This is a genomic window from Streptomyces sp. NPDC001406 (assembly GCF_042895285.1).
GTDB lineage: Bacteria > Actinomycetota > Actinomycetes > Streptomycetales > Streptomycetaceae > Streptomyces.
Window position 1 is genome coordinate 246,818 of record NZ_JBIAWG010000003.1, and the last position, 57,190, is coordinate 304,007.

Consider the following 57,190-nt stretch of genomic DNA (forward strand, 5'->3'; position numbering starts at 1 on the left):
CAGCGTGATCTCCTCGACCGTGCCCCACTCGCCGTCCACCACGACGGTGTCGCCGAGCCGCACCATGTCGCCGAAGGCGATCTGCAGCCCCGCGAACATATTGGCGAGCGTGGACTGTGCGGCGACACCGGCGACGATGCCCAGGATGCCGGCGGAGGCCAGCAGCGAGGCACCGGCCGCGCGCATCGCGGGGAACGTCAGCAGCATCGAGGCCACGGCGACCACCCCGACGACCGCCGAGACCACACGCATGATCAGCGACACCTGGGTGCGGACCCGGCGGAGCCGGGCCGGGTCGCGGTGCGCGCGGGCGTAGCGGCTGTAGGAGGTTTCGACGATCGCCGCCGTGATGCGCACCACCAGCCAGGCGGCCGACCCGATCAGCACCAGCGTCAGCGCCCGGCCGATGCCGACGCGGTGCTCCTCCAACAGTTCCGCCTGGTCGTAGGAGCCTCTGAGCAGGGCCGCGCACAGCACGAGTTGGTAGGGGACGCGGGCGCGGCGCAGCAGGCCCCACAGGGGCGTCTCGCTGTGCCGTTCGTCGGCCTTGAGCAGCAGCAGATCCGTGGCCCACCCGATCAGCACGGTCAGGACGACGGCGCCGCCGACCACGATCAGAGGGCGCAGTACGTTCTCCATGCCTCCGAACGTAACCGGCATCGGGCGGTCACGAACATGTGTGTTCGGGAGCTGGACGGGCAGGGCCGTGGTCCGGAGTTGTCGTAGTCGGCTGGCACGATGGCCTCATGAACATCATGCTCTTTCACTCGACCTATGGCCTTGGGCCCGCGGTGCGCGCGGCGGCGGACCGTCTGCGGGCCGCGGGGCACGAGGTGTGGACGCCGGACCTCTTCGAGGGGCGCACGTTTCGGACGGTCGAGGAGGGCATGGCCTTCAAGGAGGAGGTCGGCAAGGACGAGTTGCTGAAGCGGGCGGTCCTGGCGGCGGCGCCCTACTCGGAGCGGGGGCTGGTGTACGCCGGGTTCTCGCTGGGCGCCTCCGTCGCCCAGACCCTGGCCCTCGGCGACGACAAGGCGCGCGGACTGCTGCTCCTGCACGGCACGTCGGACATCGCGCCGAATGCCTCGGTGGACGAGCTGCCGGTCCAGTTGCACGTGGCCGAGCCGGACCCGTTCGAGACGGACGACTGGCTGAGCGCCTGGTATCTGCAGATGGGCAGGGCGGGTGCCGATGTGGAGGTCTACAGATACGCCGGGGCGGGCCATCTCTACACCGACCCGGACCTCCCCGACTACGACGAGGAGGCCGCCGAGGCCACCTGGCGGGTGGCGCTCGGCTTCCTCGCATCGCTCTAGCGGGCCGTTACACCGGGTCGTAGGTCCGCTCGACCTTCTGCGTGCCGGTGCGCGTCCGGTACGAACGCACCCAGGACGAGGTGGCGTTGGCGTTGGTGCGGTCGGACAGGACGTAGTAGTCCATCTGCGCGCGGTCGGCGGTGATGTCCAGGACGCCGTAGCCGTGGCGGTCGGTGTCGACCCAGTGGACGTGCCGGTTGGCGGCGCGGATGATCGGCGAGGCGATCGTGGAGACGGTGCCCTCGGGGACCTTGACGATGTCGTCGAGGTTGTCGGAGGTGACCGAGGTGACCACGAACTCCGTGGCGGCCGAGGCCGACAGCGGGTAGGTGCCCGCGTCCACCGGCACGTCGTTGGCCCACGCCATGTGGATGTCACCGGTCAGGAAGACGGTGTTGCGGATGGCGTTGGAGCGCAGGTGGGCCAGCAGTTCGCGGCGGTCGTCCGTGTAGCCGTCCCACTGGTCGGTGTTGGCGGCGATGCCCTCCTGCGGCAGCCCGAGCAGCTTGGCGAGCGGCTTGAGCAGGTCGGCGGAGAGGGAGCCGAAGGAGAACGGCGAGATCATCACCGAGTTGCCGACCAGCCGCCAGGTGGTGTCGGAGGCCTTCAGACCGGCCTTCAGCCAGTCGAGTTGTGCGCGGCCCGTGATGGTGCGGTCGGGGTCGTCGACCGAGCCGCTGGCGGTGGTCGCCTGCAGCGAGCGGAAGGAGCGCAGGTCGAGCAGGGACAGGTCGGCGAGCTTGCCGAAGCGCAGCCGTCGGTAGGTGGTGCCCGCGATGGCGGGGCGGACCGGCATCCACTCGAAGTAGGCCTGCTTGGCGGCCTTCTGACGGGCGGTCCAGGTGCCCTCGACGCCCTCGGTGTGGTTGACCGCGCCGCCCGACCAGGCGTTGTCGGCGAACTCGTGGTCGTCCCAGATCGCGACGACCGGTGCCTTGAGGTGCAGGGCCTGCAGATCCGGGTCGGTCTTGTACTTGCCGTGCCGGGTGCGGTAGTCGGCGAGCGTGAGGATCTCGTTCGCCGGCGCGTGCGGGCGGACGACGGTGCCGCGGGCGGCGTACTCGCCGGACTTGTACTCGTAGATGTAGTCGCCCAGGTGCATCCAGGCGTCGAGGTCGTTGCGGGCGGCCAGGTGGCGGTACGCGGAGAAGTAGCCCGCCTCCCAGTTGGCGCAGGAGACCACGCCGAAGCGCAGGCCCGGCACGGCCGCGTCCGCCGCCGGCGCGGTGCGGGTGCGCGCCACCGGGGAGTCGGTGCCGCCCGCGGAGAAACGGAACCAGTAGTCGGTGGCCGGGGCCAGGCCGCGTATGTCCGCCTTGACGGTGTGGTCGGAGGCGGCGGTCGCGGTGGTGGACCCCCTGGCGACGATGTTCGTGAGCGACTTGTCCGTGGCGACGACCCAGCTCACCTCGGTGTCCGGGCCGAGCCCGGAGCCGGGTACCGCGTCGGCGGTGGGGGTCACACGGGTCCACAGCAGGATGCCGTCGGGCAGCGGGTCACCGGAGGCGACGCCGTGCAGGAAGGCGGGGGCGTCCGTGGCGGCGCGCGCCGGCAGGGCGGCGGCGAGCGGTCCGGCCAGGACAGCGGTCGCCGCCGCGGCCTTGACGACCGTACGGCGGCGGGGCGAGAGGGAGTTGAGGCGCTTGGCTGCCTCGGATGGCTTGTATGGACTAGTCACGACCGATCAGGTTACTGATCGGTACGCGCAAGAGCGGGCGAACTTTCAAAGTTCGCCCGCTCTTCATGCGGCGATCAGTTTCTGACGGATCGTCAGGAAGATCGTCAGCCCTTCAGGGCCGCGTCCACCACCTTGTTGAAATCGGCCACCGACATGGGCGGGTTGCCCTGGCTGTCGGCGGTGAGCTTCTTGCCGTCCATGATGAAGCTCGGGGTGCCCGTCACGCCGTCCTTGTTGTCGTCGAAGGTCTTCGACATGGCCATCGCCCAGGCGTCGTAGGTGCCCTTCTCGACCGCGTCCTGGAACTTCGCGTTGCCCTTCAGCGCCGGCACGGTGTCGGCGATCTTGATGAGGTAGCTGTCGTCCTTGAACTTGTCGGTCGTCTCGTCCGGGTGCCACTTCGCGGAGTACATCGCGGTCTTGTACTCGAGGAACGCCTCGGGGCTGACGTTGAGCGCGGCACCCAGTGCGCTGAGCGCGTTCTTGGAGCCCACGCCGTTGTCGTGCCCGTCGAGGAACGTGCCGCTGATGAACTGGAGCTTGTACTTGCCGTCGTCGATGTCCTTCTTCACGGTCGAACTGACGGCCTGCTCGAACGAGGCACACACCGGGCAGCGCGGGTCCTCGTAGACCTTGAGGGTCTTCTTGGCGGTGTCCTTGCCGAGGAGGACCGTGGTGCCGTTCGTGCCCGTGGTGTTGGCCGGGGCGACGACCTTGGCGTCCTTCATGCCCTCCCAGTAGCTGGGCTTGTTGGCCTGGACGACGGCGTAGCCTATGCCGCCCGCCGCGGCCAGTACGGCCACCACCGAGCAGGCCACGATGACCTGCCGCTTGACCTTGGCGCGCTTGGCCTGCTTCTCGCGCTCCAGACGCAGCCGCTCCCGGGCCGCGTTCTTCGCCGCCTGGCTGTTCCGCTTGCTCATGTTGGTGATCTCCATATGGGACGCGCATGTGTCGTGCGCGGGATACGTGTGGGGGACTGCTTGTGCTCAGCTGCCGTCGCTCAGGCGAGGGTCAGTGACGCTCAGGCGAGGGCCAGTGAGCGGGAGCAGGAGCACGGCGGTCCACGCCGTCCCAGGGAGTGCACGAGGAGCAGATCGCGGGCGGTGGCCCTGCGCGGCGCGGGGCGCGGCAGCCGGCGTACCGCAGCCGGCCGTACCGTCACCGCGGCCACCGCCAGCAGCAGCGGCCGGAAGGTGGTCGCGGCCACCGCGCGCAGGAGCTGGGTCAGCGCCCGCTCGCCCCGGCGCAGCCAGGCGGCGGCCAGGAGGCCGACGCCGATGTGCGCGGCGAGCAGCAGCCAGGCCGCGGCCGGGTCGGCGTGCGCGAGCAGCGCGGAGGCGTGGCCGGGGCCGCCGGTCACCTGGGCCAGCGGCGTGCCCACGGCGCCGCCGCCGCACAGCACGTCCAGGCCGACCGCGCGCAGCGGGCCGGCGACCGGGCCGCCCGCCCTGCCGTAGCACTCGTGCTGGCCGGTGGTGAACACCGTGTCGGCGGCCAGTTCCAGCGGGACCAGCAGAGCCGCGATGCGGCCGAAGCCGCGCTCGCGGCCCGCCAGCGTGTACGCGGTGAGGAACACTCCGGCGGCGACCGCCGCCACGGTCGTCAGCGGCAGGGGGGCCCGGGACAGCAGGACGTGCGACGCGGTGCTGAGCGTCACGACGAAGGCCGTGAACAGTGCCGCGCGCACGGCTCTGAGCTGAGTCCCGGATATGTCCATAGCGCTGGAGAGTCTGTCACGTACTCAGGTAAGAGACCCCTAAAGGGGGCCTGTGGATCCGGGAAGGTTACAGGCCCGGAATCCTGCCGTTGCGGAACAGGTCCACGAAGATCTGGTGATCGGCACGCGCGCGTGCGCCGTAGCTGTGCGCGAAGTCCGACAGCAGGCCCGCGAAGCCCTCCTCGTCGGCCGCGATCGCCGCGTCGATGGCCCGCTCCGTGGAGAACGGCACCAGGGACTCGCCGGAGGTGTCGTCCGCCGCCGCGTGCATGGTGGCGGTGGCCCGGCCCAGGTCGGCGACCACGGCCGCGATCTCCTCCGGGTCGTCGATGTCGCCCCAGTCCAGGTCCACGGCGTACGGCGAGACCTCGGCGACCAGCTGGCCCGCGCCGTCCAGCTCGGTCCAGCCCAGCCACGGGTCCGCGTGCGCCTGCAGGGCGCGCTGCGAGATCACCGTGCGGTGGCCCTCGTGCTGGAAGTACTCCGCGATCGCCGGGTCCGTGATGTGCCGGGAGACGGCCGGGGTCTGGGCCTGCTTGATGTAGATCACGACGTCGTTCTCCAGGGCGTCGCTGTGGCCCTCCAGGAGGATGTTGTACGACGGCAGGCCGGCCGAGCCGATGCCGATGCCGCGGCGGCCCACCACGTCCTTGACCCGGTAGGAGTCCGGGCGGTCCAGGGACGTCTCCGGCAGCGTCTCCAGATAGCCGTCGAAGGCGGCGAGCACCTTGTAGCGGGTGGCCGCGTCCAGCTCGATGGAGCCGCCGCCCGGCGCGAAGCGGCGCTCGAAGTCTCGGATCTCGGTCATCGAGTCCAGCAGCCCGAAGCGGGTCAGCGAGCGGGCGTCACGCAGCGCGTCGAGGAGGGGACCCTGCGCGGTGTCCAGCGTGAACGGCGGCACCTCGTCGCGCTTGGCGCCGGTCGCCAGCGCGTGTACGCGCTCGCGGTACGCGCCCGCGTACACCTGCACCAGCTCGGTGATCTGCTCGTCGCTGAGCGCCTTCGCGTAGCCGATCAGCGCGATGGAGGCGGCGAAACGCTTCAGGTCCCAGGTGAAGGGGCCGACGTACGCCTCGTCGAAGTCGTTGACGTTGAAGACCAGGCGGCCGTTCGAGTCCATGTACGTGCCGAAGTTCTCCGCGTGCAGGTCGCCGTGGATCCACACGCGCGAGGTGCGCTCGTCCAGGTACGGGCCGCCGCGCTTCTCTGCGTCGAGGTCGTGGTAGAAGAGGGCCGCCGTGCCCCGGTAGAACGCGAAGGCCGAGGCCGCCATCTTCCGGAACTTCACGCGGAACGCGGCCGGGTCGGCGGCCAGGAGCTGGCCGAAGGCGGTGTCGAAGACGGCGAGGATCTCCTCGCCGCGCTGCTCGTCGTTGAGCTGGGGTACCGACATCGCTGGGTGCCTCCTGGTACAGGTGATGCGTGACGTATGGGGCGGACGGGACATCCGTCCGGGCGGGCTTTCCGAACTGTCCCAACGGACGAAGGTACGCGGGAGTGCCCGCCCACCCGCCACCCGACCGCCGCCCCTCATCGAGGCGGTTCGCGCCACAGTATCCATCTCATGTCAGTGCCGGGGCATAGACTTCGACGCTGTCCCCCAGACTGTCCGCAGCCGGTCGGAAGATCGTCGACGCCTGTTTTCCTCGGAGGCCGAAACCGTGTCAAAGCCGCCCTTCACGCACCTGCACGTCCACACCCAGTACTCGCTGCTGGACGGTGCCGCGCGGCTCAAGGACATGTTCAACGCCTGCAACGAGATGGGCATGACGCACATCGCCATGTCCGACCACGGCAACCTCCACGGGGCGTACGACTTCTTCCACAGCGCGAAGAAGGCCGGAGTCACCCCGATCATCGGGATCGAGGCCTATGTCGCGCCCGAGTCCCGGCGCAACAAGCGCAAGATCCAGTGGGGCCAGCCGCACCAGAAGCGCGACGACGTCTCCGGTTCCGGTGGTTACACCCACAAGACGATGTGGGCCGTGAACAGCACGGGTCTGCACAACCTCTTCCGGCTCTCCTCGGACGCGTACGCCGAGGGCTGGCTCCAGAAGTGGCCCCGGATGGACAAGGAGACCATCGCTCAGTGGTCCGAGGGGATCGTGGCCTCCACCGGCTGCCCCTCCGGCGAGCTCCAGACGCGGCTGCGCCTCGGGCAGTACGACGAGGCACTGAAGGCCGCCGCCGACTACCAGGACATCTTCGGCAAGGACCGCTACTTCCTGGAGCTGATGGACCACGGCATCGAGATCGAGCACCGGGTCCGCGACGGCCTCCTCGAGATCGGCAAGAAGCTCGGCATCCCGCCGCTGGTGACGAACGACTCGCACTACACGTACGCGCACGAGGCGACCGCCCACGACGCCCTGCTGTGCATCCAGACCGGCAAGAACCTCTCCGACCCGGACCGCTTCAAGTTCGACGGCACCGGCTACTACCTGAAGTCCACGGACGAGATGTACGCCATCGACTCCTCGGACGCCTGGCAGGAGGGCTGCGCCAACACCCTCCTGGTCGCCGAGATGGTCGACACCACCGGCATGTTCGAGGCCAGGAACCTCATGCCGAAGTTTGACATCCCGGACGGCTATACCGAGGTCACCTGGTTCAAGGAGGAGGTCCGCCGGGGCATGGACCGCCGTTTCCCCGGCGGCGTCCCGGACGACCGGCAGAAGCAGGTCGAGTACGAGATGGACGTCATCATCCAGATGGGGTTCCCGGGTTACTTCCTCGTGGTCGCCGACTTCATCATGTGGGCCAAGAACAACGGCATCGCGGTGGGCCCCGGCCGAGGCTCCGCGGCCGGCTCGATCGTCGCCTACGCCATGGGCATCACCGACCTCGACCCGATCCCGCACGGCCTGATCTTCGAGCGGTTCCTCAACCCCGAGCGCGTCTCCATGCCCGATGTCGACATCGACTTCGACGAGCGCAGGCGCGTCGAGGTGATCAGGTACGTGACCGAGAAGTACGGCGCCGACAAGGTCGCCATGATCGGCACCTACGGCAAGATCAAGGCCAAGAACGCGATCAAGGACTCCGCGCGCGTGCTGGGCTACCCGTACGCCATGGGCGACCGGCTCACCAAGGCGATGCCCGCCGACGTCCTCGGCAAGGGCATCGACCTGAACGGCATCACCGACCCCTCGCACCCGCGCTACAGCGAGGCGGGCGAGATCCGCGGGATGTACGAGAACGAGCCGGACGTGAAGAAGGTCATCGACACCGCCAAGGGCGTCGAGGGCCTGGTCCGGCAGATGGGTGTGCACGCGGCCGGCGTGATCATGTCCAGCGAGACCATCACCGAGCACGTCCCCGTGTGGGTGCGGCACACCGACGGCGTGACCATCACGCAGTGGGACTACCCGAGCTGTGAGTCGCTCGGCCTGCTGAAGATGGACTTCCTGGGCCTGCGCAACCTCACGATCATGGACGACGCCGTCAAGATGGTGAAGTCCAACAAGGGGGTCGACATCGACCTCCTGGGCCTCCCGCTCGACGACCCGACGACCTTCGAACTGCTCCAGCGCGGCGACACCCTCGGCGTCTTCCAGTTCGACGGCGGCCCCATGCGCTCCCTGCTGCGCCTGATGAAGCCCGACAACTTCGAAGACATCTCCGCCGTGTCGGCGCTGTACCGCCCGGGCCCGATGGGCATGGACTCGCACACCAACTACGCGCTGCGCAAGAACAAGCTCCAGGAGATCACCCCGATCCACAAGGAGCTGGAGGAGCCCCTCGAAGAGGTCCTGGCCGTCACCTACGGCCTGATCGTCTACCAGGAGCAGGTGCAGAAGGCCGCCCAGATCATCGCCGGCTACTCCCTCGGCGAGGCCGACATCCTCCGCCGCGTGATGGGCAAGAAGAAGCCCGACGAACTGGCCAAGAACTTCACCATCTTCCAGGCCGGCGCCCAGAAGAACGGCTACAGCGACGAGGCCATCCAGGCCCTGTGGGACGTGCTGGTCCCGTTCGCCGGCTACGCCTTCAACAAGGCCCACTCGGCCGCGTACGGCCTGGTCTCCTACTGGACCGCCTACCTCAAGGCGAACTACCCCGCCGAGTACATGGCCGCGCTCCTCACCTCCGTCAAGGACGACAAGGACAAGTCGGCGATCTACCTCAACGAGTGCCGCCGCATGGGCATCAAGGTGCTCCCGCCGAACGTCAACGAGTCGGTGCACAACTTCGCCGCCCAGGGCGACGACGTGATCCTCTTCGGCCTCGAAGCGGTGCGCAACGTCGGCACCAACGTGGTCGAGTCGATCATCAAGAGCCGCAAGGCGAAGGGCAAGTACGCCTCCTTCCCCGACTACCTCGACAAGGTCGAGGCGGTCGCGTGCAACAAGCGCACCACGGAATCCCTGATCAAGGCCGGCGCCTTCGACACCATGGGGCACACCCGCAAGGGCCTCACCGCGCAGTACGAGCCGATGATCGACAACGTGGTCGCGGTCAAGCGCAAGGAGGCCGAGGGCCAGTTCGACCTCTTCGGAGGGATGGGCGAGGAGGAAAGCAGCGAGCCCGGCTTCGGACTCGACGTGCAGTTCACCGACGAGGAGTGGGACAAGACCTATCTGCTCGCCCAGGAGCGGGAGATGCTCGGTCTGTACGTCTCCGACCACCCGCTCTTCGGCCTGGAACACGTGCTGTCCGACAAGGCCGACGCGGGCATCGCCCAGCTCACCGGAGGTGAGCACGCGGACGGCGCGGTCGTCACCATCGGCGGCATCATCTCGGGCCTGCAGCGCAAGATGACCAAGCAGGGCAACGCCTGGGCGATCGCCACGGTGGAGGACCTCGCCGGTTCCATCGAGTGCATGTTCTTCCCGGCGACGTACCAGCTCATCTCGACCCAACTCGTCGAGGACGCGGTCGTGTTCGTCAAGGGCCGGCTCGACAAGCGGGAGGACGTGCCGCGGCTCGTCGCGATGGAGTTGATGGTCCCGGACCTGTCCAACGCGGGCACCAACGCCCCCGTGATCCTGACCATCCCGGCCACCAGGGTCACCCCGCCCATGGTCAGCCGCCTCGGTGAGATCCTCAGCCACCACAAGGGCGACAGCGAGGTCCGCATCAGGCTCCAGGGCCCGCGCAAGACGACGGTCCTGCGCCTCGACCGGCACCGTGTGAAGCCCGATCCGGCCCTGTTCGGAGACCTGAAGGTGCTGCTCGGCCCGTCCTGCCTGGCGGGCTGAGCGTCCGGCCCGGGACGGACATGACCGAGGGGCGTACCCGGCAGCGGGTACGCCCCTCGTCAGTACCTGGGCTCAACAGCCCTTGATTCAGTTGTGGCCGAAGCTCTTCTTCTGCTTACGGGCAACATCAGCGGGGCTGCCCTGGATGTTCGCCGCCGGAGACTCGTGCGCCTCCGTCGACGTCCGCTGCGCCTGCTCGCGGGCCTGCTCTGCCTGCGACGCGCGGGTCTGCGGGCCACCCTGCTTGCGGTTCTTGTTCTTGGCCATGGTGATCTGCCTCCTGTGGGGGATCTAGGGGCCAGGGCCGGAATCAGATTCACATAGCCTGACAAGAGGCGCATGTCGGATAATTACCGTCTGTGACAGGGCTGGTCGGCGAACGAGGCCCCGAAACGCCACGCCGAAGATCGAGTTCGGGCCGTTAACCCCCGCGCAGTCGGGCAGACTCGAATCAGGGCCGAAGCAAACCTCCGGGGAAGAGGGTGAGTCGTGTGGACCGATGCATCGTCCTGGTGGACGCCGGGTATCTGCTGGGGGCCGCGGCCAGCCTCCTCGCCGGAGAACCCTCCCGCTCCCGCATCACCGTCGACCACACCGCGCTCATCCAGGCGCTGCGCGAGCGCGCCGAGGCCGACACCGAGCGGCCGCTGCTGCGCATCTACTGGTTCGACGGCGCCCCCGACCGCGTCCCCCAACCGGAGCACCGCCGGCTGCGCGTGATGCCCCGGGTCACCGTCCGGCTCGGCGCCCTGACCCGCAGCGACGGACGCTGGGCGCAGAAGGGCGTGGACGCCGCCATGCACGCCGAGCTGACCGAACTGGCCCGCAACCGCGCCTGCTCCGACGTCGTCCTCGTCACCGGCGACGGCGACCTGCTGCCCGGCATGATGGCCGCCAAGGAGCACGGCGTCGCCGTCCACCTGTGGGCCGTACAGGCCGCCGACGGCGACTACAACCAGTCCGAGGACCTGGTCGCCGAGGCCGACGAACGGCGTGTCCTGGACCGTACGTGGATCACCAAGGCCGTACGCGCCAAGGAGCTCACCGGCATCTGCGCGCCGCCGCCCGCGCCCCGCCCCGAGATCGCCGCGATCCTCTCCGCGCCGCTGCCCGAGTCCTCCCTCGCCCCGGCGGCCGAGCGGCCACCGGAGGAGGGCGAACACGCGCCCGCCGCCGCGGTCTCGGAGAACGGCAGCCAGGAGCGGGTGCCGGCCAAGGGCGTGCCCACCCCCAAGGACCTCGCCGCGCTGCGCGCCCCCGGCGCCCAGCCCGCCCAGCACCCGGCGACCGCGACCCTGCGCTGGTCCTCCGACAAGGGCTGGGTGGACCGGCCGGGCGTGGCCGCGGAGCCGGCCGAGGCCGCCTCCATGCCGATGCTGGCCCAGCTGACCACCGCCGAGCAGCGGTGGGCCGACCGGGAGGAGGACATCACCACGGTCGGCGGCGACCCGTACGAGGTGGGACAGGTCTTCGCCCGGCGGTGGATCTCCCGGCTGAGCGACCAGAGCCATCTGCAGAAGCTGTCCGGCATGTATCCGCGCATCCCGCACCGCATCGACGGCGAGCTGCTGCGCTACGCCGCCCGCTTCGGGCTGCTGGCCCACAAGGACGACCAGATCGACGAGCACGACCGTTACGCCATCCGGGCAGGCTTCTGGCGGGAGATCGACGTCCCCACGGCCGCGGAGCATGCGCCCGCTGGAGAATGAATCGAGGTAGGAGGCCCCAAAGGCGAGTAAAGGTCCCGGACCCCGTACTCTCGTGCTTTGTGAACACGCGCTCGGCACAGGCTCCACGGCATTCCGGTGACGTCGTGTGCGCGGTGCGCGGGCTGACCAAGACCTACGCGGCCGTACGCGGACGGCGCGGGGCACCGGACGCGCCCGAGGTGCGGGCCACCGACGGGGTGGAGCTGGACGTCCGGCGCGGTGAGATCTTCGGACTGCTCGGGCCGAACGGGGCCGGCAAGTCCACCCTCGTACGCCAGCTGACCGGGCTGATGCGGCCCGACGCCGGCAGCGTCGAGATCCTCGGCCACGACATCGTGCGCCACCCGGAGCGGGCCTCGCGCATCCTCGCCTACCTCGGCCAGGAATCCACCGCCCTCGACGAGCTGACGGTCTCCCTCGCCGTGGAGACCACCGCACGGCTGCGCGGACTGGACCTCGGGCCGGCGCGGGCCGAGCGGGACGCCGTACTCCACGAGCTGGGGCTCACCCCGATCGCCGGGCGGGCGCTGAAGAAGCTGTCCGGCGGGCAGCGGCGGCTCGCCTGCTTCGCCACCGCGCTGGTCGGGGAGCGGCCGCTGCTCGTGCTCGACGAGCCGACCACCGGCATGGACCCGGTGGCCCGGCGCGCGGTGTGGACGGCCGTCGACCGGCGGCGTGCCGAGCGCGGTACGACCGTGCTGCTGGTCACCCACAACGTCATCGAGGCCGAGACCGTCCTCGACCGGGTCGCCGTCCTCGACAGGGGCCGGGTCATCGCCTGCGACACGCCGGCCGGGCTCAAGGAGCGGGTCGACGGAGAGGTACGCGTCGAGCTGGTGTGGCGGGAGCGGGCGCCGCTGGAGGTGCCCGAGGTCGCCCGGCTGCGGGAGCGGGCCGTGGAGGCCGGCCGCCGCTGGACGCTGCGGCTGGCTCCCGAGGAGGCCCGCGCCGCCGTCGCCACGGTGACCGGCGGGGCCGCGTTCGCCGCCCTGGACGACTTCACGCTCGCCACGCCCAGCCTGGAGGACGTGTATCTGGCGCTCGGTGGCGCCGCACGGCAGGGGCTGGTGAAGGCGTGAGCGGTGGAGAGCCGTATGCGTATGGGACGGCGTGAGATCCGTGGCGGAGAGGAGCGGTTCCAGGTGAGTGTCGTACCCGCCGAGGTTCTGCAGGGCAGTGCCGTGGCCGTGCAGGACACGGCGAAGGGCGCGGCCGAACTCGCGCCGGCCGCCCGGTTGTGGCCGTCACTGGCGGCCGTGTACCGGGCGCAGCTGTCCCGCGCGCGGGTGGCGCGGATTCCGCTGCTGTTCGTGGCGACCTTCCAGTCGGTCGGCATCATGATCATGATGCGCGGGGTGGTGGACACCCGCGTGGAGGCCCAGTCCGTGGTGGCGGGCGCGTCGGTCGTGGTCGTGGCGTACGTCGCGCTGAACCTGCTCGCCCAGTACTTCGGGCAGCTGCGGGCCGGCGGCGGGCTCGACCACTACGCGACGCTGCCGGTGCCACCCGCGGCGGTGGTGCTCGGAGCGGCGGGGGCGTACGCGTCCTTCACCGTGCCGGGAACGCTGGTGACGGCCGGGTTCGGCTGTGTGCTCTTCGGGCTGCCGCTGACCAACCTCTGGATCCTGGTGGCCGTGATCCCGCTCGCGGGCGCCGCGCTCGCCGGGCTCGGCGCTGCCTTCGGACTGCTCTCGTCACGGCCCGAACTGGCCACGCTGCTCGGTCAGTTGGGCATGTCGGCGGCGCTGCTGCTCGGGGTGCTGCCGCCCGACCGGATGCCGGAGCTCGTGCGGCTGGCCCGGGACCTGCTGCCCTCGACGTACGGCGTGGAGGCCTACGCGCGGACCTTCGGGGCGCATCCCGACTGGGCGTTCGTCGTCGCTGACCTGGGCGTGTGCGCCGCCGTCGGGATCGTCTCGCTGGCCGTCGCCACCTGGGCGTACCGGCGGGCTGCCGTCCGATGACGCGCCGCACGGGCCGACCTGGCACGATGTCAGGGTGACCGCACCGCTGACGCCGCCTCCGCCGCCGCACGACCAGTCCCCGCACCAGGCCTGGCAGGCGCCGCCGCCCGCCGGGGCGGTGGGAGGCGTGTACGAACAGGACGGTCCCGGAATGAAGACCGAAGTGCGCGACGCGGCCGTGATCACGCTGGCGGTGGCGCTCGGCGGGGTGGCGCTCGGTCTGCTGTGGCTGTGGCTGGCTCCGCATGTGCCGCTGGTCGGGGACCAGGTGGGCCGGGGCTGGGTCGTCTACATCAAGGACACCGAGGGGGAGCAGGCGATCGCGGTGGACGGAACGTTCACGCTGCTCGCCCTCGCCTTCGGAGCGGTCAGCGCGATCGTCGTCTTCCTGCTCCGGCGGCGCGGCGGTGTGCCGCTGGTGGTGGCGCTGACCGTCGGGGGCCTGCTCGGGGCGCTGCTCGCCTGGCGGCTCGGGGTGTGGCTGGGGCCCGCCCAGAACGTCCTCGCCCACGCCAAGGAGGTCGGCAAGGGCGTGACCTTCTCGGCACCGCTGAAGCTGGGTGCGAAGGGCGCGCTGCTGGCCTGGCCGGTGGCCGCGCTGGTGGTACACCTCGGCCTCACGGCCCTGTTCGGCCCGCGGGACCCGGACCCGTACGAGGAGGGCCCGTACTCCCAGGGACCGTACGCGGCGCCGCCCGCGTAGAGGGCTTGGGCGTTTCGCTCCGGGGACGCGCGTTTCGGCCCGGGCGGCGGCCGTGCTGGTGGTGTGGGTCGGGCTCGCGGCGTCTGTGGGTTCCGGATCCGTGCCCGTAGGGGTTGTACGTGGCGTCGCCCGCCCAGGGTGTTCAGGTGCCCTGTTCCGGGGGCGCGCGTTTCGGGCCGGGCGGTCTTGTTCTTGAGTGGCGGGCCGTGCTGGGTCGTGCGGGCCGGTGCCGTTGAAGCTGGGGGTGAAGGGCGCGTTGCCGGGGTGGCGGTGGCCGTGCTGGTGGTGTGGGTCGGGCTCGCGGCGTCTGTGGGTTCCGGATCCGTGCCCGTAGGGGTTGTACGTGGCGTCGCCCGCCCAGGGTGTTCAGGTGCCCTGTTCCGGGGGCGCGCGTTTCGGGCCGCGTCGTCTCGTTCCCCAGCGCCGGACGGGCTCGGTCGTGTCGGCCGGCGCTGAGGGGGCGGCTCCTAGGCCGGGCGCCTCCCGTGGTTCGAGCGGCCCTTCTTGATGCGCCACTTGCGTTTCTGGGTTTTCTTCGACATGTCCCTCGTACTTAACCGAGGAAGGGGCGCCCGTCGAGAGGTCAAACGCGCCCGATGGGGGCCAGTGTCGCCCCGGTGAGGCCGGCGAGGTCCGCGGGGGACAGTTCGACCTCCAGGCCGCGGCGGCCCGCCGAGACGCAGATCGTGGTGTGCGCCGAGGCCGACTCGTCCAGGACCGTGGGGAGCTTCTTGCGCTGGCCCAGCGGGGAGATGCCGCCGCGGACATAGCCCGTCGTGCGCTCGGCGAGGACCGGGTCCGCCATCGCCGCCCGCTTGCCCCCGACGGCCGTCGCCAGGGCCTTGAGGTCCAGGGAGCCCGCCACGGGGACCACGGCCACCGTCAGTCTGCCGTCCACGTCCGCCACCAGTGTCTTGAAGACCCGGTCGGGGGAGACGCCCATCGCCTCGGCCGCCTCCTCGCCGTAGGAGGGGTGGCCGGGGTCGTGATCGTAGGAGTGGACCGTGTAGTCCACACCCGCGGCCGTCAGCGCCACCGTCGCGGGGGTGCCCCCGGGCTGCTGCTTCTTCGACTTCTTCGCCATCGAGGTTCCGGCCTCAGTTCAGACTCGTCCGGCCGCGCGTCAGGTCCGACGCCGGCAACGACGGCAGGTTACGGATGATCGCCGTCTCCGAGCGAAGGAGTTTCAGCTCGTCCCGCAGGCGGGAGGCGGTGTCCGGGGCCTGGAGCAGGCGCTGCTTCGTCGGGGTGTCCAGCATCATCGCCGCCGCCACGAGATAGGAGACCACCGCCGGTTCGTCCGGGAGTTCCGCGCTCGTGGCCACGGAGCGTTCCCGCGCACCCGCCAGGCGCTTCTGGTACTGCCGGAACGCCTGCAGCACCCCCTCCGCCAGCGCGCCCGCCTCGTCGCCCGGCTCCTCCGGCAGCTCCTCCAGCTCGGCCGTCAGGAACGCGCCCGAGGAGTCCACCGACAGCAGCCGCACCCGGGTCGTGCCGGTCGCCAGCACCTCGAAGGTGCCGCCCGCCCGCTCCCGGATGGTCGCCGCGTCGGCCACGCAGCCCACCGCGTTGAAGGCCTTGGCCGGGTCGGCGCCGAAGCCCGCCGCCGGGCCGAGCTCGGGCATGGCCGTCGGGTCCGGCATGCCCGGTGCGCTCGGCGCCACCTCGTGGCCGTCGCGGATCGCCACGACGGCGAATCGGCGCGGCTCGTCCTCGGGGGTCTTCAGCAGTTCGCGCATCATGGCGCGATAGCGCTCCTCGAAGACGTTCAAAGGGAGCACGAGCCCCGGGAACAGCACCGAGTTCAGCGGGAAGAGGGGGAGACGGACGGTGGTCACGGCGCCACCCTAATGGTCACCGGCGTGGGCATGTCCGCCGTGCCCGGTCCGTGGGCGCCGGGGGCCCGGGTCCAGCCGCGTCCGCGACGCCGGGCGGGCCGTCGTCAGGAGTTCGGCGCGCAGCCGCAGGAAGTGGCCCAGCGGGTCGTCCGACAGCCGGTCCCAGGGGAAGGACGTGGCATACGGGCCGATCAGACGCAGCTGGGCCAGGGCGTCCTGACGGCGGTCCAGCGTGACGAGGACGTACATCAGTTTGTTGCGGATCTTGGCCGGCCAGGGGTCCGCCGCGGGGAACCGGGCGGACAGGGCGATCGCCCTGTCGGCCGCCGCGTCCAGCCGCTGCCGTGCCACCTCGGCCCCGCAGTCGTCGGTCAGATAGCCGAGGGCCGCCCGCACGGGCAGCGCCTGGACCAGTGAGTCCGGCGGGGCGTCCTGCGCGGCCAGGTCGGCGAAGTCGAAGCACTCGCGGTGGGAACCGTGCCAGGAGGCGGCCAGATAGCGCAGGGCCGCCGTATGACAACCGTAGTGGTGCGGGGCACGCCGGACCGCGGCGCCCCACAGCTCCTCGAAGTACTTGGGTCCGGCGTGCGAGCCGCGCGCGTGGTCCAGCGCGATCCGCCAGGGCACCGGGTCGCGGTCGTCGGCGCGCGCGGCGGCCGTGATCAGCGGGCTGACGTTGCGCAGCAGCTCGGCGCGGGCCGGTGACGGCCAGGCGCGGTAAACCGCCAGCTGGGCCGCGACCAGCAGCCCGCCGGGGTCGTCCGGGGCTTGCCTGCGCCACTCCTCGAACCACTCGGCACGCAAGCGGGCGAAGGCGGCCAGGCGCCTCGTGTACCGGTCGCGGTTCTCCCACTCGGTGGCCGCGCGGGTGGCGGCCAGCAGCTCGGCGGCGGCACGGAACTCGCCCCTGCCGGCCGCGACGAGAGCGGGGCCGAGGCGGTCGTCGGGCGCGTCGAGCAGCACCTCGTCATCGACCGGTGGACCGGCCGGGAGCGAGGCGATCCTCTTCATCCGGGTGGGGCGGATGAAAGCGGGCAGCAGAGCCATGGTGTCGACCATTGAAAGTCCGCAGGTCCGGGACGCGCCAGGGGGTATGCCCAACCCGAGGAAAGTTGTACGCGCACCGGTCAAGGCCGGGTAAAAGGTGACTGTTCCATTCCTGTTGAGTACCTGCCACACGGCACTTGTCGCACAGCCGGTTCCGACGGGCCCCTAGCCGCGTCTGAGCAGTCGTGTCGCCCCCGCCGCCACCGTCGTCGCCAGGATCCAGCCCAGCAGGATCATCGCCGCGGACAGCCACTGCCAGCCGCCGTGCAGCTGCCACTGGCCCACCTGGCCGAGGTCTATCACCGGGAGCAGCAGATCGAGGGCGAACAGCGCCGGGTTCCAGACCGGGTGGCCGCCGGGGTTCATCGGCGGATGGCCGGCGTGCGCGAAGGCCAGCGTGCCCGCCGCCCACAGCACCGCCATCCACACGGCCGCCCGGCCCGGCCGGTAGCCGTAGGCCACCGTCCAGTCCTGGGCGTACCCCCACAGCTTGGCGGCCAGCGGCAGCGTCTCGCGGCGCCGGCGCTGCTTGGCGAGCAGCACCTCGCGGGCGTCCTCGTCCTCGCCGGCAGCACGCAGCACGGTGGCGAGCCGCTCGTACGGCTCCGGGTTGTACTCGGCGGTCGCCGCCGCCACCCAGTCCAGCCGCCGGTTCAGCGGGAACGGGCCCTGCGGCACCAGGTTCTCGTACGCGAAGCCGCCCATGTGCAGATTGCCCGGCCCCGGCCAGCCGGCCGCGCGGTCCACGAGGTTGACGGTCCGCGCGCCCGACAGCACCACCTTGCCGCGCTGCGGCGCGTCCCCGAGGAAGCGCAGCTCGGGCGTCTGCACCCGGCGCAGCGACAGCTCCTGGTCGTCGGTGAAGGTGAACCGCGCCCGCTCCAGGTCGACCGCGTCGCCGAACCGCCCGTCGTCCAGCCGCACCCCGCCCTGGCACTCGAACCGCTGGATCCGTGTCCCGCGCGCGGGCGTCGTGCCGCTCAGCAGCGGGCTGCCCACGCCGGCCGGGGTCAGATACAGCGTGCGCTCGACCGTCAGCTGGGGCGCGTTCAGGGCGAGCCGCGAGTACGGGTTGAGCAGCCGGGCGCCGCGCAGGCTCAGCGAGACCCCGATCTTGGCGCCGCGCAGGCTCAGCTCGCCGTGCGACTCCAGGAGTTCCGCCTGTAAGTCCTGGCCGACGGTCACCCCGTCCCCGGCGATCGAGCGGCCGCTGCGGTCCCGGTACACGATCGCCTGGTTGAGCAGCAGATCCGTGCCGATGTGCGCGTCGGTCAGCCGGACGCCGTTGTGGAAGCGGCAGCGCGGCAGATGCAGATCGCCCTCGGTGTGCACCCGGGCCGCCTCCAGCCGGGGCACCGAGCAGTTCACGAACCGCGCGGTCGTGAAGCGGGCCTCCGGCAGCAGGACCTCCTGGTCGAAACGGCAGTCCCGCAGCTCCAGATACGGCATGACCGTGCCGCCCGCCAGGTCCAGGGCGCCGGTGACGCGCACGCCGACGAGCTTCAGCGAGGAAACGCGGCCGGACAGCGCGGGCGGACCGTCCAGCAGCAGCCAGCACACGGTCCTCGCCCGCACGGTCCGCTCCGGTCCCCAGGGGTGACCGCCGTGCGGGTCGTCCACGACGGCGTCCCCGCTGCTCAGGTCGTACACACTGCCGTTGCGGAAGGCCTGCCACATGCCGGCCTCGGCGGCGGTCAGATCGTCCGGCAGGTCCCCGGCGCGCAGGCCGGCCCCCTCGGTCACTGCTTTTCCTTCTTTCTCAACTACTCGCGAGTCGCAACTGTGTACAACCGTTCATGCCCGCTGAGTGACGTCCCGAACGCCAGACGTGAAGCGGATCTTCCGGGTTCCCGGCCAGGTTCTGTATCAGCCATTGATACGCGCGGACGACGGCCGACGCCGGTCTGAGAGAATTGGGGCTGTGATCTCCCGAATCGATCTGCGCGGCGACGCCCTTCCCGAGGGACCCGCCCTGCGCGACCTGCTGCCCCGAGCCGACTTCGACGTTCAGGCCGCCCTTGAGAAGGTGCGTCCGATCTGCGAAGCCGTGCATCATCGGGGCGACGCGGCGCTGATCGACTTCGCGGAGAAGTTCGACGGCGTACGGCTCGAATCCGTACGGGTCCCGGCGCAGGCGCTCGCCGACGCCCTGGAGTCCCTCGACCCGGCCGTACGGGCGGCCCTGGAGGAGTCCATCCGCCGGACCCGCCTCGTGCACCGCGCCCAGCGCCGTACGACCCACACGACCCAGGTCGTGCCCGGCGGCTCGGTGACCGAGAAGTGGGTGCCCGTGGAGCGCGTCGGCCTGTACGCGCCCGGCGGCCGTTCCGTCTACCCCTCCTCCGTGATCATGAACGTGGTGCCCGCGCAGGAGGCGGGCGTCGGATCGGTCGCGCTGGCCTCACCGGCCCAGGCGGAGTTCGGCGGCCTGCCGCACCCGACGATCCTCGCCGCGTGCGCGCTGCTCGGCGTCGACGAGGTCTACGCCGCGGGCGGCGCCACCGCCGTCGCGATGTTCGCGTACGGCACCGAGTCCTGCGCTCCCGCCAACATGGTCACCGGCCCCGGCAACATCTGGGTCGCCGCCGCCAAGCGCTTCTTCACCGGCAGGATCGGCATCGACGCGGAGGCCGGCCCCACCGAGATCGCCGTCCTCGCGGACGACACCGCCGACCCGGTGCACATCGCCGCCGACCTGATCAGCCAGGCCGAGCACGACCCGCTCGCGGCGGCCGTGCTGGTCACCGACTCCGTCGAGCTGGCCGACGCGGTGGAGAAGGAACTGGAGCCGCAGATCGCGGCCACCAGGCACATCGACGACCGGATCGTCCCCGCGCTGCGCGGCAGGCAGTCCGCGATCGTGCTGGTCGACGGCGTCGAAGAGGGCCTTCGGGTGGTCGACGCATACGGCGCCGAGCACCTGGAGATCCAGACGGCGGACGCGGCCGCGGTCGCCGACCGGGTCAGGAACGCCGGCGCGATCTTCATCGGCCCCTGGGCGCCCGTCTCGCTGGGCGACTACGCGGCAGGCTCCAACCACGTCCTGCCCACCGGCGGCTGCGCCTGCCACTCCTCGGGCCTGTCCGTCCAGTCCTTCCTGCGCGGCATCCACATCGTCGACTACACGAAGGACGCGCTGGCCGAGGTCGCGCACCACGTGGTGACGCTTGCGGAGGCGGAGGACCTGCCCGCGCACGGCGCGGCGATCAAGGCAAGGTTCGGGTGGAAGGTACCGACGAGCAAGTGAGCTTCGGAATCGACGATCTCCCCGTACGGGACGAGCTGCGCGGCAAGTCCCCCTACGGCGCGCCCCAGTTGGACGTCCCCGTACGGCTGAACACGAACGAGAACCCGTACCCGCTGCCCGAGCCGCTGGTCGAGCGGATCGCGGAGCGGGTGCGCGAGGCCGCCCGCAATCTGAACCGCTATCCCGACCGGGACGCGGTCCAGCTGCGCACCGAGCTGGCGGCCTACCTGACGAAGACGGGCAAGTACCCGCTCGGCATGGCGAACGTCTGGGCGGCCAACGGCTCCAACGAGGTCATCCAGCAGCTGCTGCAGACCTTCGGCGGACCGGGCCGTACGGCGATCGGCTTCGAGCCGTCGTACTCGATGCACCCGCTCATCGCGCGCGGCACGGGCACCGGCTGGATCTCCGGCCCCCGGGGCGAGGACTTCACCATCGACCTCGCGGCGGCCCGGCGGGCCATCGCCGAGCACCGGCCCGACGTCGTCTTCATCACCACCCCCAACAACCCCACGGGCAACGCGGTCCCGCCCGAGACGGTGCTCGCGCTCTACGACGCGGCGCAGGCGGCCAAGCCGTCGATGGTGATCGTGGACGAGGCCTACATCGAGTTCAGCCACGGCGACTCGCTGCTGCCGCTGCTCGAAGGCCGGCCGCATCTCGTCGTGTCGCGGACCATGTCGAAGGCCTTCGGCGCGGCGGGTCTGCGGCTCGGCTACCTCGCCGCGCACCCGGCGGTGGTGGACGCCGTACAGCTCGTACGACTGCCGTACCACCTGTCGGCGGTCACCCAGGCGACCGCGCTGGCCGCCTTGGAGCACACCGACACGCTGCTCAAGTACGTCGAGCAGCTCAAGTCGGAGCGGGACCGGCTGGTGAGCGAGCTGCGGGCGATCGGTTACGCCGTCACGGAGTCCGACGCGAACTTCGTGCAGTTCGGCCGGTTCGAGGACACCCACGCCGCCTGGCAGAAGATCCTCGACCGGGGTGTCCTGGTCCGGGACAACGGCGTACCGGGGTGGCTGCGGGTGTCCGCCGGAACCCCGAAGGAGAACGACGCGTTCCTCGACGCGGTACGTGACTTGCAGTGTTTTGTGGGGGACATCCCCACCCCCCCCGAAGGAGCTGGACGCATGAGCCGCGTCGGACGCGTGGAGCGGACCACCAAGGAGACGTCGGTCCTCGTCGAGATAGACCTCGACGGCACCGGGAGAACCGACATCGCGACGGGCGTCGGCTTCTACGACCACATGCTCGACCAGCTCGGCCGGCACGGTCTGTTCGACCTGACCGTGAAGACCGACGGCGACCTGCACATCGACTCGCACCACACCATCGAGGACACCGCCCTCGCGCTGGGCGCCGCCTTCAAGCAGGCGCTCGGCGACAAGGTGGGGATCTACCGCTTCGGCAACTGCACGGTGCCGCTGGACGAGTCCCTCGCCCAGGTCACCGTCGACCTGTCCGGCCGCCCGTACCTCGTGCACACCGAGCCCGAGAACATGGCGCAGATGATCGGCGAGTACGACACCACGATGACCCGGCACATCCTGGAGTCCTTCGTCGCCCAGGCACAGATCGCACTCCATGTGCACGTGCCCTATGGGCGCAACGCACACCACATCGTGGAGTGCCAGTTCAAGGCGCTGGCGCGGGCACTGCGCTACGCCAGCGAGCGTGACCCGCGCGCGGCGGGCATTCTGCCGTCCACGAAGGGTGCGCTGTAAACCATGACCGGTCTGTCCACCATCCTGATCGTCGTCGGCCTCTTCCTGGTCGGCGGCATCATCTCCTTCGTCAAGCAGAAGATGCCCACGAGCCTGATCGTGCTGCTCTCGATCGGCGCGGCGATGTGTCTGGTCGCGGGTGTGCTGCGGCTGGAGGTGTGGAACTGATGAGCGCGCCGAAGAAGGTCGTGGTCTTCGACTACGGCTTCGGCAACGTCCGCTCCGCCGAGCGTGCCCTCGCGCGCGCGGGGGCCGACGTGGAGATAACGCGCGACTTCGACGCGGCCATGAACGCCGACGGCCTGCTGGTGCCGGGCGTCGGCGCCTTCGCCGCCTGTATGCAGGGCCTGCGTGGGGCCCGTGGGGACTGGATCATCGACCGCCGGCTGTCCGGCGGGCGGGCGGTGATGGGCATCTGCGTCGGCATGCAGATCCTGTTCGCGCGCGGCATCGAGCACGGCGTGGAGACCGAGGGCCTGGACGAGTGGCCCGGCTCGGTCGAGCCGCTCCAGGCCGAGATCGTGCCCCACATGGGCTGGAACACCGTCGAGGCGCCCGCCGACTCCGAGCTGTTCGCCGGCCTGGACGCGGACGCGCGCTTCTACTTCGTGCACTCCTACGCCGTCCACGACTGGTCCTTGGAGACGCACAACGCCACCATGCGCGCGCCCAGGGTGTCCTGGTCGACGCACGGCAAGCCCTTCGTGGCCGCCGTGGAGAACGGCGCCCTGTGGGCCACGCAGTTCCACCCCGAGAAGTCCGGCGACGCCGGAGCCCAGCTCCTCACCAACTGGATCGGAACACTGTGAGCAAGCTCGAACTCCTCCCCGCCGTCGACGTCCGGGACGGACAGGCCGTCCGTCTTGTGCACGGCGAGTCCGGGACCGAGACCTCCTACGGATCCCCTCTGGAGGCCGCGCTCGCCTGGCAGCGCTCGGGCGCCGAGTGGCTGCACCTCGTCGACCTGGACGCCGCGTTCGGCACCGGCGACAACCGTGCGCTGATCGCCGAGGTCGCGAAGGCGATGGACATCAAGGTGGAGCTGTCCGGCGGCATCCGTGACGACGACACCCTCGCCGCCGCGCTCGCCACCGGCTGCACCCGGGTGAACCTCGGCACCGCCGCGCTGGAGACCCCGGAGTGGGTCGCCAGGGTCATCGCCGAGCACGGCGACAAGATCGCGGTCGGTCTGGACGTGCGGGGCACGACCCTGCGCGGCCGCGGCTGGACCCGCGACGGCGGCGACCTCTACGAGACGCTGGAGCGCCTCGACAAGGAGGGCTGCGCCCGCTACGTCGTCACGGACATCGCCAAGGACGGCACCCTCCAGGGCCCGAACCTGGAGCTGCTGAAGAACGTGTGCGCGGCGACCGACCGGCCGGTCGTGGCCTCGGGCGGCGTGTCGTCCCTGGACGACCTGCGGGCCATCGCCGAGCTGGTGCCCCTCGGTGTCGAGGGCGCCATCGTCGGGAAGGCCCTGTACGCGAAGGCATTCACACTGGAAGAGGCCTTGGAGGCGGTGTCCCGGTGAGCGACGTACGGCGCGTGTCCACGGGCGCACCCTGGGAGGAGCAGTTCGGTTACTCCCGCGCGGTGGAGCTGCCGAACGGTCTGGTGCTGGTCGCCGGCTGCACGTCCGTCGTGGACGGTCAGATCGTCGGCGGTGGGCCGTACGAGCAGGCGGTCAACGCCTTCGACGTCGCGCTGTCCGCGCTGCGGCAGGTGGGACTCGGGCGTGACGACGTCGTACGGACGCGCATGTACATCACGCACGCGCGTGACGTGGACGATGTCGGACGGGCGCACAAGGAGCTGTTCGACACCGTCCGGCCCGTCGCAACCATGATCATCGTCTCCGGCTTCGTGGACCCCAGCCTGGTGGTCGAGGTCGAGGTGGAGGCGTTTAGAGGAGTGTCCTCATGACCCTGGCTGTACGCGTGATCCCGTGCCTGGACGTGGACAACGGCCGGGTCGTCAAGGGCGTCAACTTCCAGAACCTGCGCGACGCGGGCGACCCCGTCGAGATGGCCAAGGTGTACGACGCCGAGGGCGCCGACGAGCTGACGTTCCTGGACATCACCGCGTCCTCGGGCAACCGTGAGACGACGTACGACGTGGTGCGCCGCACCGCCGAGCAGGTGTTCATCCCGCTCACGGTCGGCGGCGGTGTGCGCACGGCCGAGGACGTCGACAAGCTGCTCCGCGCGGGCGCGGACAAGGTCGGCGTGAACACGGCCGCGATCGCCCGGCCCGAGCTGATCCGCGAGATCGCCGAGCGGTTCGGCCGACAGGTGCTGGTGCTGTCGGTGGACGCGCGCCGCACGCAGAGCGGGTCCTTCGAGGTGACGACGCACGGCGGCCGCAAGGGCACCGGCATCGACGCCGTCGAGTGGGCGCACCGGGCCGCCGAGCTGGGCGCGGGGGAGATCCTGCTCAACTCGATGGACGCGGACGGCACGAAGGACGGCTACGACCTGGAGATGATCGCGGCCGTGCGCAAGCACGTCACGGTCCCGGTCATCGCCTCAGGCGGCGCCGGCCGGCTCGCCCACTTCCCGCCGGCGATCGCGGCGGGCGCGGACGCGGTCCTGGCCGCTTCCGTCTTCCACTTCGGCGACCTGCGCATCGCCGAGGTGAAGCAGACCCTGCGCGAGGCGGGCCACCCCGTCCGTTAGCGCGTACACACATACGCCCACACCGGCCCCGGCGGGCTGCCGCCGGGGCCTCTTCGTGTCCCACTACGAAAGAGAAGTTGCGCAAAATCTATTGTGCAACTTTTCCTTTGTATCTACAGTCGTGCCCATGGCAAGCAAGGAGAAGCGGCGGATCACCGATGTCGGCACGCTCAAGGCACTCGCGCATCCGCTGCGCATGAAGCTCTACCGGCTGCTGTTCGTCGCCGAGGCGGCCACCGCCTCACAGCTCGCCGAGCAGGTCGACGAGGCCGTCTCGCTGGTCAGTTACCACCTGCGCAAGCTCGCCGAGCACGGCCTGGTCGAGGAGGCCGAGCCGCGCAGCGCGGACGGCCGTGAGCGCTGGTGGCGGCCGGCCTCCGAAGGCGTCTTTGTCCGCGACGAGGACTTCCAGGACGCCCCCGAGAAGGTGGCGGCGCACCTCGCGGCCTCACGGCTGTTCCTGGACCAGCGCGCCGAGATGTACCGGACGTATCTGGACGAGCGCGCCCACTGGGGCCCGGAGTGGAGCGGGGCCGCCCACGACTCCGAGTCGCTGCTCCGGCTGACCGCCGGGGAGCTCGCGGAGCTGAAGAAGGACCTGCACGACCTGGTCAAGCGCTACGACGAGCAGGGGCGTGCCCACGAGGCCGCCGGCGACACCGAAGGGCGCGAGCACGTCGCGCTGCACCTGTACGGCTTCCCGTTCCGCGTCTGAGAGGACCCGCCTGACGTGACCGCCACGCTCGTACCGTCGCCGACCGCGCGGGCCGCCCATCGCGACCCGGACGTCCTGCGCTGGCTCGGCGCCTACACCTTCTCGATGCTCGGCGACAGCGTGTACTACATCGCCCTGTCCTGGGCCGCGGTCCAGGCCGGAACGCCCGCACAGGCCGGACTCGTGATGTCGGCCAGCGCGCTGCCGAGGGCCGTGCTGATGCTGGGCGGCGGTGTGCTGGCCGACCGGCTGGGGCCGCGCCGGGTCGTCATCGGCAGCGACGCGGTGCGCTGCGCGGCCGTCCTCGCGGTGGCCGCGCTGCTGTTCCTCGCCGGCCCCGGACTGTGGCCGCTGGCCCTGCTCGCCCTGGTCTTCGGCACCGTCGACGCCGTGTTCATGCCCGCCGTGGGCGCCCTCCCCGCGCGGATCACCACCAGGGACCAGCTGGCCCGGGTGCACGGCATGCGCGGCCTCGCGATCCGTTGCGCGAGCGTCGTCGGCGCCCCGCTCGGCGGGCTCGGTGTGGCGGTCGGCGGCGCGGCGGCCGCGTTCGGGCTCGCCGGGCTGCTCATCGCGGTGTCGGTGCCCCTGCTGGTGTCCGTAAGGGTCCGGGAGCTGCCGGCCGACGACAGGACCGGGGCGCGCCGGGACACCGCCTGGCGGGACCTGAGGGCCGGGCTGGCCTACATCCGCCGCCATCGCGTCCTGGCTCCCCTGATGCTGGCCATCGCCCTCGGCGACTTCGGCTTCGTAGGCCCCTTCAACGTCGGTCTGACCCTGCTGGCCGACGAGCGCGGCTGGGGTGCCTCCGGGATGGGCACGGTGCTCGCGGGCTTCGGTATCGGCGCCGGTGCGGCCTCCCTGCTGCTGACCGTCCGGGGGCGGCTGCCGCGCGCGGGGCTGGTCACCGGGTGCGCGATCCTCGCCGGCTCCGTCGCGATCGGCGCCCTGGCCTTCGTCCCGAGCCTCGCCGGGGCCGCCGCGGTGGCCCTGCTCGTGGGGCTCCTGGCCGGGCTCAGCGGTGCCCTGTGCGGCGCCCTGCTGCAGACTGTCGCCGACCCCGCCCGCCTGGGCCGCGTCACCGCGGTCTCCGGCCTGGTCAGCCTCGGCCTCGCCCCGCTGAGCATGCCCCTCGCGGCCGCCGCGATCGGCGCCTGGGGCCTTGGCCCGGTCTACGTCGTCAGCGCCGCCGTCTGCGGACTCGGCGGCGTGGTCGCCCTCGCCGTACCGGCCCTGCGCCGCGCCGAACTGCCCCGCTGACGCTCAGCCGCCCGGCCGCTGCAACGGCTGCGTCAGCTGCACATAGTTGCCGACCGTGTCGTCGAGCACGGCCGCGAGCACCGGTCCCTGCTGCTGCGGCTCGTGCGTGAACCGCACACCGAGGCCGCGCAGCCGGTCGTACTGCGCCCCGATGTCGTCCACGGAGAAGACGATGGCGGGGATCCCGGCCTCGTACAGGGCCCGGCGGTACGGCTCCGCGATGGGGCTGTCGCCGGGCTCCAGCAGCAGCTGGAGATCCGGCTGGCCCCCGTCCGGGGCGCCGACCGTGATGAACAGCGTGCCGCCGCCCAGATCCAGGTTGGTGCGCGTCTCGAAGCCGAGGACGTCCGTGTAGAAGGCGTGGGCCTTGGTCACGTCGTCGACGAACACGCTGGTCATCGCGACCTTGATCATGAGGGGTCCTCTCAGATGCCGAGCTGCTTCGACTCGTGCAGCTTGGCGATCGCGTTCTCGTCGCCGTCCAGCTCGACCTTGGCGGCGCTCTGCCGGCCGAACGTGAACAGGAGCAGCTCCGACGGCTCACCCGTCACCGTCACCACCGGCGAGCCCCGGTGTGCGACCGCCGTCTGGCCGTCCGGGCGCCGCAGCACCAGGCCGGTCGGCGCACCCCGGCCCAGCAGCCGTGCCGTGCGCTCCAGCCGGGACCACAGCGCGTCCTGGAAGACCGGGTCGAGCTCGCGCGGCGTCCAGTCGGGGTGGGCGCGGCGGACGTCCTCCGTGTGGACGTAGAACTCCACCGTGTTCGCCGCCTCGTCGATCTGCTTGAGCTGGAACGGCGAGAACCGCGGCGGGCCGGTGCGGATCAGCTGGATGAGCTCCTCGTACGGCTTCGCCGCGTACTCCTGCATCACCTTTTCCAGACGCGGCGCGAGGGGCTTGATCAGCGTGCCCCCGGCGGCGTCCGGCCGGCGCTCGCGCACCACCACGTGCGCGGCCAGGTCGCGGGTCTGCCAGCCCTCGCAGAGGGTCGGTGCCTCAGGACCGGCGGTTTCCAAGAGGTCGGCGAGCAGGAGCCGTTCACGCTTGGCGAAGGTCGACATACAGTCAGCCTACGACCAGCCATGGGGTCGGCCCAGTGGACGTCCACCGCACGCGCGCGTGCGGGTCCGTCCAGTGGACACGGACCGTCACTGTCGGTGCGGCGCGGCACAATGGCCGCATGACCAGTACGACCGGTACGCCCGGGCCCAGCAGCCTCGACCCCGAGATCGCCGCGCGCCTCAAGCGCAGCGCCGACGGTCTCGTCCCCGCCATCGCCCAGCAGTACGACACCGGAGAGGTGCTGATGCTCGGCTGGATGGACGACGAGGCGCTGCGCCGCACGCTGACCACCGGCCGCTGCACCTACTGGTCGCGCAGCCGCCGGGAGTACTGGGTCAAGGGCGACACCTCCGGCCACTTCCAGTGGGTCAAGTCCGTCGCCCTCGACTGCGACGCCGACACCGTGCTGGTCCAGGTGGACCAGGTCGGCGCCGCCTGCCACACCGGCGCCCGCACCTGCTTCGACGCCGACGTACTGCTCAAGGACGCCGATTCCGGCGTACCCGTCTCGGATCAGTAAGGTCAGCCGCCATGGACCTAGAGACGTTCCGCAAGCTGGCCACCGACCGCCGCGTCATCCCGGTCACCCGCAAGCTCCTCGCCGACGGCGACACCCCGGTCGGGCTCTACCGCAAGCTCGCCGCCGAGCGCCCCGGCACGTTCCTGCTGGAGTCCGCGGAGAACGGCCGCTCCTGGTCCCGCTACTCCTTCGTGGGCGTGCGGTCCGCGGCGACCCTGACCGAGCGCGACGGCCAGGCCCACTGGCTCGGCGTCCCGCCCGTCGGCGTCCCCGTCGAGGGCGACCCGCTGGCCGCCCTGCGCGCCACCATCGCGACCCTGCACACGCCCCACCAGGAGGGCATGCCGCCCTTCACCGGCGGCATGGTCGGCTACCTCGGCTACGACATCGTCCGCCGCCTGGAGAAGATCGGCCCCGGCGAGCGGGACGACCTGCGGCTCCCCGAGCTCACCATGCTCCTCACCAGCGACCTCGCGGTCATGGACCACTGGGAGGGCTCCGTCCTGCTGATCGCCAACGCGATCAACCACAACGACCTCGACACCGGCGTCGACGAGGCGTACGCGGACGCCGTGGCCCGCCTCGACGCCATGGAGGCCGACCTCTCGCGCCCCGTCGCCCAGCCCCCGGCCGTCCTGCCGCCCTCCGAGCTGCCCGAGTACACCGCACTGTGGGGCGGCCCGGACTTTCAGGAGGCCGTCGAGGACATCAAGGAGCGCATCCGCGCGGGCGAGGCCTTCCAGGTCGTACCCTCGCAGCGCTTCGAAACGGCGTGCACGGCAAGCGCGTTGGACGTGTACCGGGTCCTCAGGGCGACCAACCCCTCGCCGTACATGTACCTGTTCCGGTTCCCCGACGGGGGCAAAGGCGCCTTCGACGTCGTGGGCTCCAGCCCGGAGGCCCTGGTGAAGGTCGAGGACGGGCAGGCCATGGTCCACCCCATCGCCGGCACCCGGCACCGCGGCGCCACCCCGCAGGAGGACCAGGCCCTCGCCGACGAACTGCTCGCCGACCCCAAGGAGCGCGCCGAGCACCTGATGCTCGTCGACCTCGGCCGCAACGACCTGGGGCGGGTCTGCGCACCCGGCTCGGTCGAGGTGGTCGACTTCATGTCCGTCGAGCGGTACTCCCATGTGATGCACATCGTCTCGACGGTGACCGGACAGGTGGCCGAGGGCCGTACGGCCTTCGACGTCCTGACGGCCTGCTTCCCGGCCGGCACCCTGTCGGGAGCCCCCAAGCCGCGCGCGATGCAGATCATCGACGAGCTGGAACCGTCCCGCCGCGGGCTGTACGGCGGCTGTGTCGGCTACCTCGACTTCGCGGGCGACTCCGACACGGCCATCGCCATCCGTACGGCCCTGCTGCGCGACGGCACCGCGTACGTCCAGGCGGGCGCGGGCATCGTCGCCGACTCCGACCCGGTCGCCGAGGACCAGGAGTGCCGCAACAAGGCGGCGGCGGTGCTGCGGGCGGTGCACACGGCCAACCGGCTGGGCAAGTAGGGCGCTTACCGCACAGTGGGGCGCGTATCACGTGAACCCCGGGTGACGGTTCGCCCGGGGTTCAGGCGATAGTGGACTACGTGACTGCCGTACCTCACCCCCGCCCCGAAGCCGCCGGACCCGCACGCTCCGGCCGCCGCAGCCTCGCCGTCGCCCTGATGTGCGGTGCGCTCGGCGCAGCCGTGGCGCTGCTGGCCACCCGGCAGCGCTGGGCGGAGGGCACCGCGACCGTGGCCGGCGGTGCCTTTCCGCTGACCGCCAAGGGCAGTGACGTCACGGGCGTCCCCGCGGCCCTCGCCATAGTGGGCCTCGCCGCGCTCGTCGCCGTCTTCGCCGTCCGCCGGGCCGGCCGCCTGCTGGTCGCCGGGCTCCTCGCGCTCTCCGGCGCCGGCACGATCGCCGCGGCCCTGGTCGGCGCCTCGGACAGCTCGGCGCTCGACGACAAGGCGGCCGAGGCCACCGGAGACACCTCCGCGAGCGTGGCCGCGCTCACCCACACCGGCTGGCCCTATGTCGCGGCCGCCGGCGGCCTCCTGCTGCTGCTCGCCGGGCTCCTCGCCCTGCGCTACGGACGCCTGTGGCCCGCCATGTCCGGCCGCTACGAGCGCGGCACCGCCCGCCCCCGCCGCCCGGCCCCGGCCGCGGACCCCGACCGCCCCGAGGACCTGTGGAAGGCCCTGGACCGCGGTGAGGACCCGACGGGGGCGTAGCCGCCGGCCGCCGGTCGCACGGCCCCGGTCCCGATGTGGCGAAACAGACGCCACCCGAGCTCACGGCGGCCACCCGGGTACGGGACAATGGGCCGTGAGCGTCCGGCTCACATGCACCAAGCAAACGAGCACGCAACCAGCAACGAGGAGCAAGCAATGGCGGGCAGCAGCCACGGACACACCCCGGCCGCCTGGACCGGTGTCACTATCGCCTTCTTCGGGTTCTGCGTCGCGGGCGCGTTCATGGTGATGGCCCAGCCGCTCGGCTTCTGGGCCGGTATGGCGATGGTGGCGCTCGGCGGTGTCGTCGGCGCCGTCATGCGCTCCATGGGCCTCGGCCAGCCGAAGGACGTCCACGCGGTGCCGCAGCCGCAGCCCCGGGCCGCCGTGACGCCCGAGCCGGCCGGCGTCGAGGGCTGACCAGCAGTTCCTGCCCGAGGGGCGGCCCGCACCGACGAGGTGCGGGCCGCCCCTCGCGCGCGTGCGGCCCGTGCGCGGCACAATGCAAGGCGTGAACGCCGACAGCCACAGCGCCCCGGGCATCGACCGGCGGACCGGGCCGCCCGCCACCCTGCCGGGACGGCTGGCCGTCCCCGCCGGGATCCTCGCGGCCGTCGTCGGGGCCTTCGCCTACGTCGGCGCCGTCGACCCCAACGAACCCGGCCACTACCCGGTGTGCCCGCTGCTGCGCTACGCGGGCGTCTACTGCCCCGGCTGCGGCGGTCTGCGCAGCGCCCACGCCTTTGTGCACGGGGACTTCCTCACCGCGCTCCAGGACAACGCGATGGCCGTGGCCGCCTATGCGGGCTTCGCGGTGCTGTGGACCGTCTGGGTCGTCCGGGCCGTGCGCGGACGGCCGCTGCGGATCGATCTCGGGCCGGTGCCGCTGTGGGGCCTGGGGGCGCTGGTCCTGGCGTTCACGGTTGTCCGGAACCTGCCCTTCGGTGGCTGGCTCCATCCTTGATCGACCGGCGAATGTCCAGGTAGTGGGACCGCACGTCATCCGGATGCGAGGCCTGCGCCGTCCTCCGGATACCATCGCAGTGACCATGGGTTTTTCGATCGTTCGGAAGGGGGCCGCTCGCGTGAGTGTGCTCGACGAGATCATCGACGGAGTCCGTGCCGACCTCGCGGAGCGGCAGGCGCGCGTCAGCCTCGACGAGCTCAAGGAGCGCGCGGCGAAGGCGCCCGCGGCCAAGGACGGCGTTGCCGCACTGCGCGGCGAAGGCGTCAAGGTGATCTGCGAGGTCAAGCGTTCCAGCCCGTCCAAGGGCGCGCTGGCCGCGATCGCCGATCCGGCCGGGCTCGCCGCGGACTACGAGGCAGGCGGCGCGGCCGTCATCTCGGTCCTGACCGAGCAGCGCCGCTTCGGCGGCTCGCTGGCAGACCTGGAGGCCGTCCGCGCCCGCGTGGACATCCCGGTCCTGCGCAAGGACTTCATCGTCACGTCGTACCAGCTGTGGGAGGCCCGCGCCTACGGTGCCGACCTCGCGCTGCTGATCGTCGCGGCCCTCGACCAGCCGGCCCTCGAGTCGCTGATCGAGCGTGCCGTCTCCATCGGCCTCACCCCCCTCGTCGAGGTGCACGACGAGGACGAGGTCGAACGCGCGGTGGACGCGGGCGCCAAGGTGATCGGCGTCAACGCCCGCAACCTGAAGACGCTGGAGGTCGACCGTGGCACCTTCGAGCGGGTCGCGCCGGAGATCCCGGACGGCATCGTCAAGGTCGCCGAGTCCGGCGTCCGCGGCCCGCACGACCTGATCGCCTACGCCAACGCGGGCGCCGACGCCGTCCTGGTCGGCGAGTCCCTCGTCACCGGGCGCGACCCGAAGGCGGCCGTGGCCGACCTGGTCGCCGCGGGCGAGCACCCCGCACTGCGGCACGGCCGGAGCTGAACTCCCGGTAGGCTGGCCCCGATGACGCTTCCGATCACCCCGATGCCCCGGGACCCGTACGCCCGCCTCGCGCGCGGCTGCCGGCCCCGCGGCTGCCGCGCGCCCGCCCGCCGGGTGCACGGGCGCCGGGTGCGGTACGTCATCGGTGACGAACCCGGGCAGGTGAACGGCATGCGATGGCAGCAGCCGACCTACAGGGGCGCGGGGAACTGCGCGCGCACCCACAACGGGCCCGCAGCCGACTGAAATCCCCGCCCCCACGGCGATTAGTGACTTTCCACAACTCACCGTGAGGTTTCCGCATGCCCAGCGAGTTCTTCATCCCCGACCCCGAGGGTCAAGTCCCCAGCGCCGAAGGCTACTTCGGCGCGTACGGCGGCAAGTTCATCCCGGAGGCGCTCGTCGCCGCCGTCGACGAGGTCGCCGTCGAGTACGACAAGGCGAAGGCCGACCCCGAGTTCGCCCGCGAGCTCGACGACCTGCTCGTCAACTACACCGGCCGGCCCAGCGCCCTCACCGAGGTGCCGCGGTTCGCCGAACACGCCGGTGGCGCCCGGGTGTTCCTCAAGCGCGAGGATCTCAACCACACCGGGTCCCACAAGATCAACAACGTGCTCGGCCAGGCCCTGCTCACCAAGCGGATGGGCAAGACGCGCGTCATCGCGGAGACGGGCGCCGGCCAGCACGGCGTCGCCACCGCCACCGCCTGCGCGCTGTTCGGCCTCGAATGCACCGTCTACATGGGCGAGATCGACACCCAGCGCCAGGCCCTCAACGTGGCCCGCATGCGCATGCTCGGTGCCGAGGTCGTCGCCGTGAAGTCCGGCAGCCGTACCCTGAAGGACGCCATCAACGAGGCCTTCCGGGACTGGGTCGCCAACGTCGACCACACCCACTACCTCTTCGGCACCGTCGCCGGTCCGCACCCCTTCCCGGCCATGGTCCGCGACTTCCACCGGGTGATCGGTGTGGAGGCCCGCCGTCAGCTCCTGGAGCGCGCCGGGCGCCTGCCCGACGCGGCCGTCGCCTGTGTCGGCGGCGGCTCCAACGCCATCGGCCTCTTCCACGCCTTCATCCCGGACACGTCCGTCCGCCTGATCGGCTGCGAGCCGGCCGGGCACGGCGTCGAGACCGGTGAGCACGCGGCGACCCTCACCGCGGGCGAGCCCGGCATCCTGCACGGCTCCCGGTCCTACGTCCTGCAGGACGAGGAGGGCCAGATCACCGAGCCGTACTCGATCTCGGCCGGTCTGGACTACCCGGGCATCGGGCCCGAGCACTCCTACCTCAAGGACAGCGGCCGCGGCGAGTACCGCGCGGTCACCGACGACGCGGCCATGCAGGCGCTGCGCCTGCTGTCGCGCACGGAGGGCATCATCCCGGCCATCGAGAGCGCCCATGCCCTCGCCGGAGCCCTGGAGGTCGGCAAGGAGCTGGGCAGGGACGGGCTGATCGTGATCAACCTGTCCGGCCGCGGCGACAAGGACATGGACACGGCCGCCCGCTACTTCGGTCTGTACGACAGCGGTGTGGACGCGGAGGTCGCCGCCGACGCCGACAGCGAAACCGCCGAGATCGAGGGGGACGCCAAGTGAGCGGGAACATCAACTTGTTGACCGACACCCTCGCGGCCGCGAAGGCCGAGGGACGGTCCGCGCTCATCGCCTACCTCCCGGCCGGGTTCCCGTCCGTGGACGGCGGCATCGAGGCGATCAAGGCCGTCCTCGACGGCGGCGCCGACGTCGTCGAGGTCGGGCTGCCGCACAGCGACCCCGTGCTGGACGGTCCGGTCATCCAGACCGCCGACGACATCGCCCTGCGGGGCGGTGTGAAGATCGCGGACGTCATGCGCACGGTCCGCGAGGCCCACGCGGCCACCGGGAAGCCGGTGCTCGTGATGACGTACTGGAACCCCATCGACCGCTACGGCGTCGAGCGCTTCACCGCCGAGCTGGCCGAGGCGGGCGGGGCCGGCTGCATCCTGCCCGACCTGCCGGTCCAGGAGTCGGCGCTGTGGCGGGAGCACGCCGACAAGCACGGGCTCGCGACGGTCTTCGTGGTCGCCCCCAGCAGCAAGGACGAGCGGCTCGCCCAGATCACCGCGGTGGGCAGCGGCTTCGTCTACGCCGCATCCCTGATGGGTGTCACCGGCACCCGTGAGTCGGTCGGCGCGCAGGCGCAGGACCTGGTGCGGCGCACCCGGGACACCGGCACCGGCCTGCCGGTCTGTGTCGGGCTCGGCGTCTCCAACCGTGCCCAGGCCGCCGAGGTGGCCGGCTTCGCCGACGGGGTGATCGTCGGCTCGGCGTTCGTGAAGCGGATGCTGGACGCGCCGGACGACGCGGCCGGTCTCGAAGCGGTCCGCGAACTGGTCGGTGAGCTGGCCAAGGGCGTGCGCGGCCAGGCCTAGCCGTCCGGCACGACGGACCAGCCGTCAGTCATAACGGAATATTCGGTCACTCGAACGGGTGGACCTGGGACCGGGGAGGCGCGCTGCGCCTCCCCGGTTCGTTCTGGGGGTGTGAGCGAGAAGAACCGTGACGGAAAGCGCACCGCCCGGGAGCGGATTGCGGTCGAGCGCGAGAAGCAGAAGGCCGCGGAGAAGCGACGCCGTGCGCTGATCGTGGGCGCGAGCGTCCTCTGCGTCCTCGGCCTCGCGGCGGTGATCGGCGTGATCGCCGCGAACGCCGGCAAGAACAAGGGTAGCCAGAGCTCGGGCCCGGTGGTGGCGCCCTCGGGCGCGCAGGGCAAGGACAGCCTCGCGATCCCGGTCGGCAAGGACGGGGCCAAGTCGACGCTCACGGTGTGGGAGGACTTCCGCTGCCCGGCCTGCCAGGCCTTCGAGGCGGCCTACCGCCCGACGCTCCACGAGCTCGCCGACGCCGGAAAACTCAGAGTCGAGTACCACCTGGTCAGACTGATCGACGGCAACCTCGGCGGCACCGGCTCGCTGCGCGCGGCCAACGCGGCGGCCTGCGCCCAGGACGCCGGAAAGTTCCGCGACTACCACGACGTCCTCTATGCGAACCAGCCCAAGGAGACGGACGACGCCTTCGCGGACAACGCCAAGCTGCTCGAGTCGGCGGGCAAGGTCCAGGGCCTCGACACCCCGGCCTTCCGGGCCTGTGTCAACGACGGGAAGCACGACAGCTGGGTGGACAAGTCGCAGGCGGCCTTCAAGGCGGGCAACTTCAGCGGCACGCCGACCGTCCTGCTCGACGGCAAGAACATCTACCAGGACCGGACGATGACCCCGCAGAAGCTGAAGGAGATGGTGGAGGCGGCCAACCAGGGGTAAGCGTTTCTCACACCCCCGTTATGGACCCGTAGCCGGGCTGCCTGCCGTGTGCCGGGCCCGGCACGGTAGCGTCGACCTTGCCATGGAACTTGCCTACATTCCCAGCCCGTCGCGCGGGGTCCTGTACCTCGGCCCGATTCCGCTGCGCGGCTATGCGTTCTGCATCATCATCGGCGTCTTCGTAGCCGTCTGGCTCGGCAACAAGCGCTGGATCGCCCGCGGCGGCCGGTCCGGCACGGTGGCCGACATCGCGGTCTGGGCCGTGCCCTTCGGCCTGGTCGGCGGCCGGCTCTACCACGTGATCACGGACTACGAGCTGTACTTCAGCGAGGGCCGCGACTGGGTGGACGCCTTCAAGGTGTGGGAGGGCGGCCTCGGTATCTGGGGCGCGATCGCCCTCGGCGCGGTCGGCGCGTGGATCGGCTGCCGGCGCCGGGGCATCCCGCTGCCCGCCTACGCCGACGCCATCGCCCCCGGCATCGCCCTGGCGCAGGCCATCGGCCGCTGGGGCAACTGGTTCAACCAGGAGCTGTACGGCCGCGAGACGCACGTTCCGTGGGCGCTGCACATCACCTCCTCCGAGGGCGGCCGGGTGCCGGGCTACTACCACCCGACGTTCCTGTACGAGTCCCTGTGGTGCATCGGCGTCGCCCTCCTGGTCATCTGGGCCGACCGCCGCTTCAAGCTGGGTCACGGCCGGGCGTTCGCCCTGTACGTCGCCGCGTACTGCGTGGGCCGCGGCTGGATCGAGTACATGCGCGTCGACGACGCCCACCACATCCTGGGCCTCCGCCTCAACGACTGGACCGCGATGATCGTGTTCCTGCTCGCGGTGGTCTACATCGTGGTGTCGTCGAAGAAGCGGCCGGGACGCGAGGCCGTGGTCGAGCCCGGCGTCGCCGAGGGCGAGGCCGCGGAGGATGGTACGGCGGAGCCCGAGGACAAGTCCGCGGACAAGCCGGAAGCCGAGGCCGGGGCCGAGACGGAGGCGGAGGCCGAGACGGACGCCACCGGGTCCGCCGAGGATGCGGAAGCCGAGGAGACGAAGGACGAGGCCGAGTCGGCGTCGAAGAAGAGCTGACACCTTCGGCCGTACGACGTCGTGTGACGACCTATGACGACGGGGGCGCCCGGATCGATCCGGGCGCCCCCGTCGTATCTCAGGGTCTGTGGGCCAGCGACAGCGTGCGCTGTGCCGCGGCCACCACCGCCGCGTCGACGAATCTGCCGTCCGGCAGCGCCAGCGCGCCCTGCTCCTCCGTCGCGGCCTTGACGATCGTCTCGGCCTGTTCGATCTCCTCCTCCGTGGGCAGATACGCCCGCTCGATGACCGGGAGCTGACGGGGGTGGATGGCGGCCCGGCCGAGGAAGCCCAGGGAGCGGCCGTGGGCGCAGGAGGCGGCCAGTCCCGCCAGATCGCGGATGTCGGGGTGCACCGACTGGGGCGGCGGGGCCAGCCCCGCCGCCCGCGCCGCGACCACGACCCGGGAACGGCACCAGTCCAGCCCCGCGTCCTCGCGTACGCCCAGGTCGGCCCGTAGATCCGCCTCGCCGAGGGAGACGCCCCGCAGGGACGGGTGGGCGGAGGCGATGGCATAGGCGTGCTCGATGCCCAGGGCCGTCTCCAGGAGGGCGTAGACGGGGAGCCCGGTGCCCTCCGCGACCCGCACCACCTCCTCGGCGTACGTCACCTTCGGGAGCCGTAGCCCGGACACGCCCGGAAGCGCGGTCACCGCGCGCAGGTCGGCGGCCGCCCACGGCGCCTCCAGGGCGTTGACCCGGACGTGGACCCGGGCAGGCCGGGGTTCGGACAGCAGGTCGGCGGTCGCCTCGCGGGCGTACACCTTGCGGTCCGGGGCGACCGCGTCCTCCAGGTCGATCACCACCACGTCCGCGCCGCAGGCCAGCGCCTTGGCCACGACGTGCGGACGGTCGCCCGGGACGTACAGCCAGGTGAGCGGGAAGGGGGTCACAGGGCGCCCTCCGCGCGCAGCGAGCCGAGTTCCGCCGGGGTGAGGCCCAGCTCGGTCAGGACCGCCTCCGTGTCCGCGCCGTGCGGGCGGCCCGCCCAGCGGATCGCGCCGGGGGTGGCGGAGAGCCGGAAGAGGACGTTCTGCATGCGCAGGAGGCCCAGCTCCGGGTCGTCGACGGCGGTGATGGTGTCCAGGGCCTGGTACTGCGGGTCCGCCATCACGTCCCGCACGTCCTGGATCGGCGCCGCGGCGGCCTCCGCCTTCTCGAAGGCCGCCAGGACCTCGTCCCGGGTGCGGCCGGCGATCCAGGCGCCGACCGCCTGGTCGAGGACGTCGGCGTGCGCGGCCCGTTCGGCGCCCGTCGCGAACCACGGCTCGTCGATCAGCTCCGGACGGCCGACCAGATGCATCACGCGTTCGGCGATCGACTGGGCGGACGTGGAGACCGCGACCCAGGTGCCGTCCGCCGTGCGGTAGGTGTTGCGCGGGGCGTTGTTCTGGGAGCGGTTGCCGGTGCGCGGCTGGATGTGGCCCAGCTGGTCGTACCAGACGGGCTGCGGGCCGAGCACGGTCAGGATCGGCTCGATGATCGCCATGTCGACGACCTGGCCCGCGCCGGTGCGCTCCCGGGCCGCGAGTGCCGTCATCACCGCGTACGCCGTGGCCAGGCCCGCGATGGAGTCGGCGAGGCCGAAGGGCGGGAGCGTCGGGGGTGCGTCCGGCTCGCCGGTGATCGCGGCGAAGCCGCTCATCGCCTCGGCCAGGGTCCCGAAGCCGGGGCGGTGCGCGTAGGGACCGAACTGGCCGAAGGCGGTGACCCGGGCGAGGACCAGCCGCGGGTTGGCGGCCGACAGCTCCGCCCAGCCCAGGTCCCACTTCTCCAGGGTGCCGGGGCGGAAGTTCTCGACGATCACATCGGCGGTGGCCGCGAGTCGCAGCAGGGTGGCGCGGCCGCCGGGCCTGGACAGGTCGAGGGTGATGGTGCGCTTGTTGCGGCCGAGCAGCTTCCACCACAGGCCGACGCCCTGCTTCGAGGGACCGTGGCCCCGGCAGGGATCGGGCTTGGCGGGATGCTCGACCTTGATCACCTCGGCGCCGAAGTCACCGAGCAGGGTGGCGCAGAGGGGGCCGGCGAAGAGGGTGGCGAGATCGAGGACGCGCAGGCCGGTCAGGGGTTGGGTGGAGGTGTTCATGCGGTGTACTGCGCCTCGATCTCCGGGCGGTACGGCATCGACGTCGACGCCCCCTCCCGCTGGACGGAGACGGCGGCCGCCGCGGCGGCCCACTTCAGCGCCTCCCGGATCGGCCGCTCCTCGCCGAGCGCCACCGCGAGGGCGCCGACGAAGGTGTCGCCCGCGCCCGTCGAGTCCACGGCGGTCACCCTCGGGGCGGGAACCACGAGCGGTTCGGCCCCCCGGGTCAGGTACAGGCAGCCGGCCGCGCCGAGGGTGACGACCACCTCCGGCACCCGGTCGAGCAGGACGTCGGCCGCCTCGCGCGGGTCGGGCCGTCCGGTGAGGGCGGTCGCCTCGTGCTCGTTGGGGACCAGCAGATCGGTGGCGGCGAGGAGGCCGTCCGGCAGCGGCTGGGCGGGGGCGGGGGTGAGGATCGTACGGACGCCGTGTCTGCGGGCCGCCTCCGCGCCCGCGAGCACCGCCGCCATGGGGATCTCCAGTTGCAGGAGCAGCGCGTCGGCGGAGGCGATCACGCCCTCGTCGCCGGGGGAGAGATGGTCCACGGTGCCGTTCGCGCCCGGGACCACCACGATCGAGTTGCCGCCCTCGTCGTCCACCACGATGTGCGCGGTGCCGGACGAGCCCTCCATCGTGCGCAGGTCGTCGGTGTCCACGCCGGAGTGCTCCAGGGTGTCGCGCAGCCGGGTGCCGAAGATGTCGTTGCCGACCGCGCCGATCATCGAGACGGTGGCGCCCGCGCGGGCCGCGGCGATCGCCTGGTTGGCGCCCTTGCCGCCGGGGATCGTACGGAACTCCCGTCCCGTGACGGTCTCTCCTGGCTGCGGGGCCTTCTCGACGTACGCGACGAGATCCATGTTCAAGCTGCCGAGTACGGCGATATGGGTCATGGGCGGGTCGCCTCCAGGTGGGTGAGGTGGGCGAGGGTGTCGAAACCGGTGCCGTCGAAGTCGGCGACGGACGTGGCGAGCCGGTTCTTCAGGGGCGTCGTCCAGCGGTCGGGGAGGGCGGTGGGGCTCCCGGCGAGGAGACCGGCGATGCTCCCCGCCGTGGCGCCGTTGGAGTCGGTGTCCCAGCCGCCCGACACCGCCCGGCAGATGGAGCCGGTGAAGTCGCCGTCCGCGTGGGTGAGGGCGGCGGCGATCAGGGCGGTGTTGGGGACGGCGTGGACCCAGTGGTGGACGGGGGAGTGGACGGCGTGGAGTCCGTCCACGACGGCGTCGAAGTCCTCGTGGGACTCGGCCAGTTCGATGGCGTGGTCGATTGCCGTGGCCAGCCGGGAGCGGGGCGGGATCACCGTGCGGCCGGTGCGCAGGCAGGTGTGGATGTCATGGGCGCCGGTGGCCGCGGTGGCGATGACGGCCGCGATGAACATCGCCGCGTACACGCCGTTGGCGGTGTGGGTGAGGGTGGCGTCGCGGTGGGCCTGTTCGGCGGCGGCCGCCGGGTCTCCCGGGTTGGTCCAGCCGTGCACGTCCGCGCGGATCAGGGCGCCGATCCACTCGCGGAAGGGGTTGCGATGGCGGGCGGTGTGCGGGGGTTCGACGCCCGTGAGGAGGTTGCGGTAGGCGATGCGCTCGGCGGTGAAGGTGCGGCCGGCGGGGAGTTCGTCGAGCCAGAGCCGGGCCACGTCCGTGGTGGTGAAGGTCCTGCCGTGGCGGCGGAGCAGGAGGAGGTTGAGGAGGGGGTAGTTGAGGTCGTCGTCCTCGGGCATTCCGTCGATGTTCTCGGCGAGGGAGGTGGGGGCCGAGCGGCGGTTCCAGGGGTGGGTGGCGAGGAGGTCCTCGGGGACGCCCTTTGCGGTGAACCAGGTGGTCAGGGGCCAGTTGCCGGTGGCGCGGGCGAGTTCGCGGATGGCGTGCAGCGGGAGCTTTTCGACGGGTTTGCCGAGGAGGCATCCTGCGGCTCGGCCCAGCCAGGCGGCTTCGAGGCCGGGCGGGGTGGGGGTCGGCGTGGGGGTGGGTGCGCTCGCCCGCGTTTGCGGGGTGCCGCCTGCGCCCACCCTCCCCCAAGTTCTCGGCTGCGCTCGAACAGGGGGGACCCCCATCGCCCCAGCGGCACGACTGCCCGCAGACGGGGCGGGCCAAGCTGGGCAGCGGACCTTGATCTTTGTGAGGTCCGTCGGTTCCTCGTCCGCCAGCTTGCTTGGCAAGTCGGCGAGTTCGTCCAAGAGGTCTTCGGCCAGCAACCGCAGGTACCGCGACGCCCGCCCCGTCGAAGCGCCCGCCCGCGCCGGAGCCTCCGTGCCTCCCGCCGCTCTCCACCGCGCCGCGATTGCCCAGGGCTCGCGGCCGTCCTGGCTTGCCTGGCGGAGTTCGTGGCCGATCAGGTCCTCCGGCTGGACCCAGGTCAGCCGGAGCAACGCGGGCCCCCGAGCTCGGCGATCGCGCGCTCGTGCGCTCGCCGACGCCGTACGTCCCGCTCGAAGATCTCGCGGGTCACCTCGATGAGCGTCCGCGCGGGTCCCCACAGGTCCAGGCGGCTGGCCTCGGCGACCGTCTTCGACCAGTCGTCCGGGACCGGTGAGCCCAGGGCCCCGGCCAGCGCCCCCGCCATCGTCGCGATCGAGTCGCAGTCCCGGCCGTAGTTGACCGCGCCCAGGACCGCCCGGCGGTGGTCGCCGCCGGAGACGACCAGCATGCCCAGGGCGATGGGGAGTTCCTCGATGGAGTGGAGGCGGGAGGGGCGGCGGGCCGCCAGGGAGGGTGCGCGGTAGTCGGGGCCGACCGTGTCGTAGGGCGCCACCGCCTCCCGGAGCGGGACCAGCGCCGACTCGAAGTCCCGGTGCGCAGCGGCCACTTCGCAGACGCGCTCGATCGCCTCCCGAGTGCCGTCCTTCGCCAGCGACAGACAGGCCGCCACCACCGACTCCGGTGTCCCACCCGGCGCGCACGCGGCCGCGACCGCCGCCGCGAAGACGCCCGCCGCCTCACGGCCGTACGACGACTGGTGTGCGCCCGCGACGTCCAGGGCCTCGGCGTACGCGGCGGCGGGGTTGGCGGCGTTGACCAGCCCGACGGGGGCCATGTACATCGCCGCGCCGCAGTTGACGATGTTGCCCGTACCGGCCTCGCGGGGGTCCACATGACCGTACGCCAGCCTCGCCACCAGCCATTTCTCCGCGAGGAAGAGGCGCTGGAGCAAAAGTGCCTCGGCCTCCAGCTCGGGGATCCAGCGCGGGTTCGTCATGAGGTCCGGGACCAGGTGGTCGGCGATCGCGTACGCGTCGAGATGGTCACGCACCGCCGCGTACACCCGGACCAGCGCATGCGTCATCAAGGTGTCGTCGGTGACGTGGCCGTCGCCCTTGTGGTACGGGGCGATGGGGCGGGCGGTACGCCAGGCGTCGCCGTTCCAGGGGCCGACGACGCCGGTGACGCGGCCGCCGTGGCGTTCGAGGATCTGGTCGGGGGAGTAGCCCTCGACGGGCCCGCCGAGGGCGTCGCCGACGGCGGCTCCGACGAGTGCCCCGGTGATCCGTTCTTCCAGACCCGGCCCGCTGTTTTCTTCTCCTTTGGGCGTCATGCCCCGAATCATCCTCCTGGTCGGGCCGGTTGTGCCGCTTCCAGGAGTTCGGCGAGTTCCACCAGGTCGGTGCCGGTGAGACGGGGGAGTGTGCAGCCGGGGAGAGTGCGGCAGGCCTCCCGCCAGGCGGGCGGGATCGACTCGCCGCCCTCCAGGGCGCCGGTCAGCGCACCGGCGAGGGCGGGCGCCGAGTCGGCGACCCGGGAGAGACAGGCCGCGGCGGGGACGGCCTCGGCGATCCGGCCGTGCGCCGCCGTGGCCAGGGCGAGGGCGACCGGGACCGTCTCGGCGGCGGCGATGCCATAGCTGTAGACGTGGTCGACGATCTGATGTTCGAGGAGTGGGATGAGGGCGAAGGCGGTGTCCGTCTCCCGCGCGAGGGCCAGTGCCTGCCGGGCGTTGCGGCCGATCTCCGTCTCCTGGGGCAGCTCGGCGAGCGCGGCCGTCACACACGCGTCGGCGTCCGCCCCGGTGAGGGCCAGCGCGAGTGCCGCCGCCATCGCCCGGGCGCCGTGCACCCCGTCGCCGTCCTGGGTGTAGCGGGCGTCGAACTCGGCGAGGTCGGCGGCGCTGCGGGGGTCGCCGGGGTGGGCCACAGCCAGGACACAGGCGCGTACACAGGCCGCGTCGTCGAAGTAGTGGGGGTTGTCGTGGCCGGTGGCGGGCGGGCGCAGGCCGGCGGCGAGGTTGCCGAGTCCGGCGCGCACCGAGATGCGGGCGCGCAGGGGCAGTACCGCCGATTCGACCTCGGGGGCGCGGTCGGCGGCCGCCGCCACCTCGGAGGCGACGGCGCTCCAGGTGAGGTCGATGGCGGCCCGGGTCCGGCGCTCCCGGCTGAGGTCCCCGAGCACGGTGTCGTCCCCGGCCCGCAGGACCGCCTCCGCCGCGAACACCGCCCACTCGGCGTCGTCGGAGGGGCCGAGGCGGAGCGGCTCGGGGGGCTGGTTGAGCGCGATGGGGACGGGCAGGGTCGTGGTCGCGTTCTGCTCGGCGAAGGTGTCCAGCTCGCGGGTCAGGCGCCGGGTCCACTCGGGCATCCGCGCGGCCCGGTGCCGGGCGGCGGGCCAGCCGGCGGCGTCGCCCGCGGCCAGGCCCAGCAGCAGGCCTTCGACACGGCGGCTCACGGCAGGACCTCATTGACGCCGGCCGGCAGCACTCCCGGCGGGTGATCCCGCACCACCCCCGGCAGTTGATCCCGCACCGCTTCCGGCACGTGATCCCGCACCACCCCCGGCAGGTAATCGCGCACCACACCCGGCAGGTAGTCCGGTACGACCACGTCCGCGCCCCACTTGCCGCCCTCGCCCGGCACCAGCAGCTCCGCCACGTCCAGCACGTGGTGGCCCGCCATGGAGGGCAGGCAGCTGCCGCGGGCCGGGCCGATCGCCGCGGCCCAGTCGGCCGGGATCGCGGCCACGCCCTGGGTCGCGCCGGCCAGGGCGCCCGCCACCGCGGCCGTGGTGTCGGCGTCGCGGCCCATGTTCACCGCGGTGAGAACGGCCTCCCGGAAGTCGCCGTCGGCCGCCGCGTACGCCCCGAAGGCCAGGGCCACCGCCTCGGGGGCCAGGTCGGTCCAGGGATAGCCGCCGACGACCACGGCGGAGCGGACCGCCCGTTCCCCGCGGTGGGCCGCCGCCACCGCCCGGCGCAGTGAACGGGCCGTCCACGAGTCGTCGGGGACGACCGCCAGGGCGGAGGCGACGACCACGCTCGGCGGGGCTCCCGCCATCGCCGCCGCTACCCCGGCCGCCACCGCCTGGCCGCCGTAGATGCCCTCGCCGTCGTGGCTGACCGAGCCGTCGATCGCCACCAGGCGGGCGGCCTCGGCGGGGCGGCCCGCCGCGAACACCCCGAAGGGGGCCGCCCGCATCGCGAGGCCGTCGCTCCAGGCGTGGCGGTGCTGGGCCGAGATGGGCGCGGCCAGGCCCCGCCGGAGGTTCTCCAGGGTGCCGCGCTCGCTGAAGCCCGCGCCGCGGAAGGGGCCCTCGTCGCGGTCGGCGATCCACTGGTGCCAGGCCGCCTCGACATGGGCCGGGGTGAGCGCGGAGCCGTGCCGGGCGAGCAGCAGACCCGAGAAGATCGCGTACTCGGTGTCGTCCGTGCCGGACGGCTTCTCGGCGACGTATCCGGTGATACGGCCCCAGCGGGCGCGGATCTCGGAGGGCTTCATGTTCTCCGCCGGGGCGCCGAGCGCGTCCCCGACCGCCAGGCCGAGCAGCGCGCCGCGCGCCCGTTCGCGGAGTTCGGCGGCGCCCCCCGGCGCCGGGACCGGGGGAATGCAGGCGATGGATGCCATGCGGGGATGTCTGCCACCTGAGCGGCTCATCTGAGCCTCTTGAGCCCCAGCATCACCCGGTCGACATATGTGCATACGTCAACTCGGATGAGCGTTTCGAGGTAAAGCCGCAGGTTAGCCCAGCCTTTCCTTGCTGGCGGAATGGCAATGGGAGGCGTAGGTTCAGCGCTATCGAAAAGTAGAACCAGTCTAAAAGTTAGCTTTGCCTAAGCTCATTGGGGGACCCCGTATGGCCATCATCGACACCGAGGCGTCGCTGCACGTGGCGCACCGCGACAACCACACGCACCGGGATGTGAACGGCGGCTGGCTGCGCCCCGCCGTCTTCGGTGCCATGGACGGCCTGGTCTCCAACCTCGCCCTGCTGACTGGTGTCGCGGGCGGCTCCGTGGGTCATCAGACCATTGTCATCACCGGCCTCGCCGGTCTTGCCGCCGGTGCCTTCTCGATGGCGGCCGGCGAGTACACCTCCGTCGCCTCGCAGCGTGAGCTCGTCGAGGCGGAGCTCGACGTCGAGCGGCGGGAGCTGCGCAAGCACCCGGAGGACGAGCAGGAGGAGCTGGCCGCCCTGTACGAGGCCCGTGGCGTCGAACCGGCGCTGGCCCGTGAGGTGGCCCGGCAACTGTCCAAGGACCCCGAGCAGGCCCTGGAGATACACGCCCGCGAGGAGCTGGGCATCGACCCCGGCGAGCTGCCGTCGCCGCTGGTCGCGGCCGTGTCGTCGTTCGGCTCCTTCGCGCTGGGCGCCCTGCTGCCTGTGCTGCCGTATCTGCTGGGCGCGACCGCCCTGTGGCCCGCCTTGCTGCTGGCGCTCGCCGGGCTGTTCGGCTGCGGTGCCGTGGTGGCCAAGGTGACGGCGCGCAGCTGGTGGTACAGCGGGCTGCGGCAGCTCGCGCTCGGCGGTGCCGCGGCCGGTGTGACGTACGCCCTGGGCAGCCTGTTCGGAACGGCCGTAGGATAGGCCGACCGCTACCTATGCGTTGGGCCGCATAAGTAGCCGTTACTCGCTGGTTTCGAATGCTTAACCAATGGGCATGAGCCGTAAGCGCTGCGGGCAATGACGCCTGCCGCGCACCCGCGGGAGGGGCGACGACGCTTCCCCCGCCGCCCTTCGGGCCGTACGACGCCGATCTGATCGATCCTGTCCGTTCGGTCCCCACACACTTCTGCCGCCCGTGCGCGGCACCCCCGCCGCACCCCCTGGCGTCCGCATGTTGGAACGGAGTATCCGGTTCCCGAGCACCACTCCATCATGTAACCTGCACGAAATTTCGCACTTCGCAGAGGGCCAACGTCGTCCCTCGGCACCAGCACATGCCACATGACGACGACGGGAGAGCCGATGCGTACGCCGCGCCAGCCGTCCCAGCATTCCGAGAATGGCCAGAACTGGTCGTTCATGGATGCTCGCCCTGCTGCGCAGGGTATGTACGACCCCCGCAACGAGCGCGACGCCTGTGGCGTCGGCTTCGTGGCCACCCTCACGGGCGAGGCGAGCCACGCGCTGGTCGAGCAGGCACTCACGGTTCTGCGCAACCTGGAGCACCGCGGCGCCACCGGCTCCGAGCCCGACTCCGGCGACGGCGCGGGCATCCTCTCGCAGGTGCCGGACGCCTTCTTCCGTGAGGTGGCCGGATTCGAACTCCCCCCGGCGGGCTCCTACGCCGTCGGCATCGCCTTCCTGCCGGAGGAGGGCGCCCAGGACGCCGTCTCACGCATTGAGACGATCGCCGGCGAGGAGGGCCTGACGGTCCTCGGCTGGCGTGAGGTCCCGGTCGCGCCCGAACTGCTCGGCGCCACCGCCCGTTCGACCATGCCGGCCTTCCGGCAGATCTTCGTCACCGACGGCGCCAGCGAGGGCATCGCGCTGGACCGCAAGGCCTTCGTGCTGCGCAAGCGCGCCGAGCGCGAGGCCGGTGTCTACTTCCCGTCGCTGTCCGCGCGGACGATCGTCTACAAGGGCATGCTGACCACCGGTCAGCTGGAGCCCTTCTTCCCGGACCTGTCCGACCGCCGCTTCGCGTCGGCCGTCGCGCTCGTCCACTCGCGCTTCTCCACGAACACCTTCCCGTCGTGGCCGCTGGCGCACCCGTACCGCTTCGTCGCGCACAACGGTGAGATCAACACCGTCAAGGGCAACCGCAACTGGATGCGCGCCCGCGAGTCCCAGCTGGTCTCGGACCTGTTCGGCGAGCGCGACATCGAGCGGGTCTTCCCGGTCTGCACGCCGGACGCCTCCGACTCGGCCTCGTTCGACGAGGTGCTCGAACTCCTGCATCTGGGCGGCCGTTCGCTGCCCCACTCCGTGCTGATGATGATCCCGGAGGCGTGGGAGAACCACGAGTCCATGGACCCGGCCCGGCGCGCCTTCTACCAGTACCACTCCACGATGATGGAGCCCTGGGACGGCCCGGCCTGTGTCACCTTCACCGACGGCACCCAGGTCGGCGCCGTGCTCGACCGCAACGGCCTGCGCCCCGGCCGCTACTGGGTCACCGACGAGGGCCTCGTCGTCCTCGGCTCCGAGGTCGGCGTCCTCGACATCGACCCCGCCAAGGTCGTCCGCAAGGGCCGGCTGCAGCCCGGCCGGATGTTCCTCGTCGACACCGCCGAGCACCGCATCATCGAGGACGACGAGATCAAGGCGACCCTCGCCGCCGAACACCCCTACGCCGAGTGGCTGGAGGCCGGTGAGATCGAGTTGGGCGACCTGCCCGAGCGCGAGCACATCGTCCACACCCACGCCTCGGTCACCCGCCGCCAGCAGACCTTCGGTTACACCGAGGAGGAGCTGCGCGTCATCCTGGCGCCGATGGCCAAGGCCGCCGCCGAGCCGATCGGTTCGATGGGCACGGACTCCCCGATCGCGGCCCTCTCCGAGCGCCCGCGGCTGCTCTTCGACTACTTCACCCAGCTGTTCGCGCAGGTCACCAACCCGCCGCTGGACGCCATCCGCGAGGAGCTGGTCACCTCGCTGCGCTCCTCCCTGGGCCCCGAGGGCAACATCCTGGAGCCGACGGCCGCTTCCTGCCGCAGCGTCACGCTGCCCTTCCCGGTCATTGACAACGACGAGCTGGCCAAGCTCATCCACATCAACGCCGACGGCGACATGCCCGGCTTCAAGGCCGCGACCCTCTCCGGCCTGTTCCGGGTCGGCGGCGGCGGTGACGCCCTCGCCGCGCGCATCGAGGAGATCTGCGCCGAGGCCGACGCCGCCATCGAGAACGGCGCCCGTCTGATCGTCCTGTCGGACCGTCACTCGGACGCCGAGCACGCGCCGATCCCCTCGCTGCTGCTCACCGCGGCCGTCCACCACCACCTCATCCGCACCAAGCAGCGCACCCACGTGGGCCTGCTGGTCGAGGCCGGTGACGTCCGCGAGGTCCACCATGTCGCCCTGCTCATCGGCTACGGCGCCGCGGCCGTCAACCCGTACCTGGCGATGGAGTCGGTCGAGGACCTGGTCCGCGCGGGGACGTTCCTGTCGGACATCGAGTCCGAGCAGGCCATCCGCAACCTGATCTACGCCCTCGGCAAGGGCGTCCTGAAGGTCATGTCCAAGATGGGCATCTCGACCGTCGCCTCGTACCGCGGCGCCCAGGTCTTCGAGGGCGTCGGCCTCGACGAGGCCTTCGTCGAGAAGTACTTCAACGGCACGGCCACCAAGATCGGCGGCGTCGGCATCGACGTCATCGCCAAGGAGGTCGCCGCCCGCCACGCCAAGGCGTACCCGGCCTCGGGCATCGCCCCGGCCCACCGCGCGCTGGAGATCGGCGGCGAGTACCAGTGGCGCCGCGAGGGCGAGCCGCACCTGTTCGACCCGGAGACGGTCTTCCGCCTCCAGCACTCGACGCGCACCGCCCGCTACGACATCTTCAAGAAGTACACGGACCGGGTGAACGAGCAGTCCGAGCGCCTGATGACGCTGCGCGGTCTGTTCGGCTTCGTGTCCGACCGGCAGCCGATCTCCATCGACGAGGTCGAGCCGGTCAGCGAGATCGTCAAGCGCTTCTCCACCGGCGCCATGTCGTACGGCTCCATCTCCAAGGAGGCGCACGAGACCCTCGCCATCGCCATGAACCAGCTGGGCGGCAAGTCCAACACCGGTGAGGGCGGCGAGGACCCGGAGCGTCTGTACGACCCGGCGCGCCGGTCCAGCATCAAGCAGGTCGCCTCCGGCCGCTTCGGTGTCACCTCCGAGTACCTGGTCAACGCGGACGACATCCAGATCAAGATGGCCCAGGGCGCCAAGCCCGGCGAGGGCGGCCAGCTGCCCGGCCACAAGGTCTACCCGTGGGTGGCCAAGACCCGACACTCGACCCCGGGTGTCGGTCTGATCTCCCCGCCACCGCACCACGACATCTACTCGATCGAGGACCTGGCCCAGCTGATCCACGACCTGAAGAACGCGAACCCGCAGGCGCGCATTCACGTGAAGCTGGTCTCCGAGGTCGGCGTCGGCACGGTCGCGGCCGGTGTGTCCAAGGCGCACGCGGACGTGGTCCTGATCTCCGGCCACGACGGCGGTACGGGCGCCTCGCCTCTGACGTCGCTGAAGCACGCCGGCGGTCCCTGGGAGCTCGGCCTCGCCGAGACCCAGCAGACCCTGCTGCTCAACGGCCTGCGCGACCGCATCGTCGTACAGACCGACGGCCAGCTGAAGACCGGCCGTGACGTCGTCATCGCCGCGCTGCTCGGCGCCGAGGAGTTCGGTTTCGCGACCGCTCCGCTCGTCGTCTCCGGCTGCATCATGATGCGCGTCTGCCACCTGGACACCTGCCCGGTCGGCGTCGCCACCCAGAACCCGGTGCTGCGCGAGCGCTTCACCGGCAAGGCCGAGTACGTGGTGAACTTCTTCCAGTTCATCGCCGAGGAGGTCCGCGAGATCCTCGCCGAGCTGGGCTTCCGCTCCATCGAGGAGGCCGTCGGCCACGCCGAGGCGCTCGACGTCACCCGTGCCGTCGACCACTGGAAGGCACAGGGCCTGGACCTGGCGCCGCTGTTCCACGTGCCCGAGCTGCCCGCGGGCGCGGTGCGGCACCGGATCGTCGAGCAGGATCACGGCCTGGCGAAGGCCCTGGACAACGAGCTGATCAAGCTCGCCGCCGACGCCCTGGCCGCGTCCAGCGCCACCGACGCCCAGCCGGTGCGCGCCCAGGTCCAGATCCGCAACATCAACCGCACGGTCGGCACCATGCTCGGCCACGAGGTGACGAAGAAGTTCGGCGGCGCGGGTCTGCCCGACGACACCATCGACATCACCTTCACGGGTTCGGCGGGCCAGTCCTTCGGCGCCTTCCTGCCGCGCGGCATCACGCTGCGCCTGGAGGGCGACGCCAACGACTACGTCGGCAAGGGCCTCTCCGGCGGCCGTGTGATCGTCCGCCCGGACCGGGCCGCCGACCACCTCGCCGAGTACTCGACGATCGCGGGCAACACCATCGCGTACGGCGCGACCGGCGGTGAGCTGTATCTGCGCGGTCGTACGGGCGAGCGGTTCTGCGTCCGCAACTCCGGCGCGCTGGTGGTCTCGGAGGGCGTGGGCGACCACGGCTGCGAGTACATGACCGGCGGCCACGCGGTGGTCCTCGGTGAGACGGGCCGCAACTTCGCGGCCGGTATGTCCGGTGGCGTCGCGTACGTGATCGACCTCGACCGCGACAACGTCAACGCCGGCAACCTCGGCGCGGTCGAGGCGCTGGACGACGCGGACAAGCAGTGGCTGCACGAGGTGGTGCGCCGCCACCACGAGGAGACCGGTTCCACGGTCGCCGAGAAGCTGCTCGCCGAGTGGGACTCCGCCGTGGAGCGCTTCAGCAAGATCATCCCCAGCACCTACAAGGCAGTGCTCGCCGCCAAGGACGCCGCCGAGCGAGCCGGTCTCTCCGAGACCGAGACCCACGAGAAGATGATGGAGGCGGCGATCAATGGCTGACCCGAAGGGCTTCCTGAACCACGGCCGTGAGGTCGCCAAGACCCGTCCCGTCAGCGAGCGCGTCAAGGACTGGAACGAGGTCTACGTTCCGGGCTCCCTGCTGCCGATCATCGGCAAGCAGGCCAGCCGGTGCATGGACTGCGGCATCCCGTTCTGCCACAACGGCTGTCCGCTGGGGAACCTGATCCCCGAGTGGAACGACTACGCCTTCCGCGAGGACTGGGCAGCCGCCTCCGAGCGGCTGCACGCGACGAACAACTTCCCGGAGTTCACGGGCCGGCTGTGCCCCGCTCCCTGCGAGTCGGCGTGTGTGCTGGGCATCAACCAGCTGCCGGTCACCATCAAGAACGTCGAGGTCTCGATCATCGACAAGGCGTGGGAGACCGGTGACGTCGCCCCGCAGGCGCCCGAGCGGCTGTCCGGCAAGACCGTCGCGGTCATCGGCTCGGGCCCGGCGGGCCTGGCTGCCGCCCAGCAGCTCACCCGGGCCGGCCACACGGTCGCCGTCTACGAGCGCGCGGACCGCATCGGAGGCCTCCTCCGTTACGGCATCCCCGAGTTCAAGATGGAGAAGCGGCACATCAACCGCCGTATCGAGCAGATGCGCGCGGAGGGCACCCGCTTCCGCACCGGCATCGAGATCGGCCGCGACCTCAAGGCGACCGACCTGAAGAAGCGGTACGACGCGGTCGTCATCGCCGCCGGCGCCACGACCGCCCGTGACCTCCCGGTCCCCGGCCGCGAACTCAACGGCGTCTACCAGGCCATGGAGTACCTGCCGCTGGCCAACAAGGTCCAGGAGGGCGACTACGTCACCACTCCGGTCTCGGCGGCGGGCAAGCACGTGGTGGTCATCGGCGGTGGCGACACCGGCGCCGACTGCGTGGGCACCGCCCACCGCCAGGGCGCGGCCTCCGTCACGCAGTTGGAGATCATGCCCCGCCCGGGCGAGGAGCGGAACCCGGTCGCCCAGCCCTGGCCGACCTTCCCGATGCTCTACAAGGTGACCAGCGCCCACGAGGAGGGCGGCGAGCGGGTCTACTCCGTCTCGACCACCCACTTCGAGGGCGACGAGGACGGCAACGTCCAGTGGCTGCACCTGGTCGAGGTCGAGTTCGTCGAGGGCAGGCTGACCCAGAAGCCGGGCACGGAGCGCAAGATCCCGGCCCAGCTGGTCACCCTCGCCATGGGCTTCACCGGCACCGACCGGGACAACGGCCTGGTCGAGCAGTTCGGCCTGAACCTGGACGAGCGCGGCAACGTCGCCCGTGACGCCGACTTCCAGACCAATGTGCCGGGTGTGTTCGTCGCCGGTGACGCCGGCCGCGGCCAGTCGCTCATCGTCTGGGCGATCGCGGAGGGCCGCTCGGCCGCCCGGGGCGTCGACCGCTTCCTGACCGGTGCCAGCGACCTGCCGGCGCCGATCCGCCCGACGGACCGCTCGCTGATGGTCTGACGGCACCTCGAAAACGTCCCGTACAACGGCGTGCGGAACACTGACGGCGCCTGCCCGCAGTCCCCGACCGGACTGGGCAGGCGCCGCCGCCTTTTCAGCGCGAACTCGCCTTCAGCCCCTCGAACTTCACCGTCGCGTCCTCGGTGTACGCCCCCACCTTGCCCTCGTTGTACGGGCGTTCGTGGTCGGTGAAGGTCACCAGAGGTTTTCCGTCCGCCTCGACGACGAGTCCGGCGCCGTTCTGCTCCACGCGCACCGTGTACCAGTCGCCCACCGGGTACGTCGTACGCCCCGTCGCCAGGAAGCGCTGGCCCCCCGGATACGCGGGATCCCGCTTGCCCAGCTCCCAGCCGTTGGGCTTGAGGGTGATGTAGTAGAAGTGCTCCGGATCGGTGTACGCCCAGACCAGCCACGGCACTTCCCAGGGGTTCGGGTCCGGATCGCGCAGCTGCCTCACCGTCCGCATCCGCGCCTCGTACCGCACGTTCGTGTAGGAGGCGGTGCTCACCACCAGGCCCGCGTGCGTCGTGCCCGGGTCCTCCGCGACCTCGGGGGAGAGCGACAGCGAGTCGTCGTCGCCCACGTTGGTGCCATGGCCGTTGAACACCGAGAGCCAGCGGCCGTGGACGGTGCCGTCGAGCCAGGGCCTGGGCGGTGGCTCGTCCTCCCCCCGGCACCGGCTCACCGTGACCGACAGCAGCGCGGCCAGCGCGAGCACCAGTGCCAGGGTGGTGAGGAGGCGGCCCCTGCGTCCCGGCGGGACCCGCGGGATCGGCGGGATCCGGCGGACGGTGCGCAGGGGCGAGGGGGTCATGCCGTCGAGTATGGCCCGGACGCGGTGAGGCCGACGGGCACATCGGCGGCGAAGTCCTCCGCCAGTTGGGCCAGGACGCGGGAGGCGGCCAGTCCGTCGCCGAACGGGTTGCCGGCGCTCGCCATCCGCCGGTACTCCGCCGGATCGTCCAGCAGCTTCCCGGCCCAGGCCACGATGGCGTCCGGGTCCGTGCCGATCAGCCTCGCCGCGCCGGCCTCGACCGCCTCCGGGCGTTCGGTGGTCGTACGCAGCACCAGCGCGGGCTTGCTCAGACTCGGGGCCTCCTCCTGGATACCGCCGGAGTCGGTGAGCACCAGGTCGCACTCGGCCAGCGTCGCCGCGAAGTCCAGGTAGTCGAGCGGTTCGACGAGCGAGATACCGGTGTGGCCGTCGAGTTCGGGCAGCAGCGCGTCCCGTACGGCGGGGCTCTTGTGCAGCGGCAGCACGATCTCCACGTCCCCGCGCCCGGCGAGCCGGGTGAGCGCACGGCTCATCCCGCGCATCCGTTCGCCCTGGTTCTCCCGGCGGTGCAGGGTCACCAGGACCCGCCGGGCGCCCGTGCGGAACGCGGAGGTGCCGGTGCCCTCGGCCAGCACCCACAGCAGATTGTCGATCACCGTGTTGCCGGTGGTGAACACCTGCTCCGCGGGGACGCCCTCCTCGGTCAGCTGCCGTGCCGCGCGCGGTGTCGGGGCAAAGTGCCAGCGGGCGATGCGTCCGATGAGGCTGCGGTTGAGCTCCTCCGGGAAGGGGTTGTCGATGACCCCGGTGCGCAGTCCCGCCTCGACATGGGCGACCGGGATCTTCTCGTAGAACGCGGCCAGAGCGCCGACCAGCGCGGTCGTGGTGTCCCCCTGCACCACGACCAGGTCCGGCCGCTGCTCCCGCATGACCTCGCCGAGCTCGCCGACCAGCCGGGCGGTCAGCTCGGACAGCTGCTGCCGGCTGCGCATCACGTCGAGCTCGATCCGTACGTCGACACAGAGCAGGCCGAGCATCTGCTGGAGCATCTCGCGGTGCTGGCCGGTGGTGACGACGACCGGCTCGAACAGCTCACTGCCGGCCATGGCCCGCGCCACCGGCGCCAGTTTGATCGCTTCCGGCCGGGTGCCGAGCACGAGCATGGCGCGTACGGGCAGGCTTGACGGAGGTGTGGACATGGAAGGCCCCCCTTAGGGCATGCGAGAAGGACGTGCCGAGGCACGGAAGATGAGAGAAGGAGTGAGCAGAGGGGAGAGGGGCGAGTCCGGGCGTGGCCCGGCCCGTCCGGTGTGCGCAGTCCTCAGGTGCGGGCGGTCTTCAGCCAGGTCTGCTTGCCGGTGAGCATCCGCCAGAACCCCCACCAGCCGGCGAAGAACCAGATGTAGCCGTAGAAGACGAAGACATGGGCGAGCAGCACACAGCGCACCAGTCCCAGCTCGCGCTCACGCTTGAAGTACACGTAGCCGTACGTGTAGGCGGCCGTGAACGAGAGGGCGTACGGCCCCAGCAGCCACATGGGCGACACGAGGGCGTGGCCCACCTGGACGGAGGCCACCACGGTGGCGCCCAGGGCGACCAGGAAGGAGACGGGCAGCAGCGAGGTCAGCAGGATCAGGACCGGGCTCGACAGGTGGTAGAGCATGTCCAGCGCGGGCCGGGTCGGCACGTCCCTGAGGATGAGCGGGACGAGACCGGCGGACTGCAGATGGCCCTGGAACCAGCGGGATCGCTGCCGGACCAGGCGCCGCAGACTGAGCACGGCCTGCTGGGAGACCGCGGCGGTGGTGCAGTGCATATTGGTCCAGCCCTTGGCGATCAGCCGCACCCCGAGGTCGAGGTCCTCGGTGAGGCTGTCGCTCCACGGGCCGTCACCATCCGTGGCGTTGAGCATGTTGAGCGCCGACAGCCGCATGAACTGCCCGTTCCCGCCCATGCCCACGCTGCCGATGAAGCGCCGTGCGCTCTGGAACACATCGCCGTAGACGACGAACTCCATGTCCTGCATGCGGGCGAGCAGCCCCAGCTGCCGGTTGTACATACGGACGCAGACCTGAACCGCGCCCGTACCCGGATCGTCGAAGTACGGGTCGACGGACTGCACGACGTGCGGGTCGAGCCGCCCGTCCGCGTCGACCACGCACAGCACGACGTCCGCCGGGTCGTGCCCGGCGAGCAGGCCGGACTCCCTGAGGTGCCGCACCCCGTCGTTGAGTGCGGCACCCTTGCCCCGGCGTGCGTTCGGCAAAGTGCGCCGGTGCAGCCGTACCAGATCCGGGTCCGCGGCCAGCGCGATATCACTGGTGCGGTCGTCGGAGCCGTCGTCTATGACCAGGGCCATGAAATTCCCGGCGGGCAGCGAAGTGATGCGCGCCAGGCTTTCTGAAAGAACTTTCTCCTCGTTCAGACATGCCAGCAGAAATACGTAGAGCCGCTCTCTCCGGTCCGTTCGAGAACGGCGAATTCTGCGTCGCGAGAGAAGAAAAAGACTGGTGTTGTAACAGCCGGCCATCACGATCAGAGTGATGCTTGACCACAGGAGCAACTCAATGATCACGGCTGCCCCCGGTATGGGCCCGCATCCCGTGTCCCCGGCGTCGCAGACGCAGCCGAGCCAGCAGTATCAGGCACGCCGTCAGGCAATAGAACAGGAATCCGGCCCCGGCTATCGCCTGTAGTGCTTTGGCCAAAGGAAGGCCGGGTATCGCTTCCGGTGCGGCCATCGCTCCTGCCAGGGGCAACAGGGCCCCCAGGGCGGGTCGTCCGTACATTGTCCCCCCATATTCGGTGCGCGTCCCCAACGCGCGGAGGTGAACTTAGCAGACGTTTCGAGGGGTGCGGAGTCCATTTGACAGGCCTCGCGATCGCCATAAGAATCGGTGCCTTCCTGTCGCCAAATGCTTTGTCAATCATTTGGCAAAGTGGGGGGAAGATCGTGAGACCAGTGATCCCGCCCTGGAAGCGGGCACGCAGCCGAATTTCCGTCGTTCTACTACTCGTCGCCGCTCTGCTGAGCGGCACATTCATGGCCACGAACGCACAGGCGGCCGGGGGGCACCGGCACAGGGTCGAGGCCGTCGGTGCCAGGTCCGGACTGAGCCGGATCGATCTCAAGGGCTGGGCGAGGACCCAGCTCACGGCGGACCGGACCCGGCGTGCCCGGCCGCACCCGAAGACCACCCCGACCGCGCTCGCGTCCGCGGCCGGCCTCCCGGTCCGCACCGCGAGCGCCGTCACCCGGCAGGCGGCCCTGCTCGCCCCAGCCGCCGCCTCGGCGAACGCGGCTGCCGACGCCAACCCGACCACCCTCGTCCTCTACGACACGGCGGGCCCCTACGGGCAGCTGGGCGAGCTGTACGCGATGGCCACGGCCAACCTCGCCGGCCACTTCGGCACGGTGACGGCCAAGCCGGTCCAGCAGTACACCGCCGGGATGATCGACTCGTACTCGGCCGTGATCTACATCGGCTCGACGTACTACGGCGGCAGCATCCCGGACGCCGTCCCGGCCGCGTTCTACGCCGACGCGGCGTCGAGCACCAAGCCGGTGATCTGGATGGGCGCCAACATCTGGAACATGGCGGGCGCGGTGGGCGTAACCCAGTTCACGCAGAAGTACGGCTGGGACCCGACGACGTCGTACTACGAGGACGGTGGTTCGATCGGCAACGTCACCCAGGTGACGTACCGCGGCCAGACACTGTCCCGCACCATCCCGGCCGGGCAGGACGGCGGCGTGCTGCGCCCCAACGTCCTGACGGGCACGGGGTATCCGGCCGTCACCCGGCTCGCGGAGGGCCTGGACAGCTCGAACGGGCACACCTTCGGCTGGGCGGTCCGCTCGTCCAACCTCACCTACATCGGTGAGATCCCGTTCGCCTACGTCTCCGAGAGCGACCGCGTCATCGCCTTCGAGGACCTGCTCTTCGACGCCCTCGCCCCGGCCACCGCCGAGCGGCACCGGGCGATGGTGCGCCTGGAGGACATCAGCCCCGACTCGGACCCCGCCGAACTGCGGGCGATGGCCGACTACCTGCACGCGCAGAACATCCCGTACGGCATCAACGTGATCCCCGTCTACACGGACCCCAAGGGCACCTACAACAACGGGGTCCCGCAGACCGTCACGCTCGCCCAGCGGCCGCAGGTGGTCAACGCGCTGAAGTACATGCTGGCCAGGGGCGCGGTCCTGATGGACCACGGCTACACGCACCAGTACAGCAACATCG

52 protein-coding genes (2 of these 52 cut by a window edge) are annotated in these 57,190 nt (G+C 71.3%); 30 read left to right on the top strand and 22 right to left on the bottom strand.

Annotated elements, in window-relative coordinates:
* Window positions 1-639, bottom strand: partial view of a mechanosensitive ion channel family protein gene (locus ACFY1J_RS08490; RefSeq protein WP_390709143.1) — the 5' portion only. The gene continues 465 nt to the left of window position 1, outside the view; the window shows 639 of its 1,104 coding nt (coding positions 1-639); its start codon is at window positions 637-639; its stop codon lies beyond the left edge, outside the window.
* A gap of 107 nt (window positions 640-746) precedes the next feature.
* Between ACFY1J_RS08490 and ACFY1J_RS08495 the strand changes: the two genes are divergently transcribed.
* Window positions 747-1,316 (top strand): dienelactone hydrolase family protein, encoded by a 570-nt coding sequence (locus ACFY1J_RS08495; protein ID WP_390709142.1) that lies wholly within the window; start codon window positions 747-749, stop codon window positions 1,314-1,316.
* Between the two features lie 7 nt (window positions 1,317-1,323).
* Here the strand turns inward: ACFY1J_RS08495 and ACFY1J_RS08500 are convergent, their stop codons facing one another.
* The 4 genes from ACFY1J_RS08500 to ACFY1J_RS08515 form a co-directional block, all read right to left on the bottom strand.
* Window positions 1,324-2,994 (bottom strand): alkaline phosphatase D family protein, encoded by a 1,671-nt coding sequence (locus tag ACFY1J_RS08500; RefSeq protein ID WP_390709141.1) that lies wholly within the window; start codon window positions 2,992-2,994, stop codon window positions 1,324-1,326.
* Between the two features lie 104 nt (window positions 2,995-3,098).
* A complete protein-coding gene (locus ACFY1J_RS08505; RefSeq protein ID WP_390709140.1) occupies window positions 3,099-3,917 on the bottom strand; it encodes a thioredoxin domain-containing protein in 819 nt (272 codons plus the stop codon).
* Window positions 3,918-4,018: 101 nt separating this feature from the next.
* Complete coding sequence (locus tag ACFY1J_RS08510; RefSeq protein ID WP_363297070.1) at window positions 4,019-4,714, bottom strand: hypothetical protein; 696 nt, start codon at window positions 4,712-4,714, stop codon at window positions 4,019-4,021.
* A 67-nt stretch (window positions 4,715-4,781) separates the two neighbouring features.
* On the bottom strand, window positions 4,782-6,107 hold the full coding sequence (locus ACFY1J_RS08515) for a DUF2252 domain-containing protein (RefSeq protein WP_363297071.1): 1,326 nt from the start codon (window positions 6,105-6,107) through the stop codon (window positions 4,782-4,784).
* 268 nt (window positions 6,108-6,375) lie between these two features.
* Here ACFY1J_RS08515 and dnaE point away from each other — a divergent pair, with 268 nt between their 5' ends.
* Entirely contained in the window at window positions 6,376-9,915 is a 3,540-nt protein-coding gene (dnaE, locus tag ACFY1J_RS08520; RefSeq protein ID WP_390709138.1) for a DNA polymerase III subunit alpha, read from the top strand.
* A gap of 87 nt (window positions 9,916-10,002) precedes the next feature.
* Here the strand turns inward: dnaE and ACFY1J_RS08525 are convergent, their stop codons facing one another.
* Complete coding sequence (locus tag ACFY1J_RS08525) at window positions 10,003-10,182, bottom strand: hypothetical protein (RefSeq protein WP_390709137.1); 180 nt, start codon at window positions 10,180-10,182, stop codon at window positions 10,003-10,005.
* Window positions 10,183-10,406: 224 nt separating this feature from the next.
* On the opposite strand from ACFY1J_RS08525, the gene ACFY1J_RS08530 reads away from it, so the two are divergent.
* The 4 genes from ACFY1J_RS08530 to ACFY1J_RS08545 all read left to right on the top strand — a co-directional run bounded on the left by ACFY1J_RS08530 (window position 10,407) and on the right by ACFY1J_RS08545 (window position 14,291).
* Entirely contained in the window at window positions 10,407-11,624 is a 1,218-nt protein-coding gene (locus ACFY1J_RS08530; RefSeq protein ID WP_363297074.1) for an NYN domain-containing protein, read from the top strand.
* 104 nt (window positions 11,625-11,728) lie between these two features.
* Window positions 11,729-12,703: an ABC transporter ATP-binding protein gene (locus ACFY1J_RS08535; RefSeq protein ID WP_390709345.1), complete on the top strand. Its 975-nt coding sequence runs from the start codon at window positions 11,729-11,731 to the stop codon at window positions 12,701-12,703.
* Window positions 12,704-12,766: 63 nt separating this feature from the next.
* The gene (locus ACFY1J_RS08540; protein WP_390709136.1) at window positions 12,767-13,588 is read left to right on the top strand and encodes an ABC transporter permease; all 822 of its coding nucleotides are present in this window, start codon (window positions 12,767-12,769) and stop codon (window positions 13,586-13,588) included.
* Window positions 13,589-13,622: 34 nt separating this feature from the next.
* Entirely contained in the window at window positions 13,623-14,291 is a 669-nt protein-coding gene (locus tag ACFY1J_RS08545; RefSeq protein WP_390709135.1) for an AAA family ATPase, read from the top strand.
* Between the two features lie 583 nt (window positions 14,292-14,874).
* On the opposite strand, the gene ybaK is transcribed toward ACFY1J_RS08545, so the two are convergent.
* From ybaK to ACFY1J_RS08565, 4 genes are all read right to left on the bottom strand, one after another.
* The gene (gene ybaK, locus ACFY1J_RS08550) at window positions 14,875-15,375 is read right to left on the bottom strand and encodes a Cys-tRNA(Pro) deacylase (RefSeq protein WP_390709134.1); all 501 of its coding nucleotides are present in this window, start codon (window positions 15,373-15,375) and stop codon (window positions 14,875-14,877) included.
* Between the two features lie 13 nt (window positions 15,376-15,388).
* Window positions 15,389-16,129, bottom strand: coding sequence for an LON peptidase substrate-binding domain-containing protein (locus tag ACFY1J_RS08555; RefSeq protein ID WP_390709133.1), 741 nt, complete (start codon window positions 16,127-16,129; stop codon window positions 15,389-15,391).
* Between the two features lie 9 nt (window positions 16,130-16,138).
* Entirely contained in the window at window positions 16,139-17,188 is a 1,050-nt protein-coding gene (locus ACFY1J_RS08560; protein ID WP_390730913.1) for a hypothetical protein, read from the bottom strand.
* 153 nt (window positions 17,189-17,341) lie between these two features.
* A complete protein-coding gene (locus ACFY1J_RS08565) occupies window positions 17,342-18,919 on the bottom strand; it encodes an oxidoreductase (RefSeq protein WP_390730914.1) in 1,578 nt (525 codons plus the stop codon).
* Window positions 18,920-19,097: 178 nt separating this feature from the next.
* Here ACFY1J_RS08565 and hisD point away from each other — a divergent pair, with 178 nt between their 5' ends.
* From hisD to ACFY1J_RS08610, 9 genes are all read left to right on the top strand, one after another.
* Complete coding sequence (gene hisD, locus ACFY1J_RS08570) at window positions 19,098-20,423, top strand: histidinol dehydrogenase (protein WP_390709130.1); 1,326 nt, start codon at window positions 19,098-19,100, stop codon at window positions 20,421-20,423.
* Complete coding sequence (locus ACFY1J_RS08575) at window positions 20,420-22,150, top strand: histidinol-phosphate transaminase (protein WP_390730915.1); 1,731 nt, start codon at window positions 20,420-20,422, stop codon at window positions 22,148-22,150. Before hisD ends, ACFY1J_RS08575 begins: the two co-directional genes overlap by 4 nt.
* A 3-nt stretch (window positions 22,151-22,153) precedes the next feature.
* A complete protein-coding gene (locus ACFY1J_RS08580; protein ID WP_390709127.1) occupies window positions 22,154-22,318 on the top strand; it encodes a hypothetical protein in 165 nt (54 codons plus the stop codon).
* Entirely contained in the window at window positions 22,318-22,959 is a 642-nt protein-coding gene (gene hisH, locus ACFY1J_RS08585; RefSeq protein ID WP_390709126.1) for an imidazole glycerol phosphate synthase subunit HisH, read from the top strand. Before ACFY1J_RS08580 ends, hisH begins: the two co-directional genes overlap by 1 nt.
* Window positions 22,956-23,681 carry a bifunctional 1-(5-phosphoribosyl)-5-((5-phosphoribosylamino)methylideneamino)imidazole-4-carboxamide isomerase/phosphoribosylanthranilate isomerase PriA gene (gene priA / locus ACFY1J_RS08590; protein WP_390709125.1) on the top strand — a complete coding sequence of 242 codons (726 nt, stop codon included), beginning with the start codon at window positions 22,956-22,958 and terminating at the stop codon, window positions 23,679-23,681. The genes hisH and priA overlap by 4 nt, the downstream gene beginning before the upstream one ends.
* Entirely contained in the window at window positions 23,678-24,073 is a 396-nt protein-coding gene (locus ACFY1J_RS08595) for a RidA family protein (RefSeq protein ID WP_390709124.1), read from the top strand. The genes priA and ACFY1J_RS08595 overlap by 4 nt, the downstream gene beginning before the upstream one ends.
* Window positions 24,070-24,825: an imidazole glycerol phosphate synthase subunit HisF gene (gene hisF, locus ACFY1J_RS08600; RefSeq protein WP_390709123.1), complete on the top strand. Its 756-nt coding sequence runs from the start codon at window positions 24,070-24,072 to the stop codon at window positions 24,823-24,825. Before ACFY1J_RS08595 ends, hisF begins: the two co-directional genes overlap by 4 nt.
* Before the next feature lie 127 nt (window positions 24,826-24,952).
* On the top strand, window positions 24,953-25,540 hold the full coding sequence (locus ACFY1J_RS08605) for an ArsR/SmtB family transcription factor (protein WP_390709122.1): 588 nt from the start codon (window positions 24,953-24,955) through the stop codon (window positions 25,538-25,540).
* A gap of 15 nt (window positions 25,541-25,555) precedes the next feature.
* On the top strand, window positions 25,556-26,800 hold the full coding sequence (locus tag ACFY1J_RS08610; protein WP_390709121.1) for an MFS transporter: 1,245 nt from the start codon (window positions 25,556-25,558) through the stop codon (window positions 26,798-26,800).
* A 3-nt stretch (window positions 26,801-26,803) separates the two neighbouring features.
* Here ACFY1J_RS08610 and ACFY1J_RS08615 read toward each other — a convergent pair whose 3' ends face one another.
* Window positions 26,804-27,214: a VOC family protein gene (locus ACFY1J_RS08615; RefSeq protein WP_390709120.1), complete on the bottom strand. Its 411-nt coding sequence runs from the start codon at window positions 27,212-27,214 to the stop codon at window positions 26,804-26,806.
* An 11-nt stretch (window positions 27,215-27,225) separates the two neighbouring features.
* Complete coding sequence (locus ACFY1J_RS08620; RefSeq protein WP_363297088.1) at window positions 27,226-27,861, bottom strand: TIGR03085 family metal-binding protein; 636 nt, start codon at window positions 27,859-27,861, stop codon at window positions 27,226-27,228.
* 119 nt (window positions 27,862-27,980) lie between these two features.
* On the opposite strand from ACFY1J_RS08620, the gene hisI reads away from it, so the two are divergent.
* The 11 genes from hisI to lgt all read left to right on the top strand — a co-directional run bounded on the left by hisI (window position 27,981) and on the right by lgt (window position 36,871).
* Entirely contained in the window at window positions 27,981-28,382 is a 402-nt protein-coding gene (gene hisI, locus ACFY1J_RS08625; RefSeq protein WP_390709119.1) for a phosphoribosyl-AMP cyclohydrolase, read from the top strand.
* Between the two features lie 11 nt (window positions 28,383-28,393).
* A complete protein-coding gene (locus tag ACFY1J_RS08630; protein ID WP_390709118.1) occupies window positions 28,394-29,887 on the top strand; it encodes an anthranilate synthase component I in 1,494 nt (497 codons plus the stop codon).
* Window positions 29,888-29,958: 71 nt separating this feature from the next.
* Window positions 29,959-30,597 (top strand): TIGR02234 family membrane protein, encoded by a 639-nt coding sequence (locus ACFY1J_RS08635; protein ID WP_390709117.1) that lies wholly within the window; start codon window positions 29,959-29,961, stop codon window positions 30,595-30,597.
* 156 nt (window positions 30,598-30,753) lie between these two features.
* Window positions 30,754-31,017, top strand: a complete 264-nt coding sequence (locus tag ACFY1J_RS08640) for an HGxxPAAW family protein (protein ID WP_390709116.1) — start codon at window positions 30,754-30,756, stop codon at window positions 31,015-31,017.
* A gap of 82 nt (window positions 31,018-31,099) precedes the next feature.
* Entirely contained in the window at window positions 31,100-31,561 is a 462-nt protein-coding gene (locus ACFY1J_RS08645; RefSeq protein ID WP_390709344.1) for a DUF2752 domain-containing protein, read from the top strand.
* A gap of 121 nt (window positions 31,562-31,682) precedes the next feature.
* Complete coding sequence (gene trpC / locus ACFY1J_RS08650; protein ID WP_390709115.1) at window positions 31,683-32,492, top strand: indole-3-glycerol phosphate synthase TrpC; 810 nt, start codon at window positions 31,683-31,685, stop codon at window positions 32,490-32,492.
* A gap of 21 nt (window positions 32,493-32,513) precedes the next feature.
* Window positions 32,514-32,738 (top strand): tryptophan biosynthesis modulator TrpM, encoded by a 225-nt coding sequence (gene trpM, locus ACFY1J_RS08655; RefSeq protein WP_390709114.1) that lies wholly within the window; start codon window positions 32,514-32,516, stop codon window positions 32,736-32,738.
* A gap of 56 nt (window positions 32,739-32,794) precedes the next feature.
* Window positions 32,795-34,087, top strand: a complete 1,293-nt coding sequence (trpB, locus tag ACFY1J_RS08660) for a tryptophan synthase subunit beta (RefSeq protein WP_390709113.1) — start codon at window positions 32,795-32,797, stop codon at window positions 34,085-34,087.
* A complete protein-coding gene (gene trpA, locus ACFY1J_RS08665) occupies window positions 34,084-34,902 on the top strand; it encodes a tryptophan synthase subunit alpha (protein WP_390730916.1) in 819 nt (272 codons plus the stop codon). Before trpB ends, trpA begins: the two co-directional genes overlap by 4 nt.
* Window positions 34,903-35,013: 111 nt before the next feature.
* Window positions 35,014-35,790: a DsbA family protein gene (locus tag ACFY1J_RS08670; protein WP_390709111.1), complete on the top strand. Its 777-nt coding sequence runs from the start codon at window positions 35,014-35,016 to the stop codon at window positions 35,788-35,790.
* A gap of 82 nt (window positions 35,791-35,872) precedes the next feature.
* Complete coding sequence (lgt, locus tag ACFY1J_RS08675) at window positions 35,873-36,871, top strand: prolipoprotein diacylglyceryl transferase (protein ID WP_390709110.1); 999 nt, start codon at window positions 35,873-35,875, stop codon at window positions 36,869-36,871.
* Window positions 36,872-36,950: 79 nt separating this feature from the next.
* Here the strand turns inward: lgt and ACFY1J_RS08680 are convergent, their stop codons facing one another.
* From ACFY1J_RS08680 to ACFY1J_RS08710, 7 genes are read right to left on the bottom strand one after another with little or no spacing between them, the layout of a single operon-like run.
* Entirely contained in the window at window positions 36,951-37,763 is an 813-nt protein-coding gene (locus ACFY1J_RS08680; RefSeq protein WP_390709109.1) for an HpcH/HpaI aldolase/citrate lyase family protein, read from the bottom strand.
* Complete coding sequence (locus ACFY1J_RS08685; protein WP_390709108.1) at window positions 37,760-38,956, bottom strand: CaiB/BaiF CoA transferase family protein; 1,197 nt, start codon at window positions 38,954-38,956, stop codon at window positions 37,760-37,762. Before ACFY1J_RS08685 ends, ACFY1J_RS08680 begins: the two co-directional genes overlap by 4 nt.
* On the bottom strand, window positions 38,953-39,846 hold the full coding sequence (gene rbsK, locus ACFY1J_RS08690) for a ribokinase (RefSeq protein WP_390730917.1): 894 nt from the start codon (window positions 39,844-39,846) through the stop codon (window positions 38,953-38,955). Before rbsK ends, ACFY1J_RS08685 begins: the two co-directional genes overlap by 4 nt.
* Window positions 39,843-41,318 carry an ADP-ribosylglycohydrolase family protein gene (locus ACFY1J_RS08695; protein WP_390730918.1) on the bottom strand — a complete coding sequence of 492 codons (1,476 nt, stop codon included), beginning with the start codon at window positions 41,316-41,318 and terminating at the stop codon, window positions 39,843-39,845. Before ACFY1J_RS08695 ends, rbsK begins: the two co-directional genes overlap by 4 nt.
* On the bottom strand, window positions 41,306-42,481 hold the full coding sequence (locus ACFY1J_RS08700; protein WP_390730919.1) for an ADP-ribosylglycohydrolase family protein: 1,176 nt from the start codon (window positions 42,479-42,481) through the stop codon (window positions 41,306-41,308). Before ACFY1J_RS08700 ends, ACFY1J_RS08695 begins: the two co-directional genes overlap by 13 nt.
* An 8-nt stretch (window positions 42,482-42,489) precedes the next feature.
* On the bottom strand, window positions 42,490-43,605 hold the full coding sequence (locus ACFY1J_RS08705) for an ADP-ribosylglycohydrolase family protein (protein WP_390709104.1): 1,116 nt from the start codon (window positions 43,603-43,605) through the stop codon (window positions 42,490-42,492).
* Window positions 43,602-44,777, bottom strand: a complete 1,176-nt coding sequence (locus ACFY1J_RS08710) for an ADP-ribosylglycohydrolase family protein (protein ID WP_390709103.1) — start codon at window positions 44,775-44,777, stop codon at window positions 43,602-43,604. The genes ACFY1J_RS08705 and ACFY1J_RS08710 overlap by 4 nt, the downstream gene beginning before the upstream one ends.
* Before the next feature lie 229 nt (window positions 44,778-45,006).
* Here ACFY1J_RS08710 and ACFY1J_RS08715 point away from each other — a divergent pair, with 229 nt between their 5' ends.
* The 3 genes from ACFY1J_RS08715 to ACFY1J_RS08725 all read left to right on the top strand — a co-directional run bounded on the left by ACFY1J_RS08715 (window position 45,007) and on the right by ACFY1J_RS08725 (window position 52,168).
* Entirely contained in the window at window positions 45,007-45,738 is a 732-nt protein-coding gene (locus ACFY1J_RS08715; RefSeq protein ID WP_390709102.1) for a VIT1/CCC1 transporter family protein, read from the top strand.
* Window positions 45,739-46,119: 381 nt separating this feature from the next.
* Entirely contained in the window at window positions 46,120-50,712 is a 4,593-nt protein-coding gene (gltB, locus tag ACFY1J_RS08720; protein ID WP_390731023.1) for a glutamate synthase large subunit, read from the top strand.
* A complete protein-coding gene (locus ACFY1J_RS08725; RefSeq protein ID WP_390730920.1) occupies window positions 50,705-52,168 on the top strand; it encodes a glutamate synthase subunit beta in 1,464 nt (487 codons plus the stop codon). The genes gltB and ACFY1J_RS08725 overlap by 8 nt, the downstream gene beginning before the upstream one ends.
* Before the next feature lie 94 nt (window positions 52,169-52,262).
* On the opposite strand, the gene ACFY1J_RS08730 is transcribed toward ACFY1J_RS08725, so the two are convergent.
* The 3 genes from ACFY1J_RS08730 to ACFY1J_RS08740 all read right to left on the bottom strand — a co-directional run bounded on the left by ACFY1J_RS08730 (window position 52,263) and on the right by ACFY1J_RS08740 (window position 55,473).
* Entirely contained in the window at window positions 52,263-52,982 is a 720-nt protein-coding gene (locus ACFY1J_RS08730) for a calcium-binding protein (protein WP_390709100.1), read from the bottom strand.
* The gene (gene wecB / locus ACFY1J_RS08735) at window positions 52,979-54,142 is read right to left on the bottom strand and encodes a non-hydrolyzing UDP-N-acetylglucosamine 2-epimerase (RefSeq protein WP_390730921.1); all 1,164 of its coding nucleotides are present in this window, start codon (window positions 54,140-54,142) and stop codon (window positions 52,979-52,981) included. The genes ACFY1J_RS08730 and wecB overlap by 4 nt, the downstream gene beginning before the upstream one ends.
* 122 nt (window positions 54,143-54,264) lie before the next feature.
* Complete coding sequence (locus tag ACFY1J_RS08740) at window positions 54,265-55,473, bottom strand: glycosyltransferase (RefSeq protein WP_390709098.1); 1,209 nt, start codon at window positions 55,471-55,473, stop codon at window positions 54,265-54,267.
* Between the two features lie 513 nt (window positions 55,474-55,986).
* Here ACFY1J_RS08740 and ACFY1J_RS08745 point away from each other — a divergent pair.
* A protein-coding gene (locus ACFY1J_RS08745) for a DUF2334 domain-containing protein (RefSeq protein ID WP_390730922.1) crosses the window boundary here: on the top strand, window positions 55,987-57,190 show its 5' portion. It continues 581 nt past the right edge of the window; only the first 1,204 of its 1,785 coding nucleotides appear in the window; its start codon is at window positions 55,987-55,989; its stop codon lies beyond the right edge, outside the window.

Excerpts from the sequence above, each read along its gene's own strand:
- ACFY1J_RS08495 (WP_390709142.1), top strand. The coding sequence starts at position 747 with ATGAACATCATGCTCTTTCACTCGACCTATGGCCTTGGGCCCGCGGTG.
- ACFY1J_RS08505 (WP_390709140.1), bottom strand. The coding sequence starts at position 3,917 with ATGAGCAAGCGGAACAGCCAGGCGGCGAAGAACGCGGCCCGGGAGCGG.
- ACFY1J_RS08510 (WP_363297070.1), bottom strand. The coding sequence starts at position 4,714 with ATGGACATATCCGGGACTCAGCTCAGAGCCGTGCGCGCGGCACTGTTC.
- ACFY1J_RS08515 (WP_363297071.1), bottom strand. The coding sequence starts at position 6,107 with ATGTCGGTACCCCAGCTCAACGACGAGCAGCGCGGCGAGGAGATCCTC.
- ACFY1J_RS08525 (WP_390709137.1), bottom strand. The coding sequence starts at position 10,182 with ATGGCCAAGAACAAGAACCGCAAGCAGGGTGGCCCGCAGACCCGCGCG.
- ybaK (WP_390709134.1), bottom strand. The coding sequence starts at position 15,375 with ATGGCGAAGAAGTCGAAGAAGCAGCAGCCCGGGGGCACCCCCGCGACG.
- ACFY1J_RS08560 (WP_390730913.1), bottom strand. The coding sequence starts at position 17,188 with ATGGTCGACACCATGGCTCTGCTGCCCGCTTTCATCCGCCCCACCCGG.
- ACFY1J_RS08580 (WP_390709127.1), top strand. The coding sequence starts at position 22,154 with ATGACCGGTCTGTCCACCATCCTGATCGTCGTCGGCCTCTTCCTGGTC.
- hisH (WP_390709126.1), top strand. The coding sequence starts at position 22,318 with ATGAGCGCGCCGAAGAAGGTCGTGGTCTTCGACTACGGCTTCGGCAAC.
- hisF (WP_390709123.1), top strand. The coding sequence starts at position 24,070 with ATGACCCTGGCTGTACGCGTGATCCCGTGCCTGGACGTGGACAACGGC.
- ACFY1J_RS08605 (WP_390709122.1), top strand. The coding sequence starts at position 24,953 with ATGGCAAGCAAGGAGAAGCGGCGGATCACCGATGTCGGCACGCTCAAG.
- ACFY1J_RS08615 (WP_390709120.1), bottom strand. The coding sequence starts at position 27,214 with ATGATCAAGGTCGCGATGACCAGCGTGTTCGTCGACGACGTGACCAAG.
- ACFY1J_RS08620 (WP_363297088.1), bottom strand. The coding sequence starts at position 27,861 with ATGTCGACCTTCGCCAAGCGTGAACGGCTCCTGCTCGCCGACCTCTTG.
- hisI (WP_390709119.1), top strand. The coding sequence starts at position 27,981 with ATGACCAGTACGACCGGTACGCCCGGGCCCAGCAGCCTCGACCCCGAG.
- ACFY1J_RS08630 (WP_390709118.1), top strand. The coding sequence starts at position 28,394 with ATGGACCTAGAGACGTTCCGCAAGCTGGCCACCGACCGCCGCGTCATC.
- ACFY1J_RS08640 (WP_390709116.1), top strand. The coding sequence starts at position 30,754 with ATGGCGGGCAGCAGCCACGGACACACCCCGGCCGCCTGGACCGGTGTC.
- ACFY1J_RS08645 (WP_390709344.1), top strand. The coding sequence starts at position 31,100 with ATGCAAGGCGTGAACGCCGACAGCCACAGCGCCCCGGGCATCGACCGG.
- trpM (WP_390709114.1), top strand. The coding sequence starts at position 32,514 with ATGACGCTTCCGATCACCCCGATGCCCCGGGACCCGTACGCCCGCCTC.
- trpB (WP_390709113.1), top strand. The coding sequence starts at position 32,795 with ATGCCCAGCGAGTTCTTCATCCCCGACCCCGAGGGTCAAGTCCCCAGC.
- lgt (WP_390709110.1), top strand. The coding sequence starts at position 35,873 with ATGGAACTTGCCTACATTCCCAGCCCGTCGCGCGGGGTCCTGTACCTC.
- ACFY1J_RS08685 (WP_390709108.1), bottom strand. The coding sequence starts at position 38,956 with ATGAACACCTCCACCCAACCCCTGACCGGCCTGCGCGTCCTCGATCTC.
- rbsK (WP_390730917.1), bottom strand. The coding sequence starts at position 39,846 with ATGACCCATATCGCCGTACTCGGCAGCTTGAACATGGATCTCGTCGCG.
- ACFY1J_RS08700 (WP_390730919.1), bottom strand. The coding sequence starts at position 42,481 with ATGACGCCCAAAGGAGAAGAAAACAGCGGGCCGGGTCTGGAAGAACGG.
- ACFY1J_RS08710 (WP_390709103.1), bottom strand. The coding sequence starts at position 44,777 with ATGGCATCCATCGCCTGCATTCCCCCGGTCCCGGCGCCGGGGGGCGCC.
- ACFY1J_RS08715 (WP_390709102.1), top strand. The coding sequence starts at position 45,007 with ATGGCCATCATCGACACCGAGGCGTCGCTGCACGTGGCGCACCGCGAC.
- gltB (WP_390731023.1), top strand. The coding sequence starts at position 46,120 with ATGCGTACGCCGCGCCAGCCGTCCCAGCATTCCGAGAATGGCCAGAAC.
- ACFY1J_RS08725 (WP_390730920.1), top strand. The coding sequence starts at position 50,705 with ATGGCTGACCCGAAGGGCTTCCTGAACCACGGCCGTGAGGTCGCCAAG.
- ACFY1J_RS08730 (WP_390709100.1), bottom strand. The coding sequence starts at position 52,982 with ATGACCCCCTCGCCCCTGCGCACCGTCCGCCGGATCCCGCCGATCCCG.
- wecB (WP_390730921.1), bottom strand. The coding sequence starts at position 54,142 with ATGTCCACACCTCCGTCAAGCCTGCCCGTACGCGCCATGCTCGTGCTC.
- ACFY1J_RS08740 (WP_390709098.1), bottom strand. The coding sequence starts at position 55,473 with ATGGCCGGCTGTTACAACACCAGTCTTTTTCTTCTCTCGCGACGCAGA.